This is a genomic window from Geobacillus sp. 47C-IIb (assembly GCF_014679705.1).
Lineage (GTDB): Bacteria > Bacillota > Bacilli > Bacillales > Anoxybacillaceae > Geobacillus > Geobacillus thermodenitrificans.
Window position 1 is genome coordinate 1342327 of record NZ_CP061473.1, and the last position, 55760, is coordinate 1398086.

Sequence of the window (55760 nt, forward strand, 5' to 3'; positions counted from 1 at the left end):
AGGCGTAAATGCCGAGCGCCGCGATCGCCAGCACACAAATTTCAAATAGCGTATCAAATCCGCGGAAGTCGACTAAGATCACGTTAACAATATTTTTTCCAGCCGCTTTTTCATACGCGTTTTCGATATGGTATTGGGCAATCGACGCAAAGTTTTTCTCGCTGTACGCCAACAGGGCGATCACGCTGACCAATGCGCCGACGCCAAGCGAAATGAGGGCGTTCCCAAGACGGAAACGGACGCCTTTCTCATGGCGGCTAAGCTTCGGCAAGTGATAGAAACAAAGCAAAAACAGAGCGACGGAAATCGTTTCAATGACAAGTTGGGTTAATGCCAAGTCAGGCGCCCGGAAGAGCACAAAGAAAAGCGAGACCGTATAGCCGACCGAACCTAAAGCGATAATGGCGACAAGGCGTGATTTGGCCACTAAAGTCGTCACCGTTCCGACCAAAGCTGCCAACACCAACATCAGTTCATGGACGCCCACGTCCGCTAAATGGCTTAACGAAAACTCCCCATCCACTTTCAGAACGATCGTCACAATAAGCAACGCGAGCATCGCGGACAAAATATACAAGAAATACGTCCGAACATACCCGGTCATGTAACGGCTTGTCAAGGAATGAGACCGCTCTTCCATCTGCCGCACAACCGTGTCATATAAGTGATTCAATGAAAGGCGCTGCGAAAACGCACCGTACACGCGCTTCCATGAATCAAACGTCCGATACAGCAACACGCCAAGGACAATCACTCCGATGGTCATCCATACTTCGATCGTCCATCCGTGCCAATGGCTAATGTGCACAGAAAGCCCTTCCTGGCGGAACACACCGTTGACAATGGCATCGGCCGCCGGAGCAATCACCGCATTGGACAACACATTCGGAAACAGTCCGAAGCCAATGACAAGGACAGCCAAAACGACCGGCGCCACAAGCATCCCCACCGGAGCTTCATGCGGCTGTTTCGGCCATTCGGAAGGCTTCGGGGCGCCAAGAAACGTTTTCCCAACAAAAAGAAGACTATATAAAAAGGTAAACACGCTTCCTACCCAAGCGAGCACCGGAAATAAGATCCCCCAGACATCAAGCGAAAACCAATGGGCGTTCGCCACTTGCACCATCGCAGCAAAAAACATTTCTTTGCTTAAAAATCCGTTAAACGGAGGAACACCCGCCATCGACAACGAACCAATGACCGCAATTGTAAATGTGATGGGCATGAAGCTAAGCAAGCCGCCAAGACGCCGGATATCTCGCGTCCCGGTCTCATGATCGACAATGCCGGCAGTCATAAACAAACTTCCTTTGAACGTCGCATGGTTGATCAAGTGAAACACCGCTGCAACCACGGCTGCCATATACAAGCGGCGATCACTCGGATCACCATGAAAGGCCAGCGCCCCAGCGCCGAGCAACGACATAATCAACCCGAGCTGGCTCACCGTCGAATAGGCGAGCAACCCTTTCAAGTCTGTCTGGCGGGCGGCATGAAATGACGCCCAACAAAGCGTCGCCATTCCAATGCCCATCACAAGCCAAACCCATAGCGAAGAAACAGCAAAAATCGGGGTGAAACGAGCCACTAAATAAATGCCGGCTTTCACCATCGTCGCCGAATGTAAATACGCACTGACTGGGGTGGGCGCTTCCATCGCGTCCGGAAGCCAAATGTAAAATGGAAACTGCGCGGATTTGGTGAACGCGCCAAGCAAAATCAAGAGCATCGCTGGCAAGAATAACGGATGTTGCGGCCACGCATCCGCCATATCGATCCAGTCACGAATGCTGTACGACCCTCCGCTCATGACCGAAAGCAATAAAAATCCACCAAGCAGAGACAGCCCGCCAAGCACGGTGATGAGCATGGATTTTTGGGCCCCGTATCGGGAACGTTCACGCTCATTCCAGTAGCCAATCAGCAAAAAGGATGAAAACGATGTCAATTCCCAAAACAGATAGAGCGCCATGGCGTTGTCTGAAAGAACGACGCCAAGCATCGCTCCCATAAACAAAAGCAAATACACGTAAAAGTGACCAAGTTTTTCCTTTTCCTTTGGCAAATAATAAATCGAATACAACACGACAAGAGAGCCGATCCCTGTGATTAACAGCGAAAAGAGCAAGCCTAACCCATCCATATAGACTTGAAAATCCATTCCGAGAGACGGAATCCAAGGGATCGTTTGTCCGTAGGGTTCAAGAGGGAGATGTTGAATAAAATACACAAACAATAAGACCGGAAGAGGGAGCACAAACCATCCAGTGTGAATCGAACGCACATATTTATACAAAAACGGAATGAATAAAGCGAAAATCAGTGGTGAAACAATTGCCAAGTTTAACATAAACCATCCTCCTTCCCTAACTAACCAACTGTCATGTTTCCTTTTCCCCCTCGCATCGCCCCGCTTATCCTACTTCGTATTGTATCATAAACTCCCGCCTCTGTCGGCACAACGGTCTGCTGGAAATCAAGTCAGACTCTCGCCGCCTACGTATGTACGAAAAATTCCCCAAAAAGTTTCACCTTTCGCTGCCAATCCCATTGTTTCTATGGCACCGGCTTGCAGCGCAGCGAGTATATAAGTATTGACACTCTACACGCCTAAAGACGCGGGATTCTTGGATCGTTTGCTTATTGCTTTATTCAGCTCGGGATGATCCAACAGCCAATTGGTAAATTGGGTGTTGATCTCAGTCATCTGCTCGTATATCTCCTGTTTCGATTTGGTTGGCTTGTGAAGCTCCATCCAATTTTAAGGTGATCGCAGGCATCTTTTTACCTCCTGATGTTTATGATAGCATTAGGCTCGCTTTCATTCCGCCCCTAAAGGAGTGGGCTTTCTCGCTCGCGGGTCTGTAATCACGTAGGAAAGGAGGAGCCATCGAATGTTTTATTTCCCGCACCCGTCGGCATGGGCAAGGCAGTATCCGCCAATCGACCCTTCTATCTTCTCCCAATCGGCCGTCACCGCCCAGACACTCATGAACGATGTTGGAGTCATTTTAAAAAGGCTGGCCGAATCGCGTCCATTTGCCGCCTCGGTCATGTCCGCCGCCCAAGAAGGGAAAACCGAAGAAGTGAACCGCCTCATTCGTTCACTCGGCATCCGCTCGCAAACCGAAGTGTATTTCAATCCCGACGGCATCCGTCTGACGCTATCGCCCCCTCCTGGAGCTCCTCGATGTTGCCAGCTCGTCATCGGCTTGCGTTGGAATGTGTTTCCGCCTTTGCGCCGATAGCCTTCGCCATCGCGGCGGCAAGCGAAATAGGAGGAAATGGTTGGCGAGCCGTCGCTTTTCGCCTTCATCACTTTGGCCGCCGTTGGACGATGAGCGGCCACACTCGATGCGACAACACCGCTTCCACCCGGGCGCTGGAAGCGGGCTGTCGTTGGCGTCTTGCCGCTCCAAAAGCCTTTTTCACACAAAAACAGTTCTTGCTGATGACGTCGTGAACAAAAAAAGACGGCGATCGTCCCATCCCCGTCCAATGTCTTGGCGAACTCGCCGGCCTCTTCCGTTTCCATTGCACATCCAATTGCGTGCGTCGATAGAAGATATCACCGAAAATGATCGTGACAACGAAATCAACATCATCAGCTTAACCGCCTTGTAGTCTAAAAAGCGCAGCATTTGTTCTTCAAACATGTAAACGAAAGAGGTCCGATCCATCCGTGCTCCTTCACGCATTGTCGTTTTCATCAAACGGCTGCCGCTTGCCGATTTCCGCCGGGGTGCGCAAATCGTAGCCATCGTCATTTTTGCTTGTATGAATGATGTCTTCGTTTGCCCCCATTTTGCTCGCCCATCTTATCTCCTCATCAGGCATAAACCGCTCCATCGCAATCCCTCCTTTCGTTTTCCTTGCTCTCATCGCCCTTGATCCGTTTATGTCTCTCCTTCTCGCAACATGGCAGCTTGAGGACAGCGCTTTTGTTTAGCATGCCCCGCGGCGAATCACATCATCCGTCGAAAAAAGAGGATTGACAGTCAACCGTTTGTTCGATATGATTTTGTTAACTTAAAAACAAAAGGAGGTTTACATATGGACGGACAACAGACTTCCCTTCGCCCGCTCGATATGACGCTCGCCGCCATGTTCGTCGCCTTGATGGCAATCGGTGCAAACATCACGTCATGGGTGCCGTTTCTTGTTGTCGGCGGCGTGCCGATCACGTTGCAAACGTTCTTTTGCGTGCTTGCCGGTGCCGTATTAGGGCGGCGGCTCGGTGCGGTCGCAATGACTGTGTATATGCTCGTCGGCCTTGCGGGCGTACCGGTGTTCGCCGGCCTCAACGGCGGATTATCGATGATGTTCAAACCGACATTTGGCTTTATTCTTTCATTTATCGCCTCCGCTTATGCGACCGGTTGGATCATCAATCGCGGCCCGCAGCCGGCGTCAACCGCCCGCTTTATCACCGCAGCGCTCATCGGCATGGTGATCAACTATGTCATCGGCACGAACTGGATGTATATGGCGTATCAATTATGGGCCGAAGCACCGGAAGGGTTGTCGTATCAAATGGTGTGGGGGTGGATGCTCGCTCCGCTGCCGAAAGATATTGTGTTATCAGTCGTCGCCGGTTTGATCGCCCCACGTCTTTGTCGGGCGATTGGCCGATCCGTTTCCGCAAGCCGGCCCGCCGCATAAAAAAACGCGCCTGTTTATAGCAGGCGCATCTCTCGTTAGAAAAACAAATTGAACACTTGGTATAGAAAAGCAGCAATTAACGCCGAAATCGGCAATGTGATGATCCATGTGAGCACAATCCGGCGGGCGACGCCCCATTTGACTCCTTTCACCCGCTGAGCGGCACCAACCCCCATAATCGCCGAGGAAATGACGTGCGTCGTACTAACCGGCAGATGGAACGTGGTTGCTGAAAAAATGATGAGTGCGGATGATAAGTCGGCTGCTGCCCCGTTAATCGGGCGGATTTTCATGATCTTTCCGCCGACCGTTTTAATGATTTTCCATCCACCGACGGCTGTCCCAAGCCCCATCGCTGTAGCAGCGGAAATGCGCACCCACTCAGGGATGTCGGTCGTCGCGTGATATCCGCCGGCGATCAATGCCATCGTAATGATCCCCATCGCTTTTTGGGCGTCGTTCGTCCCATGCGTATACGCCTGCAATGAGGCGGTTACGATTTGAAACAGCCGAAAACCTCTCGTCGTGCTGTATAAGTTCGCGTTTTTAAAGATAATGCGAAAAATCGTCATAACGACAAAGCCGACTGCTAACGCCAAGAACGGCGAAAAGATGAGCGATTGTAAAATTTTCAAAAATCCGCTGTAGTTTAAAATCCCAAACCCAGCCGCGGAAATCGCCGCTCCGGCAATCGAACCGATCAGCGCGTGCGAGGAGCTGCTCGGAATGCCGTAATACCAAGTAATCAAGTTCCAAGCGATCGCTGACGTGAGGGCGGCTAAAATAATGACCGGTCCGTTTTCTAAGGCAAATGGATCGACGATGTCTTTCGTAATCGTTTTGGCCACGCCCGTAAATGTCAAGGCACCAATGAAGTTCATCGTAGCAGCTAAAAAGATCGCGCGGCGCGGCGTGAGCGCTCTTGTCGATACAGAAGTGGCGATGGCGTTGGCTGTGTCATGGAAGCCGTTAATAAAGTCAAACGCCAGCGCAAAAACGACAATTAATACCGTCAAGACAAGGATCATATCCATGAAAACAACGTCCCCTTTTATGCGTTGCGCATGATGATCGTTTCAAGCGTATTGGCGACATCTTCACAGCTATCGGCAATCTCTTCAAGCATTTCATAAAGCTCTTTATATTGGATGAGCTTAATCGGATCTTTTTGCGTCACAAACAAGTTTTTGATCGAAGCGCGCAAAATTTCGTCACATTTTGTTTCATAGTCTTTAATCTTAATGGCGTGTTGACGCATATCGAGCAATTTTTTATGCGAAAGCAGCTCTAAGGCATGCACAATTTCGATCGTGCTTTGATAAATGTAGTCGAAAAACTTCACCATATGTTCGTCAATATCCGTAAACGAGAACATTTCGAACCGAGCCGAACATTGCTCAAAGCCATCAAGTACATCGTCCATTTTCATTGCTAATTGGTGGATGTCTTCCCGCTCAATCGGCGTAATAAACGTTTTGTTTAAATGAACGACGAGTTCATGGATGTATGAATCGCCTTTCCGTTCATACTCCTTCATGACGCGGGCGAATTCTTTCAAGTCGCTCACACTTTGAATTTTATACTCAACAAAATATTGAGCCGCTTCCTTTACATTTTCGGAGATCGTGAACAACATGTCGAAGAAAACGTCCTTTTTTGGCGAAAAAATCATACCGGACACCCTCCATTGTTGGAATCAAAAAAAAATCACCGCTACCTATTTTAACAATTTCAACTTCATTTACAATAAGCAAATAAGAAACTTTACACGAAATTTACATTCCCTTTACGTTTTGTTCGCCTCTTTGTACTATGTAGCGTGCCAAAAGAAAGCTGGAGCTATGCAACTTCGCTCCAGCTCTTCAACCGCTTATTCAAATCGTTCGACAAACGCCGTCAGCGTTCGCACCATTACACCCGTCGCCCCGGCTGGGCCGAGATCACCGTCTTTCTTCGTGGTCGCCGTGCCGGCAATATCTAAATGCACCCACGGTGTGTCTTCAGCAAATTCGCCGATGAACGCCCCGCCCATAATCGCGTGCCCTTCACGTCCTGGAGAATTGTTTAAATCAGCAATTTTGCTGCTTCGCACCCGCTCGCGGTCTTTTTCCGTAATCGGCAGCCGCCAAATGAATTCCCCGGTCTCCATGGATGCTTCCAGCAGCTGTTCAAACAGCGCTTCGTTGTTCGTCATCGCACCGGTTTTATCCGTGCCAAGCGCAACGATCACTCCGCCGGTCAACGTAGCAACATCAATCAAATAACGAGCGCCATGCTGTTTCGCGTAGGTGATCGCATCGGCCAAAATGAGCCGTCCTTCAGCATCCGTGTTTCTCACTTCAATCGTTTTTCCGGAAAGCGATGTAATGACGTCATCCGGCTTAAACGCCTCAGCACTAATCATGTTGTCGGTTGCCGGAATGACGGCGAGCACGTTTTGCTCCGGACGGAGTTCGCCGATCGCTTCCATGGCACCGAGCACCGCGGCGGCGCCGCCCATATCTGTTTTCATGTCGATCATGCTGTCGCGCGGCTTCAGGCAATATCCTCCCGTATCAAATGTCACCCCTTTGCCGACGAGGCCGATCACGTTCTCCCATTGCTCTTTTCCTTGGTATTTTAGAACGATCAGCTTGGGCGGCTGCTTTGACCCTTGATTGACCGCCAATAGCGCGCCCATACCGAGCCGCTCCATCTCTTCTTTTTCCAAAATTTCATAGTCAAAATCGTACCGTTTCGCCAACTCCACGGCATAATCAGCCAAATCGGATGCCGTCAGCAAATTGCCCGGCGTATTGACGAGCGTGCGCGCTGAGTTGGTCGCCTTCCCGTACACGGAGCCGACAAATAAGCTTGCCTCGATTTCTGCCGCATCGGCCGCCGTATATACGGTGAGCGATTCAAGCGCATAGTCTGGTTCCGACTTTTTCTGCTTATAGCCTGGGAACTCATATGTCGCCAAATAGTACGCCTCAGCTAACGCATGCGCCGCCTCGTTCGGATCGACCGTTTCTGTCGTAAATGTGTCAAGAGCGATCGCGGCCTCGGTCCGTTTCGCCTGCTTCCATGTGCGAAACAGCTTGCCGAACACTTCACGAAGCCGTTCAAACGTCAGTTCTTCTTTTTTGCCAAAACCAACAAAATACAGCCGCTTGACTCCGGTCGGCAACATCGTATGAATGGTGGCAATGCGCCCCCGTTTGGCGGAAATGTCGCCTTCTTTCCGCAGGTTGGACAACTGTCCACCGAGACGGGAATCGTACTCGCCGGCAAGCCCAGACCACGAATCTTTCCCCTCAAACAATCCAATAGCCAACGCCTCGTGCACCACTTCTGCCGATGACCATGGTTTTACCGTAAACATTCTTTCATCCCTTTCATGGTGATTCATTCCATTTCTCATTATAGCGAAACATGGCGATTATTTCGATTGTCTAATGGATTTTCCCTCTTTTCTTTTACTAGAAAAACGGAAGGGAAAATGATGAGACAAGGCGAATGAGTAAAAAAACGATGGATGAAGAAAGGACTAGCGCCCATGAGAATCGTTTCTCTTTGCCCGAGCAATACGGAAATGCTCGCCTACCTTGGCCGGCTCGATGATGTCATCGCCGTTGACCAGTCTTCCGACTGGCCGCCCGCAGTAAAGCAGCTGCCAACCGTCGGGCCGGATTTGCGCATCGATATGGATGAAGTCGAGGCGCTCAAACCGGATCTCGTCGTCGCCTCCTTAAGCGTGCCTGGGATGGAGCGCAACGTCGAGGAACTCGCGCGCCGCCGCCTTCCCCATCTCGTGCTGGCACCCCATTCGCTTGACGACATTGCCTCTGATCTCCTTCGATTGGGGGAAGCGCTCGGTGAAAAACAAAAAGCGGCTGAACTGGCTCGCCGCTACCATGAATGTCTGAACGAGTACCGCGAACGGGCAGCCGCTGTCACCGAACCGGCCCGCCTGTATTGGGAATGGTGGCCGCGCCCATTGTTTACCCCAGGCGGTGCCAACTGGCTGAGCGAGCTCAGCGAACTCGCCGGCGGACGCAATATTTTCGCCGACTGTGCCAAAGCGAGCGTCCAGACGGAATGGGACGAAGTCGTCGCCCGCAACCCGTCGCACATTTTGCTTGTGTGGGTCGGCGTGCAAACAAAAAAAATGAACGCAAATGCCGTGACCAAGCGCCCAAACGCAGAACAAACCGAGGCGGTCCGCACCGGACGCATCCATCTGCTCGAGGAGGCGCTTTATTGCCGGCCGTCGCCACGCCTGCTTGTCGGATTAAAAAAATTAGCGCCGCTGTTGCATCCGGCGCTGTTCCCTCCCGCTGACGACAGCGACCCGCTCTTCGATCGCTGACGGGCGGGAGCCCCTCTATTAACTTTTCGACTCTAAGTATTGCTGGCGGAACACTTGCATCGTTTCATCCTCATTCAGCCGCGTCAACTCTTCCTCGGACAACGTGCCGTTTCCTTTTTGCACAATGTAAACTTTCACTTTCTTTTTTCCCCAATATTTATATACATCTTCGACCGTTTCATAGTATAAGTCAATGCGGTGGCCTTTGATCGCCCCGCCTTTATCGGCTACAACACCGAAGCCATAACCAGGGATAAACAAAATCGTGCCAATCGGAAAAATGCTTAAATCCGCCGCAATCGTTGAATAAAGGTCACGTTTCACACGCACTCCCGAGTACGTAATGCCGTACTCAGGATGATCAGGGGTTTTCCCGGTCGATTCGACGCCGGCCGTATAGCCGGTGGCTATGACTTCAACCGACGGATATTTCGACCAGTCAAACTGTTCCTCAAGCCGCGGGGCGGATCCGTTGTTGCTTTTGGCGCTTCCTTTCACTCCCCGATCCGGTTCATGATCTGCTGGTGAACCAATAAGCAAGGGACGGAGAACTGTGTTTGCTTCAACCCCGGAAATGGATTGAAATGTAGAGAGCAACGCCATGATGAACAACAGCGTCATCGCGATTCGGCGTGCCATTTGCCTAAAACAATCCAATGTCCTCAACTCCTCCCACATCTCTATTTATCTCCATCCAAAATCGAAATATTCATTGCAAGAAACACAAAAAACGAAAAACTGTTTTTTCAGAAACATCCGTTTCCGATTTTTGTTTCTCTCCTCGCATCATAAAGGCTTTATTCACCGAAACATTCGCCTATCCATTGAGCACGAAAACGGCCATGGGCGCATACGTTAAGCAAAAATAAAAACGCCCCCGCTTGCGCGGAGGCGCTTTAAAACATTTGATATCCTTTTGCCCTTAACGTCCGAATCGCCCACCCAGCACAAAGAGCGCCGGCAAAGCCGCTAGACAAAATCAACAAATCGGCGGCTGCCAATGAAGTGATTTTCCGGCCGAGTGCTGCGAACGAATCAGACGGTGCGGTCAAATAACGAGTCCAAGGCACATCGTCAATAATGAAGATCGCGACGATCGGAAAACAAACGGCCATAATCCATGTCATGCGCAGCAACATATTTAACAAAAACCCAATGCCAAAAAATAAGACGAAAAATAAAAGCATAGAAATCAGCACAACCGGCAAACTCATTTGCATCCGCCCTCAAACCTCCCTTACACTCTTTTTCAGTGTACTGGATGGGCGGATGACAGTCAATGTCAATGCTTGTCGTCTTCTTCTGGCTCACTTCCTGTTCCTTGGCAACCGTAGCACGTCTCCGAGCCGCCTAGTAAGAGCTGGACGTACCCGTGTCCCTCACAATACGGGCAAGCGTTAATCGTAACCGTTCTTCTCATTGATGTCCCCTCCACTTCTTTTCTGTTAATATATCAAAATTTTCTGTAAAAACAAACAACGATTCTCCCTTATTTTTGTTCATGTAAGCGAATACATCTGCATCTTACTTTTGTTTTCTTGATTATTCTTTATATTTTGATGATTTAAAATAAAGGCGGTATTTCGTGTACCCGAATGGATCACCTGGGTTTAAGCCATCATGGGGGGAAAGAGAGGCCAACGGTTCCAACGCCAACAAATAGCGAATCAGCCCTGATGTCGCTGGATCGTTGCTAAGCGCCTCTTTACTTAAAAACGCTGCTGCATGCAGCTCATCTTTCTGCACGGTAATGTCTTTCGAGCGCGGACGAAGAAGAAAAATGGCCATATTGTCACTGATTTCTTCATTGATGACACCGGTGCGCAAGCCGAGAAAGGCGACCGGTTCGGCGTCGATCCCTGTTTCTTCCTTCACTTCCCGGACAGCTGCTTCATCAAGCATTTCCCCCGGCTGGACAAACCCGGCCGGCAGCGACCATTTTCCTTTCAGTCCGCTATATTTTTTCTTAACGACAAGCCACTCCCCTGCTTCATTGATGACGAGCCCGGCTGCCGCAATCCATACGTTTCCGCGTTTGTTGTTCATTGTCCTCATCCTTTTTCCATATCGTTTGACACGATTTGTATTTCGACAAAGAAGCGGCCGTTCCCTGTTTTTTGCCATAACAAAAAAGCTTCCGCCATCGCGGAAGCTTTCGTGACCGATTAGAAAAATTTAAATTTCCCTTTTTTCATGACAAGCGACGAACCGCCGATTAAATACAAGGCGCGGTTGTCAATCACTTTTTTCATGAAGCTAGCCTTCGTTCCCCACAATTTTTTGCCGAATACAACACCGATCGCATCATCATGGCCAAGCGAGCAGACCGTCCCTTTAATATCGGGTTTGAACGACTCGAGTTCCCCTTGACCGCGGATGAGCACGGCCAAGTTTTTCGCACACAGCTGGCCTTCTTGCATTGCGATTTGAGCCGTTGGCGGATACGGACGGTTCGTTTCTTCATTAATGATGAGCGCACAGTCACCAACGACGAAAATGTCTTCATAACCAGGAGCGCGCAAGAACGGGTCGACTTTAATGCGCGAGCGCATCGTTTCAAACCCGGATTGTTCAAGAACGCTGCTGCCGCGGACGCCAGCGGCCCAAACGACGGTACCCGCTTTAATTTCCTCGACTTCGTCACCTTTGGCGACAATGATTCCATCCGGTGTGCACTCTTTAATCGCCGTGCCGATTTTAAATTCGACCCCTTTGCGTTCAAGCTGGCTGACCGCGTATTCAACAAGCTCCGGATCAAAGCCTGGCAACGCCGTCGGCGCCGCTTCAACGCAAATGATGCGCACTTTGTTCGGATCAATGTCATACTCGCGGCACAACTCCGGAATCCGGTTGACGAGTTCGCCTAAAAACTCGATGCCGGTGAACCCTGCCCCGCCGACAACGATCGTCAGCCGCTCGTCTTTCTTTTCCTCTTCCACATTGTACGTCGCAAATTGATACTCAATATGTTCGCGAATTTGCCGCGCTGCATTGACATTGGCGATCGAAAATGCGTATTCTTTCAATCCTTTAATGCCGAACGTTTCCGATTCAAACCCAAGGGCGATGACAAGGTAATCGTACTCCAATTCGCCATTTTCGAGCAGCACTTTCTTTTCATTCGGAGCGATTTTTGTGACAGTGTCTTTAATAAATTTTACTTTGTTTCGGTCGATGACATCAGCGATCGGATAGCGGACGCGGTCATGGTGCAACGTCCCAGCCGATGCTTCATGAAGCCAAGTTGTCTCATAATGATAGTCATGCTTGTTCACTAACGTAATATTCGCCTCGTTCACCCCGATAAGCTTTTGCAGGCGAACCGTAGTCATGAGTCCGCCATAACCGGCCCCTAAAATGACGACATTTGGTTTTCTCACCTGAATCACTTCCACCCTTTTTAATTTTTTTCCACGCGTTTCTTATAGCTTTTGCTGCTATCCCCGTTTTTATTGAACGAAGTTTGTGAAAATATTCACGTTATTCTACAAAAAAATGTCGATAGACTGTCACAAAAAATTAACAATCTCTCCACAACAATATTAGTTCTTTTTGCTCCTCTTTTCAAGCCTTTTTTTCGACTGCATCAACAAAAAAATTGAACGTTATAACCGCCTACATTTATGGTAAGATAAACTTGTAGTGCCATTATTTTATGCAGGGAGGAATGTCGGTGAGAGAAGATCGGAACGTGTATGATGTAACGGTGATCGGCGGCGGGCCGACTGGGATGTTTGCTGCGTTTTACGGCGGCTTACGCCAAATGAACGTGAAGATCATCGAAAGCCTTCCTCAGTTAGGTGGGCAACTGGCCGCTTTATATCCGGAAAAATACATATACGACATCGCTGGATTCCCAAAAGTGCGCGCCCAAGAACTCGTTGATCAACTGAAAGAACAGCTAAGCAGATTTTCGCCCACCATTTGCTTGAACCAGTCAGTGGAAATGCTGGAAAAACAAGAAGACGGAACGTTCAAACTCACAACAGACAAAGAGATCCACTATTCGAAAACCGTCATTATCACCGCTGGAAACGGAGCTTTTCAGCCGCGTCGGCTCGAGATTGATAGCGCTTCCCAATATGAAGGGAAAAACTTGCATTATTTTATTAGCGACTTACAACAGTTTGCTGGGAAGCGTGTGCTCGTCTGCGGCGGGGGTGACTCGGCAGTCGACTGGTCGCTCATGCTCGAACCGATCGCTGCAAGCGTCACGATCGTTCATCGCCGCGATAAATTCCGCGCCCATGAACACAGCGTCGAGCAGCTGATGAATTCGCGCGTACAAGTGAAAACACCGTACGTGCCCGCTGAATTAATCGGCGATGAACAAGGCATCCGCCAAGTCGTCCTCGAACATGTGAAAGAAGGAGCGAAAGAAACGATCGATGTTGACGCCGTTATTGTCAACTACGGTTTTATTTCCTCGCTCGGTCCGATCAAAAACTGGGGGCTTGACATCGAAAAAAATTCGATCAAAGTCAACTCGCGGATGGAGACGAACATCCCGGGCGTATATGCAGCCGGCGACATTTGCACATATGACGGAAAAATTAAACTGATCGCCTGCGGCTTCGGCGAAGCACCGATCGCCATCAGCAGCGCCAAAACGTATATCGACCCGACGGCACGGATGCAGCCGGCACACTCGTCGTCCCTTTTTTAAGCAAAGAGCGTCCCGAATGGGACGCTTTTTCGTTCATGCACGTTCGCCTTCGTTGGCGGCCGCCTCTTGTTCGCCGTCCTTTCTAGCCACAAGAGCGGGCAACTTCTCTGTCTCCTTGTTTACGGCCTTTTCCTTCCATGCCATTTGGAGCTCTCCCATAGACCGCTTTCGCCAACTGAGTGAATCGGCTTGCTTCCGACAGACGAAATCAATAATGGTGAGAAACCGGTTTGTCGCCTCGATATTGTCAACCGTTTAACATTGCTCCGGCGTGCCGGCGTTTGTGGCCGTGCGGAATGACGAGCCGCAGCCGCATGTTGCAATGGCGTTCGGGTTATTGATCGTAAACCCGCCGCCAAGGAGCGACTGTTTGTAGTCAATGACCGTGCCGCGCAAAATGGGGGCGCTGTCGCGGTCGATCAAAATTTTAATCCCGTGCTGTTCCAATTCGATGTCATCATCGTTCCGCTCGTGCGCAAACCCCATGCCGTACGACAGCCCGCTGCAGCCACCGCCATGGACGCCGACGCGCAAATAGGCGTTTTCCTCTTCCTGCTCTTTCATCATGTCTTTAATTTGAAACGCTGCCGCTTCCGTCAGCGTAATGATCGCTTCGGTCATACCGATCCCTCCTTACTTATAGTATATCGTTTTGTCTTTCGGATGCTCAACCGTTCTGCCCGCCTCGGTAATAATACACACCGGTGCACACCGTTTCGGCTGGGCCGGTCATGCGCACTTTTCCGTCGTGTCCCCAGGTGATCGTCAAATCCCCGCCAGCTAAGTGAACGACCGTTTCCACCCCACGCGCCGTTTTGCCGTTTAACACAGAAGCAACAACCGCCGCACATGCCCCGGTGCCGCACGCCTGCGTGACGCCTGAGCCGCGCTCCCAAACGCGAAAGTGAAGCTCTCGCTCACTGACTACTTCGACAAATTCGACGTTCACCCCTTCTGGAAAACGGGCATCCTTTTCGACGACTGGGCCGAGTGTAGTCACTGGTGCCTTTTCAATATCATCCACATAAAAAATGACGTGCGGGTTGCCCATCGATACAGCCGTAATTTCATACTCACGACCGTCAATCGCAAACGACTCGGCAACGACTTGCTCCGCTTCCGGTCCGGTCATTGGAATGGCGCTCCGCCGAAGGCGCGGCTCGCCCATATCGATCGTCACGCTCGTCACCTCGCCGTTTTCCACGGTCACTTCAGCCTCGACGAGCCCGGAAAGCGTTTCGATTAAAAACGAGCGGTCACGGACGATGCCATGCTCGTAGGCGTATTTCGCCACACAGCGCAAGCCGTTGCCACAGTTCTTTCCTTCCGAGCCATCGCTGTTAAAAATGCGCATTTTCACTGGCGCTTGCTCCGATGGGCAAATGAGAATGAGGCCATCGGAACCGATGCCGGTGTGGACATCGGCCACAGAGCGGGCGATCGCCGGCAGGTCTTCTTCCGGAAGCGTTTCACGGAACAGATCGACGTATATATAACTATTCCCCAACCCATGCATTTTCGTAAACGAAAACGAGTACACGGTATGCCCCTCCTCATGATTTTCACTTTCTTATGTATAACAATACCGCCCCTTGGACAAAATGGGAATATCCCCCGTTTTTTCATATACATTGAAGAGGATGCCACCTTGTGGGCATCCTCCTTTTTACGTTAAAACATCGGGTTTTCCTCAAGATGCCGATAAATATTTTCCACAAGCTGCTCTGGCGTCTCACCGCTGACAAACTCGCCGTTCACGAGCGCAAACAACGTATCGGCGCAACGCGTGCAATAGCTTAAGCAGCTGTATTCGATAATATCCAAATTCGGATCTTTTTCGAGTATTTCCATCGCTTTCTGCGATCCGCTTGCTAAGTTGCTGATGCAAAACTCGATGATTGGTAAGATCATGGGTGTGTTCACCTTCCTGATTCCCATCGTAGCGGTTTTGCGCCACGGCGTCAACGAACATGCTCGCTAGGCGGTTGGACAGAAAAATTGTTGTTCTTTTGTCACAATTTCGCTATACTTTTTTATGGCATTGGCGGCTTGAGAAACTGAACAAAAGGGGACTTTAGCCATGAAACATCTCGTACTGCTTGGCGGGGGATACGGCAATATGCGCATTTTGCAACGCCTTCTCCCGGATGGAGTGCCAAACGACATTCATATTATCCTCATTGATCGCGTTCCATACCATTGTTTAAAAACAGAATATTACGCTTTAGCCGCAGGGACCATCAGCGACCACCATATTCGCGTCCCATTTCCGGAACATTCACAACTTACATACCAGTTTGGCGAAGTCGTCTCGATCGACCTCGACAAACAGCTCGTCCATCTGAAGGATGGAAACTCCATCCGTTACGACGAACTTGTTATCGGGTTGGGCTGTGAAGATAAATACCACGGGGTGCCGGGCGCTGAGGCATACACGTACAGCATTCAGTCCATCGACAAGGCGCGCGCTGCCTATGAAGCGCTGAACAACTTACCGCCAAAAGCAACGGTCGGCATCGTCGGCGCCGGCTTAAGCGGCGTTGAGTTGGCAAGCGAACTGGCGGAAAGCCGCCCGGACTTGCACGTGAAGTTGTTTGACCGCGGGGAACGCATTTTGCCGATGTTCCCAAAACGGTTGAGCGATTACGTTGAACGATGGTTTGTCGAACACCACGTCGAAATCGTCCGCCATTCGAATGTCACGAAAGTCGAGCCGGGCGTCTTGTACAATCATGATGAGCCGGTGCCTTGCGACGTCATCGTCTGGACGGCCGGCATTCAGCCAAACCGCGTCGTCCGCGAACTGAACGTGGAAAAAGATAAACAAGGCCGCGTCGTACTGACAAAACAGCATTACATCCCTGGCTATGAAAACGTATACGTCGTCGGCGACTGTGCGAGCTTGCCGCATTCGCCAAGCGCCCAACTCGCTGAAGCACAAGCGGAGCAAATCGTTCAAGTGATGCAAAAACGGTGGAACGGCGAAGAGCCGCCGAGCGAATTCCCGCCGATCAAATTAAAAGGCATTCTCGGTTCACTCGGCAAAAAGCATGGCTTTGGCCTTGTCGCTGACCGCCCGCTTACCGGCCGGGTGCCGCGCCTGTTAAAGTCAGGCGTTCTTTGGATGTATAAATACCATAACGGCTATTAAGCCATCTTACAGAGCTAGTGATGGAATGGCAAATGCGGCACAAAAACAGTGTTTCTCTACATTCAGAAAACTGGATGTTTGCCACAAACACCTTTCATGGAAATAAGCATTGTTTGCTGATCTGCCAGGCGGCCGTCTAACCGGGAAGGCAGCGGGGAATCCCCCGCTGCATGGCCTTGCCGCTATGATGAACGATAGCCGTACTTCTCCATTTCAGCATAAATGGCTTTCAATCGCGGATTGCCTTCTGCCACAACCGTTCCCTCAACAACAACGACCGGGTACACCCAGTCCTCCTCGACGATCGTTTGCGCCAACGAGCGTTTCGCTTCATCGTCAGCCGGCGGATGGAAAATATCAACATACACCATGTGAAACGGCTGATCCGGGTATTTGCGGCGCAGCGCAGCCTCCAGCCATTCGTACGTCTCTTTCGACGACGGCAGCTGCACGCACGACGGGCAAATCACCTCGGCGCCATACACACAAATTTCAACCGGTTTGAACGCCATCATTGTCACCCTTTACGAAAGTAAAATTTATCATTAGATTTTTTCGGATACCATGATTATAATAAAAAGTAAGGAAAGGAGTCGATGGAAATGACGGACCAAGAAATTAAAGAACAAGTGCAAGAAGTTTTAGATAAACTCCGCCCGTTCCTGCTTCGCGACGGCGGTGACTGCGAACTTGTCGATGTGGAAGACGGCGTTGTAAAACTCCGCCTTCTCGGCGCATGCGGCAGCTGCCCAAGCTCGACGATCACATTAAAAGCAGGAATCGAGCGCGCCTTGTTTGAAGAAGTGCCAGGCGTCGTTGAGGTCGAGCAAGTGTTTTAATCTCAAAAAAATCCGAACAGCCCACCGCTGTTCGGATTTTTTTACGCCTCAAGCGCCAGTTTGTACACGCGGCTACCGTGCGGTTCGATAGCGAGCCATGTGACTTCGCAGGCAGGGAAATGCGGGCGCAGCTGCCGTTCAAGCTGTTCGCCTTTTCCCGGTTCAGCGAACACAAGCACCGTCGGTCCCGCCCCGCTTAACGCGGCGCCAATCGCCTCGTATTCCTCAGCCAGCGCTTGGGCCCGCTCCAATTCCGGGACAAGTGATTTTCGGTATGGCTGGTGAAACAAATCGGCTGCCATCATGCGACCCGCTAGTTTCCAGTTTTTCGTCAACAACGCGGCGACAAGAACATTGCTGATGGCGCTCGCCTCGACCGCTTGCTGCCTCATCCATTGTTCAGGCAACTGCCCGCGCGCTTTTTTCGTTTCCAATTCATACGCCGGGATAATGGCGACAAGTTCAATAGCCAATTCCGGAACATGGACGACGTCCACACCCGCTTCGCGGTAGCAACCGATGACCAATCCGCCGTAGAGCGAGGCACCGACATTGTCGGGATGGCCTTCATAACGAGTGGCCAGTTCCATTTTTTGTTCGCGCGTCAATCCTAATTCAAGCAGCGCATCAGCAAGCTCAATGCCAGCAACGACCGCTGCCGCACTGCTTCCGAGCCCCCGCGTAAACGGAATATCGCTGTATACATCCACCTCACAGCTCGGCAGCTGACGGCCATGCGCTTTCGCCGTCTCATTGGCCACTTTGTATACTAAATTGTCCGTCCCGCGCGGAATGTCGCTTACTTCCGCTGTTTTTGGCGTAAACGACCATGTTCTCGCCAGGCGGACGTCAAGCGTTAAGTAACGGGAGACGGCGAGCCCAACCGAATCGAAGCCGGGCCCTAAGTTCGCCGTACTTCCCGGAACGACGATTTTTAACATCTCATCTTCTTTCATGTATGAACAACCCCTTGCAAATGCTCCAGCACGACTTGTTCATCGTTCGGCAGCACGATCGGTTCAATCGCTGCGGTATCGAGGGCGACGGCCGGGTCTTTCAAGCCGTTGCCGGTGAGAACCGCGACAACGAGGCTGCCGCGCTCGATTTCATTCCGCTCGCGCTGTTTGATCACTCCGGCGATGGCGGCGCATGACGCCGGCTCGGCAAAAATGCCTTCCGTCCGCGCGAGCCGTTTGTAAGCTGCTAAAATTTCCTCATCGCTCACTTCATCGATTTTTCCACGCGATTCGTTCGCCGCTTGGACCGCTTTCTGCCAGCTCGCCGGGTTGCCGATGCGAATTGCCGTCGCAATCGTTTCCGGCTGTTCAATCACTTGATTGCGGACAATTGCCGCTGCTCCTTCCGCTTCAAAACCGCGCATTTGCGGCAGTCCCGTTCCTTTTGCTTCATGATACTCCTTAAACCCTTTCCAATAGGCCGTAATGTTGCCCGCATTGCCAACCGGGATGGCGAGCACGTCCGGCGCGCGTCCAAGCTGGTCGCACACTTCAAACGCTGCCGTTTTTTGCCCTTCAATGCGGTACGGGTTGACCGAGTTCACCAGCGTGATCGGCGCTGTTTCACTCAGCCGGCGCACCATACTGAGCGCTTCGTCAAAGTTGCCTTCAATCGCAAAAATCTCCGCTCCGTACATGGCGGCTTGTGCTAGTTTGCCAAGCGCGATTTTCCCATTCGGGATGACGACAAGACAGCGCATCCCGGCGCGCGCGGCATACGCAGCGGCGGAAGCGGACGTATTGCCGGTCGATGCACAAATGATCGTATGGCTTCCTTCCTCTTTCGCCTTCGCCACCGCCATCACCATGCCGCGGTCTTTAAACGAACCGGTCGGGTTCGCTCCTTCCACCTTGACGTATAACGTAATGCCCAGCTCTTCCGACAGACGCGGCAGCGGGATGAGCGGCGTATTCCCTTCGCAAAGTGATAGTCTTGGCGTTGCTTCTGTCAGCGGCAAAAAGTCACCGTAGGCGTCAAGCAGCCCTTTCCATGCCATTACCGTTTCTCTCCTTCCACCCGATACGAGCTTTGCACCCGCTCGACGATTTCTAAATCGCTTAACTGCTGTAAAATGTCTTCATAGTCTTGCTGCGAGGCGTCGTGTGTCACAATCACGATTTCCGCCAAGCCGTTTTCTTTCAACGGCAATTGCAAAATTTTCTCGAAGCTCACCCCGCGCTCGGAAAACAGCGTCGTAATTTTGGCAAACGCGCCGACTTGGTCTTTGACATGAATGCGCAAGAAGTATTTCGAGAAAATTTCCGCCGGTGCTTTCAACTGTTTTTCATATTGCGGCGCGACGGCATAATGGCCGTTGACGCCAAGGCGCATGTTTTTCATTACCGCCACCAAGTCAGAGACGACTGCCGTCGCCGTCGGCAAGCTGCCAGCCCCCGGTCCGTAAAACATCGTTTCCCCGACTGCCTCTCCGTACACATAGACAGCGTTATATTCATTATGGACGGAAGCGAGTGGATGAGAATCAGGAAGAAACGTCGGTTGGACGCTTACTTCCACCTTGTTGCCATTACGCTGGGCGATGCCGATGAGCTTCATCGTATAACCGAGCCGCTTCCCATAATTTAAATCTTCTTCCGTTACATGAGTAATGCCCTTAACTTGCACATCGTCCAAGTCGATGTCCATCGAAAAGCCAAGGCGGCCTAAAATCGCCATTTTCCGTGCTGCATCAAGCCCTTCGACGTCCGATGTCGGGTCGGCTTCGGCGAACCCGAGCGCCTGCGCTTCCGCCAGCACTTCCTGATAGGAAGCACCGTTTTGCGACATTTTCGTTAAAATGTAGTTGGTCGTTCCGTTGACAATTCCCATCATCTTCGTGATTCGGTCCGACGCCAACCCGTCGACTAAGCTGCGCAAAATCGGAATGCCGCCGGCGACGCTCGCTTCGTAAAACAAATCGCAATGGTGTTCAGCTGCCACCCGAAGCAATTCCGAACCGTAAACAGCCATTAAATCTTTGTTCGCCGTCACCACATGTTTTCCTTGGCGCAGCGCCCGCAACAACAGTTCCTTTGTCTCCTCAATGCCGCCCATTACTTCAATAATGACATCAATATCCGGATCATCAATTACATCCGCAGCGCTCGTCGTCAACAACGCCGAATCGACGGCAACCTCGCGCGGTTTCTGCACGTCACGAACGAGGATTTTTTTCACCTTCACCGGACAACCGACTTGGTGAATCAATTTTTCTTGGTGGTTTTCAATAATTTTAACTACACCGCTTCCGACCGTTCCTAATCCTAATAATCCAACAAAAATTGGCTTTTCCATCCTTACCGCCCCTTCTGTTTACGTACAGTAGACATCTGTATTTTTATAGTAGACATTATAAAAGACGATCTGCCATTTGGCAATGAAAATTTTTACGATGGCTGATTCACCGGCGTCAATGGCGACCGTCCTTCAAGAACGGCAATGATGTTGTCGCGCGCCAGCGTCATCATAGCGCGTCGCGTTTCGTACGTCGCGCTGCCAATATGCGGCAAAGCGACGACGTTTGGAAGCGAAACGAGCGGATGATCGGCCGCAACCGGTTCTTTTTCAAATACGTCCAATCCGGCCGCGGCGATCTCCCCACGAACGAGCGCCTCATACAGCGCTTGTTCATCGACGACCGCGCCGCGCGCCGCATTAATGAAAATGGCCGTCGGTTTCATTTGCCGAAACGCCTCGCGGTTAAACAAATGACGCGTCTCCGGGGTGAGCGGCGTCAAGCAGACGACAAAATCACTTTCCGCCAACAAATCGAAAAACGGGCGGTAGACCGCGCCAAGCTTCTCTTCCGCCTCCGGACGGCGGGAACGATTGTGATAAAGCACGTTCATATCAAACCCTTTCGCCCGCTTGGCCACCGCTTGTCCGATGTTCCCCATGCCGACAATGCCGATCGTTTTATGATGAACATCGGCGCCAGCAAGCAAAAACGGACTCCAGCTTTTCCATTTTCCTTCTTTCAAAAAATCAGCTGCTTCTACAAGCCGCCGGGCGGTCGCCAATAACAGCGCAAACGTCAAATCTGCTGTGGTATCGGTTAACACATCGGGTGTATTGCAAACGACAATGCCGCGCTGGGTGGCCGCTGGCACGTCAATATTGTCATAGCCGACCCCCATATTGGCGACCACTTTGAGCGCCGAGCCAGCAGACAACACCCCTTCGTCGATCGGATCGGACACCATCGGCAAGATGGCCGTCGCCCGTTTCGTTTTTTCCACGAGCACGTCGCGCGGCACAGCCACGTCTTCATGCGGCCACATCTCTACTTCTGCGATGGCCAAAAGCGGTGCAACAACGTCTTCTGGCAGTTTTCGCGTAATAAAGACGTACGGTTTTGTCATCAAGCAGCCCCCCATATGATTTTTTCTAAATCTTATCACAACTTCTACCAAAAAAAAATGAGAAGTTGTCCCGGCTGCGACCGGCAGGAAAGCATCGCGGTTCGCTTTGGCTCAAAAAAAAAACGGGAATGTCTTCCCGTTTCTACGCCGACGGCAGCCACTCGATCACCGGCAAGCGCACGCGTTCTGAGATGCCGGCGATCTCAGCGAACGAAGCCAAAAACCGTTCATACTCATGCGACCCATCAAGCAAACGATGCAGCTCGCCTTCATAGCGCACCTGCTCATTCCTATCCACAGCGGTATAATACGATTCCACGCACTCAAAATACGGAAGCGGAAACAACAGACGGGCGTAAATCAATCGCCAAGCAAACGGCGACAGCGGTGATAAATGTCCGTAATCTTGGAAAAACTGGCGCACCGCCCGTTGGCATCCAAGCCCGCGCTGATGGTACAAATGGCGAACCCATTCGGCTAAATCGCGGGCGCAATGGTCGTACACCCAATCAATCGGCAGCTTCGCCTCTGCCCCTTCGACCCAACCGGCTTGCGGCAGCCGCTCATGACAAAACGCCGCATAATCGATGCGGAGCGGTTCCTCATCGAGCTCCGTATCTGCCACGTATTGTATGGCGTTTTCCGCCAAGCCTAAATAATACGGGAACGATTCGATAAACAGCCGGTCAAAGGGCGACGCCGGCCCCGTTGCCAGCATGTTCGCCCAAAACGCCTCCATTTGGTCGATCCGCTTCGCCCATAGTTCCCGCCATTGGCCGATGCGCCGGCAAGCGGTGATCGGCAGCGGACAAGAGCGCCCGTATTCATGGATCACCGCCAACTCGCGGCCGAGCGAACGAAAGCGAGCGGTCGGAAGCGGCGCCCGAACAAGTGCCATCGGCTTTCCATCCCAAGTGGCGATATACGTTCCGGACGTCGTTTTGACTAGCTCCCCTACGCTGCCCACTCCTTTCGTCCGCAAATAACGGCTCATTTGTTGGCGCTCTTCCATCTCTGCTTCGCTCCGCCCGTCAGCTGGAACGATCAGAAAGCGCTCCCGTTTATGCCAAACCGCTGTATGTGTCCCTCTTCGTTCTATCCGCTCGACGCGCATCCCGTACTGTTCATACACCCATTTTTCCATCGCCGCACCTCCGTCACGATGGGGTTCATGATCGTCTTTGGGCCAAACGCCATCGCTCGTCAACCGTTCCAACCATCCTCACGCTTTCTCATCGCATCTTTTTGTCACACGCCGGCCAAGCAGAGAACTCCGATGATGGTGCGACAAACCGTCTCCCCTTCCTTTTTTGGCGAAAGGGGCTATTGTTTATATATGCAGGCCGATGAGCATTTTTCTTTATATGATGGACTGTTTTATGACATGATACATATATATAAGAAACGACTTTTAAAAAGAAATAGGTGACTTACATGAGTGAATTCATTATGAACAATTTAGAACAAATCGCCCGCCGCTGGTTGGAGGAGCGGGGGGTAACCGTGGAAAAAATAGCGGAACTTGTTTATTATTTGCAATCGAAATACCATCCGGATTTAACGATGGACGAATGCGTCGAAAACGTCAATCGCGTCATCTCGAAACGCGAAGTGCAAAACGCCATTTTAACCGGTATTCAGCTTGATAAGCTCGCTGAGAACGGCCAGCTGGATGAACCGCTGCAATCGATCATCCGCCGCGATGAAGGGCTGTATGGCGTCGATGAAATTTTGGCCCTTTCCATCGTGAACGTCTACGGCTCCATCGGGTTTACGAACTACGGATATATCGACAAACAAAAGCCCGGCATTTTGCAATACTTAAATGACAAATCGAACGGTCAATGCCATACGTTTTTGGATGACATCGTCGGCGCGATCGCCGCGGCAGCGTCAAGCCGCTTAGCGCACCGGGCCGCCAATGCTGAATAAAAAAGCACCGCTCCCCTGTCTTTAGGAGGGCGGCGCTTTTTTTACAACCGTTCAAGCCACTCACAAAGCGAATCGGCCGTATATGTCGGCTGTTGTTCATAACGGGCGAGCATCTCCTTCGTTGTGACGCCTGTATGGACCAAAAGCGTATCGATGCCCGCATTCATGCCGGCTAAAATATCCGTTTCGTAATAGTCGCCGATCATCAGAACCTCTTCTTTCGGAACACCAAGCACTTTGAGCGCCTGTTCCATGATGATTTTTTCCGGCTTGCCAATAAACGTCGGCTTCACTTGCGTCGAAACGGTGACGACTGACGTAATGGCTCCATTGCCTGGCAATAGCCCGCGCTCCGTCGGCAAGGCGATGTCACCGTTTGTCGAAATGAACATCGCGCCGTTGCGGACAGCAAGGCAAGCGACGGCAAGCTTTTCGTATGTAATTTGCCGATCGATGCCGATCACGACGACAGTCGCGTCCTCACCAGCAAAACGAAACCCTTTTTCCGCCAAAGCCGTACGGATGCCTTCCTCGCCGATCACGTAAACAGACGCGTCCGGGTTTCGCTCAAAAATGTAGTTCGCTGTCGCCTGGCTGGTCGTAAAAACGTGCTTCTCTTCCGCCGGCACGCCGAATGTGCGCAACTTTTCCGCCACTTGCGCCGGCGTGCGCGACGAGTTGTTGGTCACAAACAAATACGGAATGCCGCGGCGGTGGAGTTCATTGACAAACTCGCGCGCTTCGGCAATGCATTCCGTGCCGCGGTACATCGTCCCGTCTAAATCGATCAAATAGCCGCTATATCGTTTCAATGTATTCGCTCCCCTTCTTCTGCCATGATGTCAATCGTTCGTTCTCTGCTTCCCGATGAGCTTCAACGGTTCGAAAAACCATTTTCCACCATCCTTGAAACCGTTCCTTGGCCGAATGTCAGCCAACGACGAATCCGGCGCTGAAACGCGCCCCCAAGGTGGATCGTATTGAGTCTTCATCCCATTGTGTGACGATGCGATCGATCAATTACGAAACGCCGACACGGGACCGAGCTCATTTTCGAGATAATCGCGCACCGCCTTCGGATACGCTTCAAGCGCCGACAAGTGTGCATCGATGCTGGCGCGCAGTTTCGCATGATCAACGTTTGTATATTCATGAACGAGCATTTTCCGCTCAGCAATGAACGCTTTCAACTGTTCGGCGTCCGCTGGCGCAATCACTTGCTCGTCGGCTAAAATGTCGATAATGTCATTATAGCTGCCGGGGTCGCGCATAATAAAGCCGTCAATCATCGCATTGCCAACATCCAAAATCGCTTCAATGATGACATGGGCGATCCGTTCAAGCGCCAATCGTTCAAACGGCTCATCCCAACTATCCCGCATTTTGTAATAAGCCAACATTTGCTCCATGCAACCAAGTCGTTCTTCCATTTTTTTTCGATCGACAAAATACATGGGTGATCCCTCCTTTTTTTCTTACGCACATCCCCTCCCCTTTTCGCCGTCCGTCTGTTATGATGGATAGAGACGAAACCATAGGGGGGCTCAAAATATGGGCGAACGGTTCTACTTGTACGACGACACGGTCAATGCGGCGGTTCGTTTTGTCAGCTTTGTCGGCGAACGGCAGCGGTTCGATTTGGCCTTGATGGAAACCGATCGTTTTTATGGAAAATATGTCGTGCTCGATTTGCAAAGCAACCGCTTTGCTATTCTCGGCCGCGACGATTTAGAGGAGCCTGGTTATTTAGAACACGCCTACCAGCTGGACGAACAGGACGCCAACGACTTGCGCGCCTTTTTGGCCGAATGTCTTTCATAACCTTCCACTGTTTTGGGCATCTTATGAAACAACCCGGCACCAAGGAAGGTGAGACGAATGGCGGAACGGGAAACCTATGCCGATTTTTCCGTCGTCGAAAAACAGCGCAATTTTTTAACAGCTGAAGAATTCCCGGAAGGGCCGTATGGCTCACCGCGTCGCGACGACGCTCCAGTCGAGAATAAAAGCACGCCTTGGAAAGAAGGGCAACGGTATTACAGCGCCTTTAACTATGAGTTTAAGTCATTCCACCAAAATATTCCAAGGCGCGACCCAGCGGCCCACCCGCCGCACGACGATCCGCGCAAAAGCGAACAATTTCCGTACAACGAAGGCGAATGAGCAGGCAGCCGCTCCAAGTGGGCGGCTGCTTTGTATGTTTGCTGTCCGTCAGCCGCCGCTCCGGCCTCAGCCTGCACTCCGTTCGGAACCATCTTTGTTGCCCAGCACCGTTGCGCTGCAATCCGGCCACACCATTACCGCTTCACTTTGCGCAACACAAAATAGGCGCAGCCGAAATTGCAATATTCATACAAATACTCCGACAGTGTGCTAATTTTTGTATCGTATGTCGCCTTTTGGTTATGGTCATCGAAAAAGCCGCGCAAGCGAAGCTGATTGTATCCCCAGTCGCCGACAATGTAGTCATACTTTCCTAAAATATCCGCATAACGGGCGCGAAACGCTTCCTCGTTAAAGCCATTTTTTACGTTTTCAACCAGTTCGTAACAATGGTTGTTAATGCAAATCACCGCTCTCACCTTGCCTTTCCACTTTCATCATAAACGATGCACCGCACCCAATCAATGACGGTTATGAAACAGAAGACCGTGTGCCACTCTAAAAGCGAAGGGGGTGCTGACGATGAAACGATCATGGTTGGCCGTTGCATTCGGAACGGCTGTCGCCCTAGCCGGCTGCGCACAGACGGCTCAGGACGAAAATACCAACGTCTACAAGCGGAGCGGCAATACAATCAATGTCACCGACCGCAACGAATTGTATAATGAAAAAGGAGTACCAAATGGCGATGACACGCCGCTAAACAACTTTGGCTACGTCCGTCATCAAAAAAGCCCGACCCTCGGTGATGTGAACGGCTATAATAACATGCCGTCATTCAACCGCGAGCAAGCGGCCGATATCATTAGCAAGTTGTGCACGCAGCTGCCGAACATCAAGGACGTCGCTACGCTAGTCACGGATGAGGAAGTGCTTGTCGTCTATGACGCTGATACAAACAACCGGGAACAAACAGCCGATCAAGTGAAAAAGACGGCGCTTTCTGTCGTTCCCCGTTACTACCATGTGTATGTCGCCGACAATCCTCAGCTGATGAAGGATATTGAGCGTTTTGGACGCCTTGATTCAAATGCGCGCAACATCGATCAACTTCTTGACGCGACCATCCAGCAAATGTTGAAATATCCGCAAGGGAAAAAACTGAACGACGGGGAAAATGAAAACGGCGAAATGATCAATGAAACAAACGACGAGCTCGATCGCGACTTCCGCGACGGCACACCGCGGCCGACGCCGAAAGGACGCTAGGGCAAAGAAAACGGTCTGCCTTCTTGACGAAGAGGCACGACCGTTTTTCATTTGCGTAGCTGCTATTATGCCTTCAGTTGCCGCGCCTTTGCTGCTTCGTTCACCTGCTCGTCAGCATGGTACGATGAACGAACGAGCGGGCCGGCCTCGCAATGGCTGAATCCTTTGCTTAACGCGATTTCTTTTAGCTCTTGGAATTCATCAGGATGGTAATATTTGACGACTTTCAAATGTTTTTTCGTCGGCTGCAAATATTGACCGATCGTCAAAATATCGACATGGTTGGCGCGCAAATCGTCCATCGCCTCAATAATTTCCTCTTTCGTTTCCCCAAGACCGATCATGATGCTTGATTTCGTCGGAATATCCGGCTGCAGTTCTTTCGCGCGCCGCAAAAATTCAAGCGAACGCTCGTACGTCGCGCGGGCGCGCACCCGCGGCGTCAGGCGGCGCACCGTTTCGATGTTATGGTTTAAAATATCAGGACGGGCGTCCATTAACGTTTTTAAGTTTTCGTACACCCCACCCATATCAGACGGCAACACTTCAATCGTCGTAAACGGGTTTTTCCGGCGGATGGCACGCACCGTTTCCGCAAATACCGCCGCTCCCCCATCTTTCAAATCATCGCGAGCCACAGCGGTGACAACGACATGTTTTAAGTTCATGATGCGCACGGATTCGGCGACGCGTTCCGGTTCTTGCCAGTCCAGCTCGGTCGGCAGCCCCGTTTTAACGGCGCAAAAGCGGCAGGCGCGCGTACAGACGCTGCCTAAAATCATAAACGTCGCGGTCCGCCGTACTGCCCAACATTCATGAATGTTCGGGCATTTCGCTTCCTCGCATACAGTATGTAAACGGTTTTCCCGCATCAACTTCTTCAATCCGGTATAATGTTCGTTCGTATTCAGCTTGATTTTTAACCAATCTGGCTTGCGGACATGTTCTTCCTTCGTCGCCATTGTTCTCACTCCAGTTATGCATGATTGTTCAGTTCTCATTATAATGAAAAGCGCGGGAAAACACAAAAAATAAGACGTTTTTCCCTTTTCTACTTTTTAACATTTATGAATTTCCCTTTTCTCCCCCAAACTAAACATATGAAACGGGCGAAAAGGGGGGATCCACGTGCACCGATGGCTTGTCGCCATATGGGTGGCGACGATTGTTTTCATTGCCGCCGGTGCGGCTTCCGCGGCCGAAAATGAGGACGCCGTATACGAACGGCGCATGGAGTTGTATAAAAAGGCGGAAGCCGTTTCGCTCATTCCGTGGTATTACTTTGCGGCCATCGACCAATATGAACGGAACATCCGTCAAGTGCGCCGCGACTTGCCAAAGCCAACCGGTGTCCTCGGCATTTATATCAAACCGGAACTATGGGCCGGTCCACTCAATAAAAATCCGCTCGATACAAACCCATTCACGATTTCCCAGTTCGGTGGGTTAGGAGTCGACGGGAACGGCGATGGTGTGGCGCGGGCGGATGACGACGAGGATGTGATCATGGCGATAGCCCGTTATTTGCAGACGTACGGCATCGACCATCGCCATATAAAAATCGCGCTTTGGAATTATTACCAACGCGCGAAAGCTGTTGATTTGATTTTAGGGAAGGCAAGAATTTACAAAAAGTATCAAACACTGAAATTGGACGACCATGTGTTTCCATTGCCGTTGCGGGCGAATTACAGCTATCGCGATACATGGGGCGATGCACGCGGCTGGGGAGGGCGTCGCATCCACGAAGGAACCGACATTTTCGCCGGCTACGGCGTGCCGGTGCGTTCGACATGCTACGGCATTGTGGAGCTGAAAGGATGGAACAAATACGGCGGTTGGCGCGTCGGCATCCGCGACATTAACAACACGTACCATTATTTCGCCCATTTAAACGGCTTCGCCGCCGGGCTTCACGAAGGGCAAATCGTGGAACCGGGAACCATCATCGGCTCGGTCGGCAGCTCCGGCTACGGCCCGCCGGGCACGGCTGGAAAATTTCCGCCCCACCTCCACTACGGCATGTATAAAGACAACGGCTACACGGAGTGGTCGTTTGACCCGTATCCGCATTTAAAAGCATGGGAGCGGGCGGAGCGTCAGCGGCAAAAACGCCGCTGACATCCCCCGCCATGCACAGGGAACCTTCCTTCCACTGCCATAAAAAAAGATGTCCGCATAGCGGCCGGTCGCATTCGCCCCCACACGGCCTTCGACCGCCATATAAGAAAGGGTGTCTCGTTGCTTTTGAGACACCCTCTTTCGTCTGATCGCCCTTTGCCATCAATGTCCGCCTAAATACGCTTGTTTTACTTGTTCGCTCGCCTGCAGCTCGCTCGCCGTTCCCGATAGGACAACGCGGCCCGATTCGATGACATAGGCGCGATCCGCAATGGAGAGCGCCATATGGGCGTTTTGCTCGACAAGCAAAATCGTCGTTCCAGATTGATTAATTTCTTCGATAATGCGGAAAATCGTTTTAACGAGCAACGGCGCAAGCCCCATGGACGGCTCATCTAAAAGCAGCAGCTTCGGACGTGCCATGAGCGCGCGGCCGATTGCAAGCATTTGCTGCTCGCCGCCCGAGAGCGTTCCAGCCAGCTGCTTGCGCCGTTCTTCGAGGCGCGGGAACAGCTCAAACACTTTGGCAAAATCTTGTTGAATGCCTTCTTTATCTTTGCGCAAAAATGCGCCAAGCTCCAAGTTTTCTTCCACTGTCATGTTCGCGAACACGCGCCGCCCTTCCGGCACATGGGAAATGCCTTGCTTGACGATCGTCTGCGCCGCTTTGCCGGCAATGGATGCTCCCTCATAGACAATATCGCCGTGCTTTGGCTTCAATAAGCCGGAAATCGTTTTTAGGAGCGTTGTTTTCCCGGCGCCGTTTGCACCAATCAAGGTGACGATTTCCCCGCTGTTTACTTCCAGTGATACGCCTTTTAACGCATGAATATTGCCGTAAAACACATCAATTTGCTCAACTTTCAGCATCGTCACGACACCTCCTCGCCAAGGTAAGCCTCGATTACTTTCGGGTTGTTGCGCACATCTTCTGGCGTGCCGTGAGCGATCAACTGGCCATGATCAAGCACGTAAATGCGTTCGCATATGCCCATCACCAGCGACATATCATGCTCAATCAACAAAATCGTCAACGCAAACTGTTCACGAATAAAGGCGATCAAATTCATCAGTTCTTTCGTTTCCTGCGGGTTCATACCGGCAGCCGGCTCGTCAAGCAACAAGAGCTTTGGTTGCGCTGCGAGCGCCCGAGCGATCTCCAACCGGCGCTGCTGGCCGTATGGCAAGTTTTTCGCCTGCTCGTGCATAACCTCGTCCAAGTTGAAAATTTTCAAAAACTCGATCGCCTTTTCCTCCATTTCTCTTTCTCCGCGAATATGAGACGGAAGCCGGAGGATGGAGCTCATCATCGAATGGCGGGCATGCGTATGATAAGCAACTTTCACGTTGTCAAGCACCGACAGCTCGCCGAATAGACGAATGTTTTGGAACGTCCGGCTGATCCCTTTGCGCGTAATTTTATATGGCGGCAAGCCGTTCAACGTTTCGCCGTCTAGTATAATCCGCCCTTCCGTTGGCACATATACTCCGGTCAATAAGTTAAACAGCGTCGTTTTCCCAGCGCCGTTCGGACCGATAAGCCCGATGAGTTCCCCATGATACAGCTCCATGTCCACACCAGAGAGCGCTTTGAGCCCGCCAAACTGGATGCCGATCCCTTCTGCTTTAAGCAACGGTGTTCTTGCTGCCATGGTTCATTCCTCCTTGCGCCGTCTTCCGCCATTTCAAGAGCGAAGTCAGTTCTTTCTTGCCCATCAGCCCAGTTGGACGGTACAGCATGACAAAAATCAAGACAAGGCTGTAAATGATCATCCGTGTTTCCGGATAGTTTTGCAAAAACGTCGAAACGATCGTCAACAAAACCGCCGAGATGGTTGCGCCAGACAAGCTGCCGAGCCCGCCGAGCACGACAAAAATCAAAATATCAAACGATTTTAAAAAGCCAAAGTTCGATGGCTGAATAATGTAAAAGTGATGGGCGTACAAAGCCCCGGCAATGCCGGCGAAAAACGAACCGATCGCAAACGCTGCGACTTTGTAATACGTCGTGTTGATCCCCATCGCATCGGCAGCGATTTCATCCTCACGGATTGAGATGCACGCCCGCCCATGCGTCGAATTCGTAAAATTGGCGATGACAATGATCGTGATCAACAAGCACGCGAACACCCACGGCCATGTCGTCATATGGGTCACTGTCATGCCGCTCGCTCCGCCCACATAGTCGATGTTCAACAAAACGATGCGGACAATTTCGCCAAACCCAAGCGTCGCGATGGCCAAATAATCGCCTTTTAAGCGCAAGCTTGGCACACCGATGATAAGACCAGCGAGCATCGCCGCCACCCCGGCTACCAATACCCCGACGGCAAACGGCAGCTGCAGCTTCATCGTCATAATCGCGGAGGCGTAAGCGCCGACAGCGAAAAAGCCGGCATGACCAATCGAAAATTGTCCGGTAATTCCGATAATTAAATGGAGACTGGCCGCCAAAATCACGTTAATCGCCATAAAAAAGAGGGTGTTCACATAAAAGATGTTTAACGTTCCGCTTGTAATCAGCCACTGGACAACGGCGAAAAAGGCGAACGCCAATATGATGGAAACCCAAAACCCACGTGTCCGCTTCCAAGTTGCCATGTTCCATACCATCCTTTACACTTTTTCTCGTACGTTTTTCCCAAACAATCCGGCCGGCCGGAAAATGAGGATGAGAATTAAAATGATGAACGCCACCCCGTCACGCCAAAGCGAATAGCCAAGCCCGCTGACGAGCGATTCGATAACGCCAAGCAAAAGCCCTCCTACCATCGCGCCCGGAATGATGCCGATCCCTCCCAACACGGCGGCGACAAACGCCTTCAAGCCTGGGAGAATGCCCATCAGCGGGTCGATCTTCGTATAATAAATGCCAAAAATGACGCCGGCTGCCCCGGCGAGCGCCGAGCCGATGGCAAACGTGGCCGAAATCGTATTGTCGACGTTAATCCCCATCAATCGAGCCGCTTCCGCATCATGCGAGACGGCGCGCATCGCTTTCCCGATTTTCGTTCGGTGAACGATGAATTGAAGAAGGATCATTAAGACGAGGGACGTGCCGAGGATGAATAGCGACTGGCTGCTAATGACGACGCCAAACAGCTCCAAGTTCTGCTTTGGAAGCAGCGTACCCGGATACGCTTCCGGCTGTGCCCCGCGCAAATAAATCATCACGTACTCGATCAAAAGCGAGACACCGATGGCCGTAATGAGCACAGCAATGCGCGTCGCATTCCGCAGCGGCTTGTAGGCGATCCGCTCAATCGTCATCCCAAGCACCGCGCAAACTGCCATCGCCAACAACAGCGCTGGAAAAAAGCCGACACCAAGCATCGTCACAGCGTAAAAACCAACGAATGAACCAATCATAAAGACGTCGCCATGGGCGAAGTTAATGAGACGGACGATGCCATACACCATCGTATATCCAAGAGCGATCAGCGCATAAATGCTGCCTAACGAAATGCCGTTCACTAGCTGTTGAATGAGTTCCATGATTGCACGCTCCTTAACGAAAACTCGTCGTTTGCCAAAAGAAATGCTGGACAGGAAGACGTCCCCCCAGGGGGACGCCCTCCCCCGCCCATGCACTCCATCCAGCCTTTCATTACGGGTTCACTTTTGTTTTGAATTGTTGCTGCCCATCTTTGTATTCCAAAATGACTGCCGATTTGATCGGATCGTGATTTTCATTGATCGTGAATATACCAGTCACCAACTGCAAATCTTTCGTTTGTGCCAGCGCGTCTTTAATTTTCACCGGATCGGCGCTGCCAGCCCGTTTGATGGCATCCGCCAGGAAGTAAGCCGTATCGTAGCCAAGCGCGTTAAAGGCATCCGGCGCTTTATTGTATTTCGCTTCGAACGCTTTGACGAACTCTTGAATTTTCGGATCCGGGTCACCGGATGAATAATGGTTGGTAATATACGTATTGTTCAACGCATCTTTGCCGGCGATCTCAATCAACTTCGGCGAATCCCAGCCGTCGCCGCCCATGATCGGCACGTTCAAACCAAGCTCACGCGCTTGTTTCACGATGAGGCCGACCTCTTCATAATAGCCCGGCAAGAACAAAAATTCCGGATTGGCCGCTTTAATGTTCGTCAGCGTGGCGCGGAAGTCCGTATCTTTCGCCACATACGCTTCTTCGGCAACAATTTTGCCGCCGCCGGCTGTAAACGTTTCTTTAAATGACGCAGCCAGCCCTTTCGAGTAATCGCTCGCGCTGTCGATCAAAATCGCCGCACTTTTCACTTTCAAGTCATCCAATGCGAATTTTGCCGCCACCGTTCCTTGGAACGGGTCGATAAAGCATGTCCGGAAAATGAAATCATTCACTTTTCCGTCTTTGGTAGTAATCGTCGGGTTCGTACCGGACGGCGTAATCACCGGCACTTTATTGTCATTGGCGATTTGCACTTGAGCGAGTGTGTTCGTACTCGTTGCCGAGCCGACAATCGCAACGACTTTATCTTGGCTGATCAACTTGATCGCGCCGTTCGTCGCTTCGGCTGCTTCCGATTTGTTATCGACTTTGACAAGTTCTAACTTTTTGCCATTGATTCCTTCTTTGTTGATTTCATCAAACGCCAGCTCGACCCCTTCAGCGATCGACTGTCCGTACGAAGCGACCCCGCCGGACAGCTCGAGGTTGGCGCCGATTTTAATGACATCCCCACCTCCACCGCCGCTGCCGCCGGTCGAGCCGCTGCTTTGTTCGTTGCCGCCGCAGCCGGCCATGAGACCCGCTGTCAGCATGAGCGAGAAAAAGACACCTGCTACTTTTTTCTTTTTCACTCGTTTTCCCCCCATTGTTCATAATGTTCTGTCATCGGAGTGCGCAGTTTAACGGTATCGGCGAAAAACCCTCTGCATGCGCACTTGTAGTCGTGAAGGAGCGGTTGCATGAGAAACCACCCTTCTTTTGAACCATTACTTTTGCCCCCGACTATCACATCCCCTCTACTAATTACATAAATAATAAAACTATTTTCAATTTAATATAATATTACAAAATTTATTCTCTCTCGTCTAGCTCTTTTCTTTTTGAAAATGAAAAAGCTGTTTCGCTCTGAACAAATAGTGGCGAAACAGCTGAATAATAATTCACGGGAATAACACTTTCTTCGTATAATTTTTCCATGTTTCTCCCAAAAACATTCCCCGTTTTAGCGCTTCGGAAGCTGAAGGGAAGGGCCCACAGGGCCGCCGCCTTTGTTGTAAAACTGCGGTACTTCTCCTGGGATAAAGCGCATCACAAGCGGCAAATCCGTCGTCACGGTGGACACTTTCGAAGCAAATGGAATGATTACTTGAATATCGACAGCAACATGGATATCTACTTCAATAAAAAAGTTGTTAATATCATACGCATGAATTTGTTTCTTCACTTCGGAATCCACATTTCCAACGATTTGAAACTGGACAGGAATACGCGGGCCGAGATTTGCTAATAACGCATTGTTTGTCACTTGTCCGAGCGGAATGTAGTAAATGATACCGCGGCTGTCTCCTTGCACCGCCTCAACTTCAGGGAGCACCATGCGTTCAATCTGCCCTTCCGTCGCCGCCTTTAAACTTTTCATCACATGATCGTCCGTTTCTTCTAAAATGCGATTGATAACTTCGGTGTTGAAATCAACGGACACGATTTTTCCGTTACGATCTTGTTGAAGGGTGACAATTTGTTGAAATTCGGGATTTTCTTTGCTGAACTGTTGCTCAAGCGCATTATTGATCACTAAGTTGGCAATCCGCTTCGTTTCGGTTTCTGCTATTTTCATCAGCACGGGCTTAATGCCTTTATTCACAATCCAAAGGCTTGCCGCTGTCGAAAACATAAAAAAAACGAACGTCAATAAAAGCACGTAACGGAACGGAAGCGGACCTTTTCGCAATAATCGGGGGCGCGCCAAAATAGAAATCCCTCCTTTACAAGCTATATGTATGCTTGTAAGGAGGGATTTTTTCACCGCATTTTCAACAACGCGTCTTTTCCTTTCATTCCCGGTTTAATGCCAAGCTGTTCAGCAGCAATGGTCACCGACTCAAGCGGTGCTTCAAGCAGCTGCTCAATCGTGCGCACCCCAACCGCCCGGCCGGCGATAATGCCGCGGTCGCGCAACTTTTCGTTCAATAAAGCGACATCGAGCGCTCCGCACATAATATAGCCTTTGTCGCTCGCCACCGCTAGCAAATTCGTCTTCGGCAGCTTCACAGATACGGCAATAAACGGATATCCGTCAATGATGATCGGCGTCACTTCCACCATTGCCGCAGTCACACTCCTTTCCATACTTCAATGTATGAAGCATGGAAAAAGAAGTGCCTGCCTACTGCGCTAATTTCCAAGCCAGCACGTCGCGCAAAAACTCCGGCATGTAGTACGTTTTTTCCTCGGCCCGTTGGATTTGCGGGTAAAAATGGCCAATCGCAAACATATCGGTCGTCGCCACTTCATACCACCGCTCCGGGTCGAGCGGTTCGCCGTTAATCGTGATGCGGCGGATATGCCATTGTCCATCTTCTTCAAGTTCCGTCTCGATGTCCACTCCGTCGTACACCATTTCCCCCATCACTTCGCCGCGGAAGCCAAATCCTTTAAACCGTAAATGTTTCATCCGCTCTGTATTCGCCTCAAGCATGATTTCTTTGAGCTCCGCTCCGCGCAGCTTCACTTTGCACGGGTTGAGCGGGTGCGGGCAGATGCGGTGCAAATGCTTTTTCGTCACCGGCCCTTTCGAAAGCGGCTCAAGCAACACGCCGGCGTTGACCATCCCGATTTCGGCCTGGCACCATTCGCGCAAAGCGGAAGCAAGCAGTTGAGCGAGCGGTGACGGAGCGAACCAGTTGAGCGGCAAATCTTCTTTAAGTTCGGTCACCCGTTCGGCCTCAAGCCGTGACAAGCTCTCTTGTTCGAGGCGGCGAAGATGTCGCTCTGCCTCTTCGGAACGGGACAACGTCTCCACATCGACCACCGTGGCGGACGCCTGAGCCAAACGCTGCCCTTCCACCTCGAGCTTGACGACGCCGACATATTGTCCGTATTTTCCCGCCGCGCAAAGAAGCACGCCGTTGACTCGCTTCCCTTCCGGAAACAGGTGATGGGTGTGGGAGCCTAAAATCAAATCGATCCCTGGAATCTCGGCCGCCATCCTTTCATCTTCATGCACGCCAAGATGAGAGAGCACGACAACGCAGTCCGCCTGCCGTTTCACTTCAGCTACCGCCGCCTTCAATATCTCAAACGGCGAGGCGATGTTCCAGCCGAGCTGTTCGTAAAAGTTCGTAAATGGAGCGGTCACGCCGACAAGCCCGATGCGAAACGTTTCCGCTGCCCGCACCACCGTGTACGGAAGCGCCCACGGAGGCCGTGAACCGTCGCGGCGGAACAAATTGGCGACAACAACGGGAAACTGCGCCCGTTCGTACAGCGTATCGAGCTCGTGGTAATCAAGCGTGATCCCTTCGTTGTTGCCGATCGTCACTGCGTCATACCCGAGCTCGTTGAGCAGCTCGACGTTCGCTTTTCCTCGCGTCGCCTCGGTGATCGGATGAACACGGTCGAGAAAATCGCCAACATCAAATAAAAGCATCGCTTCGTTGCGCGCGCGATGCTCCTTCCTCCGTTCAGACAAAAAGCGGGCGATTTGCGGCCAATGCTCGAAATGACTATGCACATCGTTCGTATGGTAAATATAGATCGTTTGCTTCAATACGCTCCCCTCCTCAGCTACGACAAACTTTCAATCACAAGACGAAGGCCAAGTAACACGAGCACCATTCGCAGCACAACGACAAGCGTCCGGCTTTGCATTCGCTTATTGATCCACGCCCCCGTCTTGGCGCCGATCCATATTCCCGGAATAAGGGCTAGGGCAAATCCCCACTGCACGTTGCCCAACGCCATATGGGTTGTCGAACCGACAAGTGATGACAAAAAAATCAGCAACATGGACGTCGCCACCGCCACATGCGGCGGAAAGCGGAAGAGAACGATCATCGCTGGCACCATGAGCGAGCCGCCACCGATCCCAAACAAGCCGCCGAAAAACCCGACAGCCACGGCAATGGCAATCGCTTTGGCTGGATCATAGCTGTACACAGCCGTTTCCCCGTTCCGTCCGGTATACGTGCGCACCACTTTCCGCCTCCACCACGGTGGACGGGCTGTTTCCTTGTTTTCTGGAGCGGACACGGTCAACTCCGACCCGCTTTCCCTAGCCGCCGCCCCCTCTTCTGACGCCTGCGCCTTCGTTTTCTTTTGGCTTATTGACAAAAAAAGCGACATGGCCATTAAAAACAGCCCAAAATACAACGAAAAACGATCAACGCTCAACGTATTGTTCACCCACGCGCCAATCACCGTTCCTGGGATACTGCCGAGGCAAAACAGCAGCCCGCTTTGGTAATCAACCATTTTATCCTTCATATACGACAATGTCGATGATAAGCCATTAAAAATAATGACGACGAGCGACGTGCCAACCGCCACTTGCGGCGTCACCGCCGACAGCCAGCCGAGGGAGCCGAAAAACAGAAGCGCCGGCACGATGATTACCCCACCGCCAAGGCCGGCCAAGCTCCCGACTGTTCCGGCGACAAAACCGATCAACAGAAGCAATGCGTAAGCCATCTTGCCTCCCCCTCTTCAAAACAAATCAAGCTGTCGCGGCGCAAGACCGGTATATTCAATGCCGAGCAGGCGAATGAGCTGCTTGGCATTATCGGCGGCATCCCCGCCGGAATTGTTGTTAAACAACACATAAATATGTGTCGTCTTCTCCTTCAATGCCTGGATATGGTTCACCCATTCGCTTAGCTCGCGCTCATTATAGCGGTACAAATAGCGAACCGCCCGCCAATTGTCTCCGGCCGTCGCTTTATTCCAGCCGTGCACGTTGCGGCCGTGCAGGCGGATGAGCGTCTTTTCCCGATCGGTCGGATGCAAGACGGTCGGCACCGATCCTTCCCCCGCTTGCGGTTCATCGCAAATGCTGTGAATCCAGCCTTCCTCTTCCATAAAACGGAGCGTTTTATCGTAAAACCGGGGCGAAAACCACGACTGATGCCGAAATTCTAAGGCGACAGGCACCGCTCCCATCCTCGCCTTGACCCAGCGCAAATAGGTGACATGCTCGCGCCGGCAATCGAACCACGGCGGAAACTGAAACAGCACCATCGCCAGTTTTCCCGCCTCTTGAAACGGCGCAATCGACTCCAAAAATGCAGCAAACATCTCTTCCTTATTCGCATATGGAATCGGCCCCCGCTCATGCCCGGTCATCCCTTGATACGCTTTAACGATAAATTGAAACGACGGCGGCGTTTCCCGAATCCATTTTTCCACATTCGCCCGCGGTTGAATGGCGTAAAAGTACGAATCGACCTCGACCGTCGGAAAATGGGCCGCATATTCCGGCAGTTTGTCCTTCGCAGCAAGGCCCGGCGGATACAAGCTGTCATGATCGCCCCAGCCGGTCAGTCCAATATAAATCATGGCCATCACCAGTTTATTCAGCTTTCAGATATTTTAACTATACCATAAGCAGGTCGGCCATGAAATCAAAACGACTATTGGCACGTTGCTCTAAGGGGAAATGGCCTGTGACGCGGCAAGCAACGTTATTCTTGCGTCAAGTAATTGAAATGTTTATCCGTGATATAGGTGAGATCAATATCAAAATTCATCTTATCTAAGATCGGTTGAATGTACTCGATTAAATGTGTGCCAACCCCAAAATAATCAGGGAACTTCGTAATATAAAACGAATGATTATTATCACAATCGGGCTTATGTTCAACTAACCCTTCGATGACCTCAAGGATTCGGTCCACCATATGTTGTTCTAATGTTTTCTCTGAAATGATGACCGTGTGGATATAATTCTCCGCGCCTTCAAATGAATCCTCATCCTCGATTCCCTTTAAAATGGGAAAATCATCGAAAACACTAGGTCTCCTGTAATCCAAAATCAATAACATACAAACCGTTTCACCATCTTGGTCATCTAAACGAAACAACTCCAGATCTCGCAACTTCAACATTCTGATCCATTTCCACATTCCTATCATCTCTTTCACGTTCCACTCTCTTTTTCATCGTTATATTTTCAAAATAATGAAACATCACCAATCCGATTATAGAGCATACCAAAAGATGCATAAAGAACCATTCCTTCACAAATCTGAAATGGACGATCATCGTTATGGACGCTTTTAGCACGGATAGAGCATGCCAGCATAACAATGACCGCTGACAACCAACTCCATGTGACTCAAAAAGATGAGACACTGGAGTTGGATCAGCGGTCCCCGAAAAAAAAATGAAGGGTGCAGCGCTTGATTGTGGGCGCTGCACCCTTCTTATAATCAGGATTATCCAATGCGTCCTTCCATGCCAAACTTGATTGCTCATATAGCCCCTCACCAATATATATTAACCTAAGGGACAAGGGGCTGCCCCAAAACGCGCTCGCATTTTCGGTGAGCCCCAGACTTTTTACATGTGCTTTTACTTGACAGGCACTTCCTCTCGATCATTCTCATTCCATTGTATCGGTGTTAATCTCTTCTATCATCTCTTCTTCTTAACCCTAATAATCCTGCTAAACCAAGCAACCCAATCCAACCCCAATCTGTATCGTCATCGTCATTATCATCAGCAACGTCTTCATTTTGAGCCATGTGAACGATTTTGTTTGTATTGTTATCGACGTCCATGTTGTTATTTTGAGCATAAACAGCTACCCCACAAAGCATCAATGTAACTGATAGAACACAAAGGGAATGAAGAATCTTTTTTAACACAGGTTTTCCCTCCTTTTCATAATGGTTAACTTTGGTATGTGCAATCAAAAGAACAATTATTTCATTCTGTAGATACAAGGAGGCAAATTTAGGGGAACTTTTTCAAAACACAAATGCGTGCCTTCATGAACAAAAAGTAAAAGCTTGCGTTACGCAAGCTTTTAGCTAAACATATGAACACCCTTTTTTAACAGTTCGAATTTTTCACATTGAGCGGCGGCGGAACGAGCCAACCTTTTTCTTTGTTCATTCTAAGCAGTTTCGCACCATATTGCGCTTTTTTCATGTGAAATTGCCCATACATTAAAGCAATATCTTCCCTGATGCACTGCCCCATAATCGTGCTGCATGCCACTAACCCCTCTGCAATATCTTTACTCAGCATCGCGGCAATTTCCGGGTCAGTAAATCTCGCTCCTGCCGGAATATCTTCCAAGCATGCTTTTGGCCGTTCCGGAGGAGATGGCGGAAGTGCTACTCCATTTTCTTTTAACAAAGCTTCCGTTTCTTGGATTTCCGGTTTTAGAACGTTTTCGATGCTATCTTTATAAATGCTAGTTTAAGAATGTACAAAAGTGATTGGATAAGAATGTACAATTTTGATTTTAACATGCATACTGATTTCGAGGTGAAATGGTGTGCATGTAAATTTGAAAATCACAACAGAGATTGAAATTCATAGTTTATCAGATTTGCCAAAATTTAAAACCCTTATGGAGAGTTTGGGAATGAAAATTAATAAGAGTCAATTAGCACGAGATCTCAATGTAGATAGGAGGACGATTGATAAATATTTGAATGGTCTTATCCCAAAAAAGACACGAAAAAGAGGGTCTAAGATTGATAAATACTACGATGTGATTTCTCAATTGCTTTCAAAAGAATCGAAACAAATTTTTTATTATAAACGGGTTCTTTGGCAGTACTTGAAAGACAATCACGGCTTAGAATGTTCCCAATCAGCCTTTCGGGCCTATATTTCTCGGAAACCAGAGTTTCAAGCATATTTTTCTGAGGGTAAACGGACAAAACCGGTTGGTCAGGTCGTTCGTTATGAAACGGAACCTGGAGAACAAGCGCAATTTGATTGGAAAGAAAATATTCGATACGTAACGAAAGAAGGGGAAATATTAAACGTTAATATAGGGGTATTTCTTCTGTCTCATTCACGATTTCGAACTTTTTTATTAACACTTTCAAAATCGCAGAGTGTGTTGATGTCCTTTTTGATGGAGACGTTTGAAAAGATTGGAGGCGTGCCGAAAACCATTGTCTTTGACAATATGAAGACCGTCATGGATGAAGCGAGAACGGAGTATTCGAAAGGGGTGGTCAATGAACGGTTTGATCAATTTGCCAAAGATTGCGGATTTGACATTCATCCGTGTAAAGCCGGTAGGCCTTATACCAAAGGGAAAGTGGAAGCCACGATGAAGCTAATCGATGAAATTCATGCCTATCAAGGTCAATTTTCATATGAGGAACTTCAGAATTTTGTTCAATCCCTTTGTGAACGGATCAATCATAGCTATCATCAAGGAACGGGAAAAATCCCTATCTTAGCCTTTGAACAAGAAAAGAATCTCTTACAACCCCTGCCAAGGAATGAAATAAGAGATTCTTACAAAATCAAACATACACTTGTAAAAGTCAATTCAGCGGGAATGGTTACCTATAAAGGGAATCAATATTCCGTCCCTGCTGAATACAAAGGAAAAACAGTTGGATTACAAGTGTATGATGACCATATTTACGTTTATTATAACATGCATTTGATTACTCAACATAGGATTAGTTCAATAAAACTGAATTATAAACAAGAACATTACATCGAAACCTTGTCGAGGGGATTACCTCATCACCCGGATATTGATGAGCTAGCCAAGAAGAATTTACTTGCGATTCATGAGGTGTATAAAAATGAATAGTAGTTATCAACAATTAATTCAAAACTTAGAGTATCTCAAGTTAAAACAAATGATTTGTCACCTGAATGAAACCATTGATTTTAGTACGAAAAATCAGCTGTCGTTCGTTGATACACTAGTAAAATTAACGAATTATGAAATTGATATGCGTGAAAGAAATATGATTAACTCGATGGTTAAGGTGGGGGCTTTCCCTCACCTAAAGGAATTAAAAGATTTCGATTTTGACTTTCAGCCTTCAATCAATAAACAACAGATTCTAGATTTTACGACATTACGGTTTATTGAAGAGAATGAAAATATTGTTTTTTTAGGTCCAAGTGGCGTTGGAAAAACCCACTTGGCGACTGCGATTGGAATCGCAGCTGCCAAAAAAGCGGACAAGTACGTATTTCATTAAATGTCACGAACTGATTTTACAATTGAAGAAAGCGAAAATGGAAAATCGTTTAGACAATCGTTTAAAACATTATGGAAAATACAAGCTATTAATCATTGATGAGATTGGCTATTTGCCGATTGACAGAGAAGATGCAAAATTGTTTTTCCAGTTGATTGATTTACGGTATGAAAAGAAAAGCACGATATTTACTACCAATGCCAATTTTAAGGATTGGGGGGAGGTATTTCAAGATTCAAAGCTAGCCAATGCCATCCTAGATCGTATTTTACATCACGCGACCGTGATTAATATTGTAGGGGATTCATATCGAATAAAAAATCACTTAGAAAGAGAAAAAGAAAACGAGTAAAAATGTACATTCTTAAACAGTCAAAAGTGTACATGTTTATCTTGACATTTACAATCTTCAATAAAATGTTTTAAATCCTCATCACCTGTATGGTTGAGTAACGTTTGATATCCGGACAATAATCCTTTAGCGGTCAGTAAATACGACCATACACCAAATACTTCTCCATAATGCATCGGTTCTTCTTTTGGATTGCCACTTAAAATTCCCATAATTAACCCTCCTAACAAATTCATGGATCACCCTTCCCGTAGATAGTGTGGATGGATGGAACTAAATTATGCAAAGAAAAGTGGGGGTTTCAAAAAGCTGATTTTATTATTGGAAAAACAGTGGAATTTTGTATAAAAACTGCTCAGTGATGGCACTGTCAAGAAGTTTGGGAAGACATGATACAGTCAACCAACCTTTTCTCCTCCAGGAATCGACTGCGCAAAATTATGTATAAATTATAAAAATTTTAAATAAAATGCTATAATTGATAAAAAAGGAGGAGCTTAGACAATCATGAATAAATATCAAAAACTGTCCATCGGGATTATGATTGGGGTTCCACTATTCTTTTTCCTAGTCAGCATGTTTACTGGAAAATGGGGGTTTTTCCTTTGGAGTGTGCCGCCAAGTTTGATCAGCGGTATGGTGGGGTTTTTCGCTTCCAAAAACGCCAATCAAAATCCCGACCATTCACAACAAAATTGACCAGAACGCTGTGAGAAAGGCGTTCTTTTTTATGCTGATATTCCTGGGTGGTACAGTTTGAACATAGAATAGCATTGCTTTCCCATTTCCTTGAAACTTAATGGAAATAAAAACGCCACCCAATCGGGTGACGCGCTGCTTCAACATATCCCACGACATCATCATAACCTTGTCCAAAGCAAAACAATCTGTCATTTTTCTGCCGCAAAGTGGCTATTTGTTCCTTGCTTTACCAACGGATTTCCCGTTTCTTTCATCGTTGATCCGAGATTGTTGCATTATTGTTAAGTGCACTTAATAGAGCAAGATTATCATATGGAGGGCCACTTGTTGTACCAACAAGCAACACAATATCAAATTCGTTCGGCGGGGTTCCCCATGAGTTTCCTAAGAAGGTTGTAAATGCACGATCTACTAAAAATCCTCCTTTTGTGTTGTAAACAACATTATTGTTAATGGAGCCTGTCACATTCGGGTTAATATACATTCCTGTCCTTAACGAATAGAACGTATTATTCATGACCGAAATAGCAAGTCCTCCTTGAGATACAACGGCTCTGTTTACAATCCAGTCGCTCATGGGCGATGATTGAGGTGGTCCGTAAATGGTATTATTGATGATCGTCGTGTTATTCCCGCCAATTTGGATAAATTCTTTTTGATAAGGAATATCGCTTGTCATCGTTAAACCATCGATTGTCGTATTCGGCGCAGTAATTCGCATGGCAATTATATCCGCTTGCAACAATAGAAGGGTGCCTGGTTGACCTTTTAAAGTAATTCCAGCTTTATTGACGACAATTTGTGATGTAATGGGATACGTTCCACTTAAAATATGAACCGTTCCGCCTGGATTTACTGCGGCAATTCCTTGAGGAATGGTTCCAAAAGGATTTGCTCTACTGCCATTTCCACCAACAGCTCCAGCTTGAACATAAATATGATCGAAATCAACGACCTGATTGACGGCTTGATTCAAGGAGACTTGGACACTGGCAACGGAAGGATAACCTGAGGCAGGCCGGTTGTTTAGCAATTGTTGGATCACATCGTTTTTCGCTGCTTCGGATAGCCTGTTATATTCTGTAAGGTTTAAGCCAAGCAACGGGTTTTCAATGGCCGCCCTCATTTCCGGAACAGTGGTGGCGGCATTGACCACAGCTAAACTGATCACTTGATTGATGGCTTGATTCAGGGCAGCTTGAATACGGGCAACAGAAGGATAACCTGAGGCAGGCCGGTTATTTAGCAATTGTTGGACCACATCGTTTTTCACTGCTTCAGATAACCTGTTATATTCTGTAAGGTTTAAGCCAAGCAACGGGTTTTCAATGGCCGCCCTCATTTCCGGAACAGTGGTGGCAGCATTGACCGCAGCCAACGCCATGTCGGATGGCAGGGGCCCATGCACTCTCACAATTCGCATATTGCTACAACCACATCTTATGCTCACCCGTTGCGCCTTTTTTCGTTCCCCATGTTTTGACAATATCATTTCACCTCCTTTACTCTATTTATATATGAGCGTCATCATACATGAGTGACATGTGAAGAGTTGGCGTTGTATTTTCGACCCTGACGCGGAAGAACATGTTCGTCTGCTCATTTTCGTGTGTCAAATCTGTCTCTACGAACAGAACATCGTTTGCGGCGCATCCCCGTAGAAAGGCTTCTTCCGCTGCCTAATCCCCCATTTCTCTGTTTCTCGTTTGTGACTACGAAAAACCCATTTTTAAACGCTCTAGATGCTTGACTCTCCTATGCGAGGTTGTCAATCAAGCCTGCATGCATCCCGCGGCTGGTAAAAGACACCGATTCATCTCCCGCTTACGCATGGGTATGAGACTTCTCGGTTCAGGAGAAAAAAATGACCGCTGACACCCACTCCATGTGACTCAAAACATTGAGGATGAGACACTGAAGTGGGATCAGCGGCACTTGAAAAAAATGATGGGTGCAGCGCTTCGTTTGAACGCTGCACCCTTGATATGATCAAGATTATCCAATGCTTCCTTCCATTTCAAACTTGATCAAGCGGTTCATCTCGACGGCGTATTCCATCGGCAGCTCTCTTGTGAATGGCTCGATAAAGCCCATAACGATCATTTCCGTCGCTTCCTGTTCAGAAATGCCGCGGCTCATCAAGTAGAACAGCTGCTCTTCCGACACTTTCGACACTTTCGCTTCGTGCTCAAGCGAAATATTGTCGTTTAAAATTTCGTTATATGGAATCGTATCAGATGTCGATTGGTTGTCGAGAATGAGCGTGTCACATTCGATGTTCGAACGCGAACCGGACGCTTTGCGGCCGAAATGGACGATGCCGCGGTACGTGACTTTCCCGCCTTGTTTGGAAATCGACTTCGAAACGATCGTGGACGATGTGTTCGGCGCCAAATGGATCATTTTCGCCCCAGCATCTTGGTGCTGGCCTTTGCCGGCGATGGCGATCGACAGCGTCAAACCGCGCGCGCCTTCACCTTTTAAGATGACAGCCGGATACTTCATCGTCAGCTTCGAGCCGATGTTGCCATCGATCCATTCCATTGTCGCGTTTTCTTCGCAAACGGCGCGTTTCGTCACCAAGTTGAAGACGTTGTTCGCCCAGTTTTGAATCGTCGTGTAGCGGCAGTACGCGCCTTTTTTGACGATGATTTCGACGACCGCGCTGTGGAGCGAGTTCGTCGTGTAAATCGGTGCCGTACAGCCCTCAACGTAATGGACGTGTGCTCCTTCATCGACGATGATGAGCGTCCGTTCAAACTGCCCCATGTTTTCCGAGTTGATACGGAAATACGCTTGCAGCGGCGTTTCGACTTTAACGCCTTTCGGAACGTAAATGAACGAACCACCCGACCAAACAGCCGAGTTCAACGCCGCGAACTTGTTGTCCGTTGGCGGCACCACTTTCGCAAAATGTTCGCGGAACAAGTCTTCGTTTTCTTTCAGGGCTGAATCGGTGTCTTTAAAGATGACGCCGAGTTTTTCCAAGTCTTCTTTCATATTATGGTAGACAACTTCCGACTCGTATTGCGCCGAAACCCCGGCCAAATATTTTTGTTCCGCCTCTGGAATGCCGAGCTTATCAAACGTCGCTTTAATTTCCTCCGGCACTTCGTCCCACGAACGGCCCGATTTTTCCGTCGGTTTGACGTAGTACGTGATCTCATCAAAGTCCAGGCTCGACAAGTCGCCGCCCCATTGCGGCATCGGTTTGCTGTAGAAAATGTCGAGCGCTTTTAAGCGAAACTCGAGCATCCATTGCGGCTCGTTTTTCATGCGCGAAATTTCTTCGACGACTTCGCGCGTCAGCCCGCGCTGGGCGCGGAAGATGGAAACGTCCTTATCGACGAAGCCATACTTATATTCGCCGATTTCTGGTGCTTTTTTCGCCATCGTGGTTCACCTTCCTTCATCTTAATGGTCATGCAACCCTTTTTCGAGCGCTTTCCACGCCAATGTCGCACATTTAATGCGGGCCGGAAATTTCGAAACACCTTGAAGCGCCTCGATGTCGCCAAGATCGAGCGAATCGTCGTATTCCTTGCCTTGAATCATGTCCGAAAAAATGTGAGCGAGCCGAAGCGCTTCTTCGACGTTTTTCCCTTTAATGGCCTGCGTCATCATCGACGCTGACGACATCGAAATCGAACAGCCTTCCCCTTCAAATTTGACGTCAGCGATTTTTCCGTCCTCCACTTTCATGGTCAAATGAATGCGGTCGCCGCACGTCGGGTTGTTCATGTTGATATCGACGTTCGTCCCCTCAAGCACGCCGCGGTTGCGCGGGTTTTTATAATGATCCATAATGACTTGGCGGTAAAGCTGGTCTAACGGATGATTAGAAGACATGGCTGAAGTACTCCTTCGCTTTCTGTAATGCAGCGATAAACGTATCGATTTCCTCTTTCGTATTGTACAGGTAAAAGCTCGCCCGGGCGGTTGCGGTCACGTTAAGCCATTTCATCAACGGCTGGGCGCAATGGTGGCCGGCGCGGATGGCGATTCCTTCCGCGTCAAGAACCGTCGCCACATCGTGCGGGTGCACCCCTTCGATGTTAAACGTCACAAGCCCGGCCCGTTCTTTCGGCCCGTAGACGGTAACGCCTTCGATGTCAGCCAGCCGTTCGAGTGCATATTGCGCCAACTCGTGTTCATGAGCGGCGATGGCGTCCAACCCGACTTGTTCGAGGAAATCGATGGCCGCACCGAGACCAATCGCGCCGGCGATGATCGGCGTGCCGCCCTCAAACTTCCACGGCAGCTCTTTCCATGTCGAGTCATACAGCTCGACAAAATCGATCATTTCGCCGCCAAACTCGATCGGCTCCATTTGCTCCAACAGTTCTCTTTTTCCATATAATACGCCAACTCCGGTCGGTCCGCACATTTTATGGCTGGAAAACGCGAGAAAATCACAGCCGAGCTCTTGAACATCAATTTTCATGTGCGGAGCGCTTTGCGCCGCGTCGACAACGACAACGGCGCCGCGATCGTGAGCGATGCGGGCGATCTCCCGAACCGGATTGATCGTACCGAGCACGTTCGATACATGGGCGATGGCAACGATTTTCGTCGCCGGCGTCACCGTTGCCTCGACATCCTTGAGATCGATCGTTCCGTCTTCTTGCAGCGGAATATATTTCAATGTCGCTCCGGTCTGTTTCGCCGCTTGTTGCCATGGAATTAAATTGCTATGGTGCTCCATGTACGTAATGACGATTTCATCGCCTTCTTTGACGTTGGCGCGCGCATAACTCGAAGCGACCAAGTTGAGCGCCGTTGTCGTCCCCCGCGTAAAGATGATCTCTTGTGCCGATTTGGCATTAAGAAACCGACGCACTTTTTCGCGCGCTCCTTCATACGCATCGGTCGCCTTCGTTCCGAGCGTATGGACGCCGCGATGGACGTTCGAGTTGTACTCGCGGTAGTAGCGGTCGAGCGCTTCGATCACCGGCAGCGGTTTTTGCGATGTCGCCGCACTGTCAAAATAAATGAGCGGATGGCCGTTCACTTGTTGATGCAAAATGGGAAACAACGAACGAATTTCTTTCACGTTCATGATTGAACTTTCCTTTCAATCACTTCGATTAATTGTTTTTTCACACCTTCAAGCGGAATCGCTTCAACGACTGGCGCCAAAAAGCCATGGATGATCAGCCGTTCAGCTTCGTTTCTCGGAATGCCGCGGCTCATTAAGTAATACAATTGAATAGGATCGACGCGCCCGACTGATGCCGCGTGGCCTGCCATGACATCATCTTCATCAATGAGCAAAATCGGGTTCGCATCGCCGCGCGCTTTTTCGCTTAACATCAACACGCGCGATTCTTGCTCGGCGTTGGACTTCGACGCGCCGTGCTCAATTTTGCCGATGCCGTTAAAAATCGAAGTGGCGCTGTCACGGACGACGCCGTGTTTTAAAATATAACCTTCCGTATGTTTCCCGTAGTGAACGACGCTTGTCGTAAAGTTTTGCACTTGCTCGCCGCGGCTGACGACAACCGTTTTCGTATCCCCGAACGATCCGTCACCGATGAGGCGAGTGATATTTTCCGACACGGTGTTGCCGTCATTCATCAGCCCGAGCGCCCATTCGATTCGCCCGTCGCGCCCAGCAACGCCGCGTCGGTTGACATACGTCGTCACGCCTTTGGCCAAATGGTCGACCGCGGCGAAAAAGACGCGCGCGTTCGCATTGGCAAATACCTCGGCGACAATATTGACGACCGCTTTTCCTTCATCGCTCGCCGATAAATAGTTTTCAACGAATACGACGCGGCTGTTGTCTTCTGCGACAACGATGACGTGGTTAAACAAGCCGATGTCGTCCTCGTCTTGAATGTAGACGGCTTGGAGCGGTGTTTCGATTTCGACGTTTTTCGGAACGTACACAAACACTCCGCCGTTTAACAGCGCCGCATGCAGCGCGGCAAGACGGTGCTCATCCGGCTTAACCGCATCGGTCATGAAATATTTCTTCAGCAAATCGCCATGTTCCCTAGCAGCCGTGAAAATATCGGTGAAGATGACTCCTTTTTCTTTCAACTCATCAGAGAGCGAAACATACGCTGGTGTATGGTTGCGCTGCACATATAAATTTGTCGTTCCTTCGCCCGCTTCAATCAGCGCCTTGACCGCCTCCGGCAAATCATCAAGGTTCGCATACGGTGCGCTGTCGACCACATGGCGGCCAAAGTCAGTAAAGTTCCACTTGTCAATTTTCGTTTTGTCCGGTTTCGGCAGCGGCAGCTGTTCCGCTTTCCCGAGCGCTTCGAGGCGTCGCTCGGTCAGCCAGTCCGGTTCGCCGCGTTCGCTTGAGAACGTGCGGATGTATGTTTCATCGAATGGAATTTTCGTTTCTGTCGCCATAGTCCTCCTCCTAACGCTTACGCTTCTTGCCCGACCGTTTCGTCTTCGATGCCCAATTCTTTCTTAATCCAATCGTACCCTTCCGCCTCAAGCCGCTGTGCCAGTTCCGGACCGCCCGATTTCACGATGCGCCCTTGCATCATGACGTGTACATAGTCCGGGGTGATGTAATTCAACAACCGTTGATAGTGGGTAATGATCAAACAGCCGAATTCGCTGCTGCGCATTTCGTTAATGCCTTTGGCGACGATTTTTAATGCGTCAATGTCCAATCCGGAGTCGATCTCGTCCAAAATGGCGATTTTCGGCTCAAGCATCATCAGCTGTAAAATTTCATTCCGCTTTTTCTCCCCGCCCGAGAACCCTTCGTTCAAATAGCGGTGCGCCATATCCGGGTTCATTTCCAAAAACGACATTTTTTCATCGAGCTTGCGGATAAATTTCATGAGCGAAATTTCATTGCCCTCACCAAGACGAGCGTTGATGGCTGACCGCAAAAAGTCGGCGTTCGTCACCCCGCTGATTTCGCTCGGATATTGCATCGCCAAAAACAAACCGGCACGCGCCCGCTCATCTACTTCCATCTCAAGAACGTTTTGGCCGTCGAGCGTAATCGTGCCTGCCGTCACCTCATATTTCGGATGGCCCATAATGGCCGATGACAGCGTCGATTTCCCCGTTCCGTTCGGACCCATAATGGCGTGAATTTCCCCGCCTTTAACTTCCAAGTCAACCCCTTTTAAAATTTCTTTTCCTTCCACTGATACGTGGAGATTTTGAATCGTTAATACGGCCATAAAGCATACCTCCAGTTTTTGCGTAAAAATAATGTAAGCTCGCTTTTGACCCAGCGATTGTTCATTCTCATTTTATTCTCATTACAATCTTATAACAAATGAAAAGTGTTCGCAACTTTTCCGCTGCCTTTTCCACTGTGTACATATGTAAAACTTACCCATAGAAGAGAGGGAATTGGACAACGCTTTTTATATTTTACACGAAAACGACCTATTTGTACGAGTTTTTACAAAAAAAAGCCGGCTGAAATCATAAGGCGCCGGCTGAAATCGAATGTGTTTGCCAACAAAAACACCATTGCTGGCGTCTAATGGGTCGTCCGCAGCTCACGGACGCATTCCTGCACGAGCGTCACCGTTTGGCTCATTGCCGCACCGCCGCCAAACGCCGCCGCCACTGCGCACGCTTCCAAAATTTCTTGTTCCGATGCCCCTTCATCAAGACATCCTTTCGTATGGTAAATGGTGCAATATTCATCTTGGGTAGCTAGGCTGATGCCAAGGGCGATCAACTGCTTTTCTTTTTTCGTCAACGCTCCCTCGGCAAAACAAGCCTCGGTAAACGCATGAAACCGTTCAGCAATCGTCGGCATCTTTTTCGTAAACGTTCCGATTCCTTCCTTATAATGAAGAAGTGCAGCTTCGACGGATGTCTGTATTCCGTTGTTCATCTTCGGTTTCCTCCTTCTTTTTCCATATTGAACCGAGAAGATTCCATCCCGCCTCCTGAGCAGAAGCGGAGAAGCGTTTCATGCCTTTTTAGTATGCATGGAGGAAACGGAAATGAAACACCGAATCATACAGAAAGCGAATGGAAAAACACGCCGTTTCCGAAGCGCCAACATCGACGCCATCGCACCATCGCTTCGTTGGAAAGAGGGAAATCGCGTTCGCTCGGTCATCTTCGTTTTGACTGCTGCGTTCGCCCCGTTTTTGGCATGGATCGCCATCGGCAACATCGTCGGTGAACAAGGCGATGGCACATTCAGCTTGGCCGTGGTGATCACCTGGCAAAACTGCCTGATCATCGTCATGCTCGCTGCCGTGTTAGAGCGCTTGAACCGTCAGTGATTCAGGAGAATGTCTCAACAGCAAGACATCCTTTTTCATTGTCCGCTATAAGGGCGGGGGAAAAAGACGGTTCATTAGAGAGACCTTGTTCGATCGGTTCTCTTTTCTGATCAAGTACCGTCTGACACCCATGAATTTCTTCTTTCCCTCTGCCGTGTTCCACAAGGGCAGAACGTCGGCTTCGTTGTTCAAAAAAAAAAAACGGGAGCGAAACGCTCCCGTTGATTACTTGTTTTCCGCTGCCGGAATGACAGCGCCTTTGTATTGTTCGGTAATGAAGTCTTGAATTTCTTTCGATTGCAGCACTTCCACCAATGTTTTAATTTCTTTCCGGTTTTCATCGCCTTTGCGCACGGCCACAATGTTGACGTACGGGTTGTCTTTCGGCGATTCGACGGCGATTGGGTCTTTCGCCGGATCCAAGCCGGCATCAAGCGCATAGTTCGCGTTGATCAGCACGGCATCGCCTTCCCCGTTTTGATAAACTTGCGGCAGCAATCCAGCGTCTACATCGGCTTTAAACTTTAATTTTTTCGGGTTTTCCACGATGTCGTTAACCGTCGCTCTCGTTTTGTCGACGCCTTCTTTCAGCTTGATGAGCCCTTTTTCTTGGAGCATCGATAAAATGCGGCCATGGTCGGCAACCGAGTTGCTCATAATGATCGTCGCGCCATTTGGCAGTTCTTCGACGCTTTTATATTTTTTGGAGTACAAGCCGATCGGCTCGATATGGATGCCGCCAACGTTAACGAAATTGTAACCATGTTCTTCCATTTGTGCTTCTAAGTACGGGATATGTTGGAAATAGTTAGCGTCAATATCTTTGTCCGCCAATGCTTTGTTTGGCAAAATGTAGTCTTGGAACGTGATAATTTCCAAGTCTATGCCTTTTTCTTCCAACAGCGGTTTCGCTTGTTCCAAAATTTCCGCATGCGGCACGTTCGACGCACCGACTTTCAGTTTGACCAACTCGCCGCCTTTATCCCCGCCAGCAGCGTTTTCGTCCTTGTTGCCGCCGCACGCTGCTAAAGCGAACACCAAGACGGCAGCCAACAAAGCACCAAGCCATTTTTTCATTTCCTTCTGCCCCCTTTATCGTTTATCAATTTTCGAAGTGACAAAGTCACCGATAAACTGAATGACAAAAACGATGATGAGCACCAACACGGTCGCGACAAACGTCACATCGTTATGACTGCGCTGGAACCCTTCCAAATACGCCAAGTTCCCCAGCCCGCCGGCGCCAACAACGCCAGCCATCGCCGTGTAGCCGACAAGCGACACAGCGGTGACAGTAATCCCGGAGACAAGCGCCGGAAGCGATTCTGGCAACAGGACTTTCCAAATGATCGTCCATGTCGAGGCGCCCATGGCCTTCGCCGCTTCAATGACCCCCTTGTCAATTTCGCGGAGGGCGATTTCGACCATACGGGCATAAAACGGAGCTGCACCAATGATGAGTGCTGGCAGTGCCGCATTCGCCCCAAGCATTGTCCCAACAAGCCATTTAGTAAACGGGATGAGCAAAATAATTAAAATAATGAACGGAATGGAACGAAAAATATTGACGAACGCAGCAATGATCATATTGGCCAACCGGTTTTCCCATAGGTTTCCCTTCGCCGTTAAAAATAAAAGCAGCCCGAGAACAATCCCAATGACGAACGTCGCCGCGACCGCCATCCCGGTCATGTACAACGTCTCGACCGTCGCCGCCCACATCGTCTCCCATTGCACGTTCGGCAGGAGGTTAGCGAGCATCATGAATCACCTCCACCGCCACTTGCTGGCTGCGAATATAGTCAAGCACCCGGGCGATTTCGTCCGCCGCGCCGTCGATGTGCACAAACAGCACACCGTAGGCGCCTTGATGAGTTTGCGAAATTTTCCCTTGCAAAATGTTGATCTCAACCGTAAATTGCCGAACGACTTGCGTGATGAGCGGCTGGCCAGCTGCTTCGCCGACAAATGTCAACTGCGCGATCACCCCGTTCGGGTATTGGCCGAACAAATGGGAAACCGCCTCTTCCGTTTCCTCCGGTTCGATCAGTTGTTGAACGAACCGTTTCGTAATCGGCTGTTGCGGGTTGCGGAAGACGTGCAACACTTCGCCTTGCTCGACGATTTTGCCGCTTTCCATCACCGCCACGCGGTCACAAATTTTACGGATCACATGCATTTCGTGCGTAATCAGCACGATCGTCAGCCCGAGCCGCTTGTTAATATCGACAAGCAAGTCCAAAATCGCATCCGTCGTTTGTGGATCCAATGCCGATGTTGCTTCATCGCAAAGCAACACTTTCGGGTTGTTGGCAAGCGCCCGAGCAATGCCGACCCGCTGTTTTTGTCCGCCGCTTAACTGCGACGGATACGCGTCTTCCCGCCCGGCGAGCCCAACAAGCTGGATGAGCTCATCAACCCGCTTTTGCCGTTCCTCTTTCGGAACGCCGGCGATCTCGAGCGGAAACGCAATATTTTCCCGCACCGTACGCGACCAAAGCAAGTTGAAGTGCTGGAAAATCATCCCGATTTCTTGGCGCGCCTTGCGCAGCTCCCGTCCTTTAATGCGCGCCATATCGCGGCCGGCGACGACCACCTGGCCGCTCGTCGGCTTTTCCAGCCCGTTTAACAGCCGGATGAGCGAACTTTTCCCCGCGCCGCTGTAACCGATAATCCCGAAAATTTCCCCTTCGCGAATATCGAGCGACACATTGTCGACAGCTGTTACCGATCCATTCGCCGCATGATAAATTTTTGTCACTTGTTTAAGTTGAATCACCGTTTCACCTTCCTTCTTCCCAAGGCAACAGAGCGCAAAAAGAAAACCTTTCTGCCCGCAGAGAACAGAAAGGTATTTGTCTACCGTTCCGTCTCTTATCTCTCAAAGCAGGCCGCTTTGTGTGAATTGGCACCTTTTCAGCAGACTCGCTGACGGTTGCCGGGCTTCATTGGGCACATCCCTCCACCTCTCTTGATAAGAGCACAACCATTTGCCTATTCAATTGATTACGAGTGTGATTGTATCATTGTATGTCGAACGGTGTCAACAAAATTTTTTACCCAACATGACGATACGGCTTGGCCAAATGGAGGAGAGATTCAAGCAGCAACATGTGGCGAAAGCTTCCCGACACAGACACTTCTTGCAGCCGGACGAGCTGCTGCAGCTTCAGCTCGCCGCTCAGCAGCGATTCAAGCGCTTTCTTTGAACCGCGCACCGTTAACGTGTGGCGTTCGTCATTTCCTATCTCTGGGGCAGTCGGCTCCTTGCCGATCGCCAACAAAGCAACACCTTCTTCACTCTCAAACCGAACATACAACTGCTCATCCGGCAAAATCGGCAACAAATGACGCAACGTTTGCATCCGTTCCATAAACTGTCCCACTAACTGATGCATTTCCATTGACCATCCCCCCCATTTCCCTTTGTTCCCTTTATTTCCATACGGAGGGGGAGGAATCCTTTACAAAAATCTCGACAGTCATTGTGGCGAACCAACGCTATTTTTGTCATTTCCAAAGAAATATGTCAAATGGCGTCAAAAAAAGGCAGGTAGTCAGCGCGGCAACCGAGCTTGAATTTCCTCATACAAGTACGGAACGGAATGAAACGCATACCATTTGCCCACCATCGTTCCGTCCACAAAAAGAAGCAAGCAAGGAACGCTTTCAATTTTCCAAACGACTGCTTGCTCCGGGATATAATTCACGTCTGTTTCGTAAAACGGCAGCGCCGGAAACAACTCCTCCACCACCGTCAACATTCGTTTCGCCAGCTGGCACGTGCCGCACAGCGGGGTGTACAAATAAAGAGCCATAAGCGGCTGTTCAGTGATTGTCTGTTGTATCTCTGTTCGT

62 protein-coding genes, 3 pseudogenes and 1 riboswitch (1 of these 66 running past the window's edge) are annotated in these 55760 nt (G+C 49.9%); of the genes and pseudogenes, 14 read left to right on the forward strand and 51 right to left on the reverse strand.

Going from position 1 to position 55760, the window contains the following annotated elements:
* The 4 genes and pseudogenes from IC804_RS06890 to IC804_RS06900 all read right to left on the reverse strand — a co-directional run.
* Positions 1 to 2350, reverse strand: partial view of a Na+/H+ antiporter subunit A gene (locus tag IC804_RS06890; protein ID WP_008881810.1) — the 5' portion only. 47 nt of this gene lie to the left of the window's left edge; the window shows 2350 of its 2397 coding nt (coding positions 1-2350); it begins with the start codon at positions 2348 to 2350; its stop codon lies off the left edge, out of view.
* A gap of 285 nt (positions 2351 to 2635) precedes the next feature.
* A pseudogene (locus IC804_RS18505) lies at positions 2636 to 2755 on the reverse strand (RNA-guided endonuclease TnpB family protein); the annotation flags it as partial.
* A 144-nt stretch (positions 2756 to 2899) separates the two neighbouring features.
* On the reverse strand, positions 2900 to 3535 hold the full coding sequence (locus IC804_RS06895) for a hypothetical protein (protein WP_190300671.1): 636 nt from the start codon (positions 3533 to 3535) through the stop codon (positions 2900 to 2902).
* 155 nt (positions 3536 to 3690) lie between these two features.
* Complete coding sequence (locus tag IC804_RS06900; RefSeq protein ID WP_008881813.1) at positions 3691 to 3849, reverse strand: hypothetical protein; 159 nt, start codon at positions 3847 to 3849, stop codon at positions 3691 to 3693.
* A 204-nt stretch (positions 3850 to 4053) separates the two neighbouring features.
* Between IC804_RS06900 and IC804_RS06905 the strand changes: the two genes are divergently transcribed.
* A complete protein-coding gene (locus IC804_RS06905) occupies positions 4054 to 4662 on the forward strand; it encodes a biotin transporter BioY (RefSeq protein WP_008881814.1) in 609 nt (202 codons plus the stop codon).
* A gap of 35 nt (positions 4663 to 4697) precedes the next feature.
* On the opposite strand, the gene IC804_RS06910 is transcribed toward IC804_RS06905, so the two are convergent.
* The 3 genes from IC804_RS06910 to IC804_RS06920 form a co-directional block, all read right to left on the reverse strand.
* Positions 4698 to 5696 carry an inorganic phosphate transporter gene (locus IC804_RS06910; RefSeq protein ID WP_008881815.1) on the reverse strand — a complete coding sequence of 333 codons (999 nt, stop codon included), beginning with the start codon at positions 5694 to 5696 and terminating at the stop codon, positions 4698 to 4700.
* A gap of 17 nt (positions 5697 to 5713) precedes the next feature.
* The gene (locus IC804_RS06915; protein WP_008881816.1) at positions 5714 to 6334 is read right to left on the reverse strand and encodes a DUF47 domain-containing protein; all 621 of its coding nucleotides are present in this window, start codon (positions 6332 to 6334) and stop codon (positions 5714 to 5716) included.
* Between the two features lie 198 nt (positions 6335 to 6532).
* Complete coding sequence (locus IC804_RS06920; RefSeq protein WP_029761683.1) at positions 6533 to 8026, reverse strand: leucyl aminopeptidase; 1494 nt, start codon at positions 8024 to 8026, stop codon at positions 6533 to 6535.
* Positions 8027 to 8200: 174 nt separating this feature from the next.
* On the opposite strand from IC804_RS06920, the gene IC804_RS06925 reads away from it, so the two are divergent.
* Positions 8201 to 9013, forward strand: a complete 813-nt coding sequence (locus IC804_RS06925; RefSeq protein ID WP_081157348.1) for a cobalamin-binding protein — start codon at positions 8201 to 8203, stop codon at positions 9011 to 9013.
* An 18-nt stretch (positions 9014 to 9031) separates the two neighbouring features.
* Here IC804_RS06925 and IC804_RS06930 read toward each other — a convergent pair whose 3' ends face one another.
* The 5 genes from IC804_RS06930 to IC804_RS06950 all read right to left on the reverse strand — a co-directional run bounded on the left by IC804_RS06930 (position 9032) and on the right by IC804_RS06950 (position 12402).
* Complete coding sequence (locus tag IC804_RS06930; RefSeq protein ID WP_008881819.1) at positions 9032 to 9691, reverse strand: 3D domain-containing protein; 660 nt, start codon at positions 9689 to 9691, stop codon at positions 9032 to 9034.
* Between the two features lie 218 nt (positions 9692 to 9909).
* The gene (locus IC804_RS06935) at positions 9910 to 10233 is read right to left on the reverse strand and encodes a YuiB family protein (protein WP_008881820.1); all 324 of its coding nucleotides are present in this window, start codon (positions 10231 to 10233) and stop codon (positions 9910 to 9912) included.
* A gap of 62 nt (positions 10234 to 10295) precedes the next feature.
* Positions 10296 to 10433, reverse strand: a complete 138-nt coding sequence (locus tag IC804_RS06940; protein WP_008881821.1) for a YuiA family protein — start codon at positions 10431 to 10433, stop codon at positions 10296 to 10298.
* 122 nt (positions 10434 to 10555) lie between these two features.
* A complete protein-coding gene (locus IC804_RS06945; protein ID WP_011888115.1) occupies positions 10556 to 11059 on the reverse strand; it encodes an NUDIX domain-containing protein in 504 nt (167 codons plus the stop codon).
* Between the two features lie 119 nt (positions 11060 to 11178).
* The gene (locus tag IC804_RS06950; protein ID WP_008881823.1) at positions 11179 to 12402 is read right to left on the reverse strand and encodes an NAD(P)/FAD-dependent oxidoreductase; all 1224 of its coding nucleotides are present in this window, start codon (positions 12400 to 12402) and stop codon (positions 11179 to 11181) included.
* 278 nt (positions 12403 to 12680) lie between these two features.
* Here IC804_RS06950 and IC804_RS06955 point away from each other — a divergent pair, with 278 nt between their 5' ends.
* Positions 12681 to 13679 carry an NAD(P)/FAD-dependent oxidoreductase gene (locus tag IC804_RS06955; protein WP_011888117.1) on the forward strand — a complete coding sequence of 333 codons (999 nt, stop codon included), beginning with the start codon at positions 12681 to 12683 and terminating at the stop codon, positions 13677 to 13679.
* Positions 13680 to 13934: 255 nt separating this feature from the next.
* On the opposite strand, the gene erpA is transcribed toward IC804_RS06955, so the two are convergent.
* From erpA to IC804_RS06970, 3 genes are all read right to left on the reverse strand, one after another.
* Entirely contained in the window at positions 13935 to 14300 is a 366-nt protein-coding gene (erpA, locus tag IC804_RS06960; protein WP_008881826.1) for an iron-sulfur cluster insertion protein ErpA, read from the reverse strand.
* Positions 14301 to 14346: 46 nt separating this feature from the next.
* Positions 14347 to 15219: a diaminopimelate epimerase gene (gene dapF / locus IC804_RS06965; protein ID WP_078172654.1), complete on the reverse strand. Its 873-nt coding sequence runs from the start codon at positions 15217 to 15219 to the stop codon at positions 14347 to 14349.
* Positions 15220 to 15350: 131 nt separating this feature from the next.
* Positions 15351 to 15590, reverse strand: a complete 240-nt coding sequence (locus IC804_RS06970; RefSeq protein WP_008881828.1) for a YuzB family protein — start codon at positions 15588 to 15590, stop codon at positions 15351 to 15353.
* A 169-nt stretch (positions 15591 to 15759) separates the two neighbouring features.
* On the opposite strand from IC804_RS06970, the gene IC804_RS06975 reads away from it, so the two are divergent.
* Entirely contained in the window at positions 15760 to 16830 is a 1071-nt protein-coding gene (locus tag IC804_RS06975) for an NAD(P)/FAD-dependent oxidoreductase (RefSeq protein ID WP_011888119.1), read from the forward strand.
* A gap of 182 nt (positions 16831 to 17012) precedes the next feature.
* Here the strand turns inward: IC804_RS06975 and IC804_RS06980 are convergent, their stop codons facing one another.
* On the reverse strand, positions 17013 to 17342 hold the full coding sequence (locus IC804_RS06980; protein ID WP_008881830.1) for a YuzD family protein: 330 nt from the start codon (positions 17340 to 17342) through the stop codon (positions 17013 to 17015).
* Positions 17343 to 17426: 84 nt separating this feature from the next.
* Here IC804_RS06980 and IC804_RS06985 point away from each other — a divergent pair, with 84 nt between their 5' ends.
* Positions 17427 to 17669, forward strand: a complete 243-nt coding sequence (locus IC804_RS06985) for a NifU family protein (protein ID WP_011232431.1) — start codon at positions 17427 to 17429, stop codon at positions 17667 to 17669.
* Between the two features lie 41 nt (positions 17670 to 17710).
* Here IC804_RS06985 and thrB read toward each other — a convergent pair whose 3' ends face one another.
* From thrB to yutH, 5 genes are all read right to left on the reverse strand, one after another.
* The gene (gene thrB, locus IC804_RS06990) at positions 17711 to 18625 is read right to left on the reverse strand and encodes a homoserine kinase (RefSeq protein WP_011888121.1); all 915 of its coding nucleotides are present in this window, start codon (positions 18623 to 18625) and stop codon (positions 17711 to 17713) included.
* Complete coding sequence (thrC, locus tag IC804_RS06995) at positions 18622 to 19683, reverse strand: threonine synthase (RefSeq protein WP_008880199.1); 1062 nt, start codon at positions 19681 to 19683, stop codon at positions 18622 to 18624. The genes thrB and thrC overlap by 4 nt, the downstream gene beginning before the upstream one ends.
* Positions 19683 to 20981, reverse strand: a complete 1299-nt coding sequence (locus IC804_RS07000; RefSeq protein WP_029761689.1) for a homoserine dehydrogenase — start codon at positions 20979 to 20981, stop codon at positions 19683 to 19685. The genes thrC and IC804_RS07000 overlap by 1 nt, the downstream gene beginning before the upstream one ends.
* Positions 20982 to 21073: 92 nt before the next feature.
* Complete coding sequence (locus tag IC804_RS07005; RefSeq protein WP_008880201.1) at positions 21074 to 22048, reverse strand: 2-hydroxyacid dehydrogenase; 975 nt, start codon at positions 22046 to 22048, stop codon at positions 21074 to 21076.
* Between the two features lie 142 nt (positions 22049 to 22190).
* Positions 22191 to 23192, reverse strand: coding sequence for a spore coat putative kinase YutH (yutH, locus tag IC804_RS07010; RefSeq protein ID WP_081157347.1), 1002 nt, complete (start codon positions 23190 to 23192; stop codon positions 22191 to 22193).
* A 290-nt stretch (positions 23193 to 23482) separates the two neighbouring features.
* Between yutH and IC804_RS07015 the strand changes: the two genes are divergently transcribed.
* Complete coding sequence (locus IC804_RS07015) at positions 23483 to 23980, forward strand: phosphatidylglycerophosphatase A family protein (protein ID WP_008880203.1); 498 nt, start codon at positions 23483 to 23485, stop codon at positions 23978 to 23980.
* A gap of 41 nt (positions 23981 to 24021) precedes the next feature.
* Here the strand turns inward: IC804_RS07015 and IC804_RS07020 are convergent, their stop codons facing one another.
* Positions 24022 to 24792 (reverse strand): TIGR01457 family HAD-type hydrolase, encoded by a 771-nt coding sequence (locus IC804_RS07020; RefSeq protein WP_008880204.1) that lies wholly within the window; start codon positions 24790 to 24792, stop codon positions 24022 to 24024.
* 204 nt (positions 24793 to 24996) lie between these two features.
* The gene (locus IC804_RS07025) at positions 24997 to 25434 is read right to left on the reverse strand and encodes a DUF86 domain-containing protein (RefSeq protein WP_011888125.1); all 438 of its coding nucleotides are present in this window, start codon (positions 25432 to 25434) and stop codon (positions 24997 to 24999) included.
* Positions 25435 to 25531: 97 nt separating this feature from the next.
* On the opposite strand from IC804_RS07025, the gene IC804_RS07030 reads away from it, so the two are divergent.
* Both IC804_RS07030 and IC804_RS07035 read left to right on the forward strand, forming a co-directional pair.
* Entirely contained in the window at positions 25532 to 25801 is a 270-nt protein-coding gene (locus IC804_RS07030; RefSeq protein ID WP_008880206.1) for a DUF3055 domain-containing protein, read from the forward strand.
* A 57-nt stretch (positions 25802 to 25858) separates the two neighbouring features.
* Positions 25859 to 26143 (forward strand): hypothetical protein, encoded by a 285-nt coding sequence (locus IC804_RS07035; protein ID WP_008880207.1) that lies wholly within the window; start codon positions 25859 to 25861, stop codon positions 26141 to 26143.
* 134 nt (positions 26144 to 26277) lie between these two features.
* Here IC804_RS07035 and IC804_RS07040 read toward each other — a convergent pair whose 3' ends face one another.
* Positions 26278 to 26553: a YutD family protein gene (locus IC804_RS07040; protein WP_029761691.1), complete on the reverse strand. Its 276-nt coding sequence runs from the start codon at positions 26551 to 26553 to the stop codon at positions 26278 to 26280.
* Positions 26554 to 26665: 112 nt separating this feature from the next.
* Between IC804_RS07040 and IC804_RS07045 the strand changes: the two genes are divergently transcribed.
* Positions 26666 to 27352: a YhcN/YlaJ family sporulation lipoprotein gene (locus IC804_RS07045; RefSeq protein ID WP_008880209.1), complete on the forward strand. Its 687-nt coding sequence runs from the start codon at positions 26666 to 26668 to the stop codon at positions 27350 to 27352.
* Between the two features lie 65 nt (positions 27353 to 27417).
* On the opposite strand, the gene lipA is transcribed toward IC804_RS07045, so the two are convergent.
* Positions 27418 to 28314, reverse strand: coding sequence for a lipoyl synthase (gene lipA, locus IC804_RS07050; RefSeq protein ID WP_008880210.1), 897 nt, complete (start codon positions 28312 to 28314; stop codon positions 27418 to 27420).
* A gap of 166 nt (positions 28315 to 28480) precedes the next feature.
* On the opposite strand from lipA, the gene IC804_RS07055 reads away from it, so the two are divergent.
* Positions 28481 to 29473, forward strand: coding sequence for a M23 family metallopeptidase (locus IC804_RS07055; protein ID WP_008880211.1), 993 nt, complete (start codon positions 28481 to 28483; stop codon positions 29471 to 29473).
* 162 nt (positions 29474 to 29635) lie between these two features.
* Here IC804_RS07055 and IC804_RS07060 read toward each other — a convergent pair whose 3' ends face one another.
* From IC804_RS07060 to IC804_RS07120, 13 genes and pseudogenes are all read right to left on the reverse strand, one after another.
* Positions 29636 to 30343: an ABC transporter ATP-binding protein gene (locus IC804_RS07060; protein ID WP_011888126.1), complete on the reverse strand. Its 708-nt coding sequence runs from the start codon at positions 30341 to 30343 to the stop codon at positions 29636 to 29638.
* 2 nt (positions 30344 to 30345) lie between these two features.
* Complete coding sequence (locus IC804_RS07065) at positions 30346 to 31125, reverse strand: ABC transporter ATP-binding protein (protein WP_008880213.1); 780 nt, start codon at positions 31123 to 31125, stop codon at positions 30346 to 30348.
* Positions 31100 to 32074 carry a branched-chain amino acid ABC transporter permease gene (locus tag IC804_RS07070; protein ID WP_008880214.1) on the reverse strand — a complete coding sequence of 325 codons (975 nt, stop codon included), beginning with the start codon at positions 32072 to 32074 and terminating at the stop codon, positions 31100 to 31102. Before IC804_RS07070 ends, IC804_RS07065 begins: the two co-directional genes overlap by 26 nt.
* A gap of 15 nt (positions 32075 to 32089) precedes the next feature.
* Positions 32090 to 32968, reverse strand: a complete 879-nt coding sequence (locus IC804_RS07075; RefSeq protein WP_008880215.1) for a branched-chain amino acid ABC transporter permease — start codon at positions 32966 to 32968, stop codon at positions 32090 to 32092.
* A 112-nt stretch (positions 32969 to 33080) separates the two neighbouring features.
* Positions 33081 to 34271, reverse strand: coding sequence for an ABC transporter substrate-binding protein (locus tag IC804_RS07080; RefSeq protein WP_035499339.1), 1191 nt, complete (start codon positions 34269 to 34271; stop codon positions 33081 to 33083).
* Between the two features lie 371 nt (positions 34272 to 34642).
* Positions 34643 to 35389: a sporulation protein YunB gene (gene yunB, locus IC804_RS07085; protein ID WP_008880217.1), complete on the reverse strand. Its 747-nt coding sequence runs from the start codon at positions 35387 to 35389 to the stop codon at positions 34643 to 34645.
* A 53-nt stretch (positions 35390 to 35442) separates the two neighbouring features.
* Positions 35443 to 35745, reverse strand: coding sequence for a YunC family protein (locus IC804_RS07090; protein WP_008880218.1), 303 nt, complete (start codon positions 35743 to 35745; stop codon positions 35443 to 35445).
* Positions 35746 to 35806: 61 nt separating this feature from the next.
* On the reverse strand, positions 35807 to 37189 hold the full coding sequence (locus tag IC804_RS07095) for a bifunctional metallophosphatase/5'-nucleotidase (protein WP_008880219.1): 1383 nt from the start codon (positions 37187 to 37189) through the stop codon (positions 35807 to 35809).
* Positions 37190 to 37206: 17 nt separating this feature from the next.
* Positions 37207 to 38109 carry a sulfite exporter TauE/SafE family protein gene (locus IC804_RS07100; RefSeq protein ID WP_081157346.1) on the reverse strand — a complete coding sequence of 301 codons (903 nt, stop codon included), beginning with the start codon at positions 38107 to 38109 and terminating at the stop codon, positions 37207 to 37209.
* 15 nt (positions 38110 to 38124) lie between these two features.
* Complete coding sequence (locus IC804_RS07105) at positions 38125 to 38973, reverse strand: DUF72 domain-containing protein (RefSeq protein ID WP_029761694.1); 849 nt, start codon at positions 38971 to 38973, stop codon at positions 38125 to 38127.
* A gap of 125 nt (positions 38974 to 39098) precedes the next feature.
* A complete protein-coding gene (locus IC804_RS07110; RefSeq protein WP_011888131.1) occupies positions 39099 to 39548 on the reverse strand; it encodes a hypothetical protein in 450 nt (149 codons plus the stop codon).
* A gap of 489 nt (positions 39549 to 40037) precedes the next feature.
* A complete protein-coding gene (locus IC804_RS07115; RefSeq protein ID WP_008880223.1) occupies positions 40038 to 40283 on the reverse strand; it encodes a WGxxGxxG family protein in 246 nt (81 codons plus the stop codon).
* Between the two features lie 187 nt (positions 40284 to 40470).
* Positions 40471 to 40830: pseudogene (locus IC804_RS07120) on the reverse strand (DUF3231 family protein); the annotation flags it as partial.
* A gap of 91 nt (positions 40831 to 40921) precedes the next feature.
* Here IC804_RS07120 and istA point away from each other — a divergent pair.
* Together istA and istB are read left to right on the forward strand one after the other, a co-directional pair.
* Complete coding sequence (gene istA, locus IC804_RS07125; RefSeq protein WP_108437782.1) at positions 40922 to 42211, forward strand: IS21 family transposase; 1290 nt, start codon at positions 40922 to 40924, stop codon at positions 42209 to 42211.
* Positions 42204 to 42963 (forward strand): annotated as a pseudogene (gene istB / locus IC804_RS07130) (IS21-like element helper ATPase IstB). Before istA ends, istB begins: the two are co-directional and overlap by 8 nt.
* Before the next feature lie 20 nt (positions 42964 to 42983).
* On the opposite strand, the gene IC804_RS07135 reads toward istB, so the two are convergent.
* Positions 42984 to 43175 carry a DUF3231 family protein gene (locus tag IC804_RS07135; protein WP_081157644.1) on the reverse strand — a complete coding sequence of 64 codons (192 nt, stop codon included), beginning with the start codon at positions 43173 to 43175 and terminating at the stop codon, positions 42984 to 42986.
* 295 nt (positions 43176 to 43470) lie between these two features.
* Between IC804_RS07135 and IC804_RS07140 the strand changes: the two genes are divergently transcribed.
* Entirely contained in the window at positions 43471 to 43662 is a 192-nt protein-coding gene (locus IC804_RS07140; protein ID WP_008880225.1) for a hypothetical protein, read from the forward strand.
* Between the two features lie 253 nt (positions 43663 to 43915).
* Here IC804_RS07140 and IC804_RS07145 read toward each other — a convergent pair whose 3' ends face one another.
* From IC804_RS07145 to IC804_RS07175, 7 genes are all read right to left on the reverse strand, one after another.
* Positions 43916 to 45049, reverse strand: coding sequence for a hypothetical protein (locus IC804_RS07145; RefSeq protein ID WP_223812908.1), 1134 nt, complete (start codon positions 45047 to 45049; stop codon positions 43916 to 43918).
* Positions 45050 to 45660: 611 nt separating this feature from the next.
* A complete protein-coding gene (sufB, locus tag IC804_RS07150) occupies positions 45661 to 47058 on the reverse strand; it encodes a Fe-S cluster assembly protein SufB (RefSeq protein WP_008880227.1) in 1398 nt (465 codons plus the stop codon).
* A gap of 21 nt (positions 47059 to 47079) precedes the next feature.
* A complete protein-coding gene (gene sufU, locus IC804_RS07155; RefSeq protein WP_008880228.1) occupies positions 47080 to 47514 on the reverse strand; it encodes a Fe-S cluster assembly sulfur transfer protein SufU in 435 nt (144 codons plus the stop codon).
* Positions 47504 to 48724: a cysteine desulfurase gene (locus tag IC804_RS07160; protein WP_008880229.1), complete on the reverse strand. Its 1221-nt coding sequence runs from the start codon at positions 48722 to 48724 to the stop codon at positions 47504 to 47506. Before IC804_RS07160 ends, sufU begins: the two co-directional genes overlap by 11 nt.
* On the reverse strand, positions 48721 to 50034 hold the full coding sequence (gene sufD, locus IC804_RS07165) for a Fe-S cluster assembly protein SufD (protein ID WP_008880230.1): 1314 nt from the start codon (positions 50032 to 50034) through the stop codon (positions 48721 to 48723). Before sufD ends, IC804_RS07160 begins: the two co-directional genes overlap by 4 nt.
* Positions 50035 to 50051: 17 nt before the next feature.
* Positions 50052 to 50831, reverse strand: a complete 780-nt coding sequence (sufC, locus tag IC804_RS07170; RefSeq protein WP_011888136.1) for a Fe-S cluster assembly ATPase SufC — start codon at positions 50829 to 50831, stop codon at positions 50052 to 50054.
* 308 nt (positions 50832 to 51139) lie between these two features.
* Complete coding sequence (locus IC804_RS07175) at positions 51140 to 51502, reverse strand: carboxymuconolactone decarboxylase family protein (protein WP_060476228.1); 363 nt, start codon at positions 51500 to 51502, stop codon at positions 51140 to 51142.
* Positions 51503 to 51614: 112 nt separating this feature from the next.
* On the opposite strand from IC804_RS07175, the gene IC804_RS07180 reads away from it, so the two are divergent.
* Positions 51615 to 51902, forward strand: a complete 288-nt coding sequence (locus tag IC804_RS07180; protein WP_223812909.1) for a hypothetical protein — start codon at positions 51615 to 51617, stop codon at positions 51900 to 51902.
* A 225-nt stretch (positions 51903 to 52127) separates the two neighbouring features.
* Here IC804_RS07180 and IC804_RS07185 read toward each other — a convergent pair whose 3' ends face one another.
* From IC804_RS07185 to IC804_RS07205, 5 genes are all read right to left on the reverse strand, one after another.
* Positions 52128 to 52979 carry a MetQ/NlpA family ABC transporter substrate-binding protein gene (locus IC804_RS07185; protein WP_081157404.1) on the reverse strand — a complete coding sequence of 284 codons (852 nt, stop codon included), beginning with the start codon at positions 52977 to 52979 and terminating at the stop codon, positions 52128 to 52130.
* Positions 52980 to 52994: 15 nt separating this feature from the next.
* Positions 52995 to 53663, reverse strand: a complete 669-nt coding sequence (locus tag IC804_RS07190; protein WP_008880234.1) for a methionine ABC transporter permease — start codon at positions 53661 to 53663, stop codon at positions 52995 to 52997.
* Positions 53653 to 54681 (reverse strand): methionine ABC transporter ATP-binding protein, encoded by a 1029-nt coding sequence (locus IC804_RS07195; protein ID WP_081157405.1) that lies wholly within the window; start codon positions 54679 to 54681, stop codon positions 53653 to 53655. The genes IC804_RS07190 and IC804_RS07195 overlap by 11 nt, the downstream gene beginning before the upstream one ends.
* Positions 54682 to 54773: 92 nt before the next feature.
* A riboswitch (SAM riboswitch) is annotated at positions 54774 to 54883 on the reverse strand.
* A 75-nt stretch (positions 54884 to 54958) separates the two neighbouring features.
* Positions 54959 to 55306: a hypothetical protein gene (locus tag IC804_RS07200; RefSeq protein ID WP_008880236.1), complete on the reverse strand. Its 348-nt coding sequence runs from the start codon at positions 55304 to 55306 to the stop codon at positions 54959 to 54961.
* A 153-nt stretch (positions 55307 to 55459) separates the two neighbouring features.
* Positions 55460 to 55720, reverse strand: coding sequence for a thioredoxin family protein (locus tag IC804_RS07205; RefSeq protein WP_253264543.1), 261 nt, complete (start codon positions 55718 to 55720; stop codon positions 55460 to 55462).
* Positions 55721 to 55760 lie beyond the last annotated feature (40 nt).

Bases quoted from the DNA above. Each gene is read 5' to 3' on its own strand.
- IC804_RS06895 (WP_190300671.1), bottom strand. From the start codon at position 3,535: ATGGAAACGGAAGAGGCCGGCGAGTTCGCCAAGACATTGGACGGGGAT.
- IC804_RS06900 (WP_008881813.1), bottom strand. From the start codon at position 3,849: ATGGAGCGGTTTATGCCTGATGAGGAGATAAGATGGGCGAGCAAAATG.
- IC804_RS06905 (WP_008881814.1), top strand. From the start codon at position 4,054: ATGGACGGACAACAGACTTCCCTTCGCCCGCTCGATATGACGCTCGCC.
- IC804_RS06910 (WP_008881815.1), bottom strand. From the start codon at position 5,696: ATGGATATGATCCTTGTCTTGACGGTATTAATTGTCGTTTTTGCGCTG.
- IC804_RS06915 (WP_008881816.1), bottom strand. From the start codon at position 6,334: ATGATTTTTTCGCCAAAAAAGGACGTTTTCTTCGACATGTTGTTCACG.
- IC804_RS06920 (WP_029761683.1), bottom strand. From the start codon at position 8,026: ATGTTTACGGTAAAACCATGGTCATCGGCAGAAGTGGTGCACGAGGCG.
- IC804_RS06925 (WP_081157348.1), top strand. From the start codon at position 8,201: ATGAGAATCGTTTCTCTTTGCCCGAGCAATACGGAAATGCTCGCCTAC.
- IC804_RS06930 (WP_008881819.1), bottom strand. From the start codon at position 9,691: ATGTGGGAGGAGTTGAGGACATTGGATTGTTTTAGGCAAATGGCACGC.
- IC804_RS06935 (WP_008881820.1), bottom strand. From the start codon at position 10,233: ATGCAAATGAGTTTGCCGGTTGTGCTGATTTCTATGCTTTTATTTTTC.
- IC804_RS06940 (WP_008881821.1), bottom strand. From the start codon at position 10,433: ATGAGAAGAACGGTTACGATTAACGCTTGCCCGTATTGTGAGGGACAC.
- IC804_RS06945 (WP_011888115.1), bottom strand. From the start codon at position 11,059: ATGAACAACAAACGCGGAAACGTATGGATTGCGGCAGCCGGGCTCGTC.
- IC804_RS06955 (WP_011888117.1), top strand. From the start codon at position 12,681: ATGTCGGTGAGAGAAGATCGGAACGTGTATGATGTAACGGTGATCGGC.
- erpA (WP_008881826.1), bottom strand. From the start codon at position 14,300: ATGACCGAAGCGATCATTACGCTGACGGAAGCGGCAGCGTTTCAAATT.
- IC804_RS06970 (WP_008881828.1), bottom strand. From the start codon at position 15,590: ATGATCTTACCAATCATCGAGTTTTGCATCAGCAACTTAGCAAGCGGA.
- IC804_RS06975 (WP_011888119.1), top strand. From the start codon at position 15,760: ATGAAACATCTCGTACTGCTTGGCGGGGGATACGGCAATATGCGCATT.
- IC804_RS06980 (WP_008881830.1), bottom strand. From the start codon at position 17,342: ATGGCGTTCAAACCGGTTGAAATTTGTGTGTATGGCGCCGAGGTGATT.
- IC804_RS06985 (WP_011232431.1), top strand. From the start codon at position 17,427: ATGGAAATGACGGACCAAGAAATTAAAGAACAAGTGCAAGAAGTTTTA.
- thrB (WP_011888121.1), bottom strand. From the start codon at position 18,625: ATGAAAGAAGATGAGATGTTAAAAATCGTCGTTCCGGGAAGTACGGCG.
- thrC (WP_008880199.1), bottom strand. From the start codon at position 19,683: ATGGCATGGAAAGGGCTGCTTGACGCCTACGGTGACTTTTTGCCGCTG.
- IC804_RS07000 (WP_029761689.1), bottom strand. From the start codon at position 20,981: ATGGAAAAGCCAATTTTTGTTGGATTATTAGGATTAGGAACGGTCGGA.
- IC804_RS07005 (WP_008880201.1), bottom strand. From the start codon at position 22,048: ATGACAAAACCGTACGTCTTTATTACGCGAAAACTGCCAGAAGACGTT.
- yutH (WP_081157347.1), bottom strand. From the start codon at position 23,192: ATGGAAAAATGGGTGTATGAACAGTACGGGATGCGCGTCGAGCGGATA.
- IC804_RS07015 (WP_008880203.1), top strand. From the start codon at position 23,483: ATGAGTGAATTCATTATGAACAATTTAGAACAAATCGCCCGCCGCTGG.
- IC804_RS07025 (WP_011888125.1), bottom strand. From the start codon at position 25,434: ATGTATTTTGTCGATCGAAAAAAAATGGAAGAACGACTTGGTTGCATG.
- IC804_RS07030 (WP_008880206.1), top strand. From the start codon at position 25,532: ATGGGCGAACGGTTCTACTTGTACGACGACACGGTCAATGCGGCGGTT.
- IC804_RS07035 (WP_008880207.1), top strand. From the start codon at position 25,859: ATGGCGGAACGGGAAACCTATGCCGATTTTTCCGTCGTCGAAAAACAG.
- IC804_RS07045 (WP_008880209.1), top strand. From the start codon at position 26,666: ATGAAACGATCATGGTTGGCCGTTGCATTCGGAACGGCTGTCGCCCTA.
- lipA (WP_008880210.1), bottom strand. From the start codon at position 28,314: ATGGCGACGAAGGAAGAACATGTCCGCAAGCCAGATTGGTTAAAAATC.
- IC804_RS07060 (WP_011888126.1), bottom strand. From the start codon at position 30,343: ATGCTGAAAGTTGAGCAAATTGATGTGTTTTACGGCAATATTCATGCG.
- IC804_RS07065 (WP_008880213.1), bottom strand. From the start codon at position 31,125: ATGGCAGCAAGAACACCGTTGCTTAAAGCAGAAGGGATCGGCATCCAG.
- IC804_RS07070 (WP_008880214.1), bottom strand. From the start codon at position 32,074: ATGGCAACTTGGAAGCGGACACGTGGGTTTTGGGTTTCCATCATATTG.
- IC804_RS07075 (WP_008880215.1), bottom strand. From the start codon at position 32,968: ATGGAACTCATTCAACAGCTAGTGAACGGCATTTCGTTAGGCAGCATT.
- IC804_RS07090 (WP_008880218.1), bottom strand. From the start codon at position 35,745: ATGGTGGAAGTGACGCCGATCATCATTGACGGATATCCGTTTATTGCC.
- IC804_RS07100 (WP_081157346.1), bottom strand. From the start codon at position 38,109: ATGGCTTACGCATTGCTTCTGTTGATCGGTTTTGTCGCCGGAACAGTC.
- IC804_RS07105 (WP_029761694.1), bottom strand. From the start codon at position 38,973: ATGATTTATATTGGACTGACCGGCTGGGGCGATCATGACAGCTTGTAT.
- IC804_RS07110 (WP_011888131.1), bottom strand. From the start codon at position 39,548: ATGATAGGAATGTGGAAATGGATCAGAATGTTGAAGTTGCGAGATCTG.
- IC804_RS07135 (WP_081157644.1), bottom strand. From the start codon at position 43,175: ATGGGAATTTTAAGTGGCAATCCAAAAGAAGAACCGATGCATTATGGA.
- IC804_RS07140 (WP_008880225.1), top strand. From the start codon at position 43,471: ATGAATAAATATCAAAAACTGTCCATCGGGATTATGATTGGGGTTCCA.
- IC804_RS07145 (WP_223812908.1), bottom strand. From the start codon at position 45,049: ATGGCGTTGGCTGCGGTCAATGCTGCCACCACTGTTCCGGAAATGAGG.
- sufB (WP_008880227.1), bottom strand. From the start codon at position 47,058: ATGGCGAAAAAAGCACCAGAAATCGGCGAATATAAGTATGGCTTCGTC.
- sufU (WP_008880228.1), bottom strand. From the start codon at position 47,514: ATGTCTTCTAATCATCCGTTAGACCAGCTTTACCGCCAAGTCATTATG.
- IC804_RS07160 (WP_008880229.1), bottom strand. From the start codon at position 48,724: ATGAACGTGAAAGAAATTCGTTCGTTGTTTCCCATTTTGCATCAACAA.
- sufD (WP_008880230.1), bottom strand. From the start codon at position 50,034: ATGGCGACAGAAACGAAAATTCCATTCGATGAAACATACATCCGCACG.
- sufC (WP_011888136.1), bottom strand. From the start codon at position 50,831: ATGGCCGTATTAACGATTCAAAATCTCCACGTATCAGTGGAAGGAAAA.
- IC804_RS07175 (WP_060476228.1), bottom strand. From the start codon at position 51,502: ATGAACAACGGAATACAGACATCCGTCGAAGCTGCACTTCTTCATTAT.
- IC804_RS07180 (WP_223812909.1), top strand. From the start codon at position 51,615: ATGAAACACCGAATCATACAGAAAGCGAATGGAAAAACACGCCGTTTC.
- IC804_RS07185 (WP_081157404.1), bottom strand. From the start codon at position 52,979: ATGAAAAAATGGCTTGGTGCTTTGTTGGCTGCCGTCTTGGTGTTCGCT.
- IC804_RS07190 (WP_008880234.1), bottom strand. From the start codon at position 53,663: ATGCTCGCTAACCTCCTGCCGAACGTGCAATGGGAGACGATGTGGGCG.
- IC804_RS07200 (WP_008880236.1), bottom strand. From the start codon at position 55,306: ATGGAAATGCATCAGTTAGTGGGACAGTTTATGGAACGGATGCAAACG.
- IC804_RS07205 (WP_253264543.1), bottom strand. From the start codon at position 55,720: ATGGCTCTTTATTTGTACACCCCGCTGTGCGGCACGTGCCAGCTGGCG.